Annotated in this window: 42 protein-coding genes and 3 pseudogenes; 19 read left to right on the top strand and 26 right to left on the bottom strand. The window is 69.9% G+C overall.

From position 1 onward, the window contains the following. Positions 1 to 274 precede the first annotated feature (274 nt). Entirely contained in the window at positions 275 to 1,618 is a 1,344-nt protein-coding gene (locus ACTWQR_RS47425; RefSeq protein ID WP_443233539.1) for a cation:dicarboxylate symporter family transporter, read from the top strand. Between the two features lie 226 nt (positions 1,619 to 1,844). Here the strand turns inward: ACTWQR_RS47425 and ACTWQR_RS47420 are convergent, their stop codons facing one another. After that, positions 1,845 to 2,015 carry a hypothetical protein gene (locus tag ACTWQR_RS47420; RefSeq protein ID WP_443233538.1) on the bottom strand — a complete coding sequence of 57 codons (171 nt, stop codon included), beginning with the start codon at positions 2,013 to 2,015 and terminating at the stop codon, positions 1,845 to 1,847. A gap of 114 nt (positions 2,016 to 2,129) precedes the next feature. On the opposite strand from ACTWQR_RS47420, the gene ACTWQR_RS47415 reads away from it, so the two are divergent. The 3 genes from ACTWQR_RS47415 to ACTWQR_RS47405 all read left to right on the top strand — a co-directional run bounded on the left by ACTWQR_RS47415 (position 2,130) and on the right by ACTWQR_RS47405 (position 5,062). Then, complete coding sequence (locus ACTWQR_RS47415; protein WP_443233537.1) at positions 2,130 to 2,723, top strand: TetR/AcrR family transcriptional regulator; 594 nt, start codon at positions 2,130 to 2,132, stop codon at positions 2,721 to 2,723. 264 nt (positions 2,724 to 2,987) lie between these two features. Then, positions 2,988 to 3,230, top strand: a complete 243-nt coding sequence (locus tag ACTWQR_RS47410; protein WP_443233536.1) for a hypothetical protein — start codon at positions 2,988 to 2,990, stop codon at positions 3,228 to 3,230. Then, a complete protein-coding gene (locus ACTWQR_RS47405; RefSeq protein WP_443233535.1) occupies positions 3,227 to 5,062 on the top strand; it encodes a CocE/NonD family hydrolase in 1,836 nt (611 codons plus the stop codon). The genes ACTWQR_RS47410 and ACTWQR_RS47405 overlap by 4 nt, the downstream gene beginning before the upstream one ends. Here ACTWQR_RS47405 and ACTWQR_RS47400 read toward each other — a convergent pair. The 12 genes and pseudogenes from ACTWQR_RS47400 to ACTWQR_RS47345 all read right to left on the bottom strand — a co-directional run bounded on the left by ACTWQR_RS47400 (position 4,999) and on the right by ACTWQR_RS47345 (position 15,477). Continuing rightward, complete coding sequence (locus tag ACTWQR_RS47400; RefSeq protein WP_443233534.1) at positions 4,999 to 5,583, bottom strand: SRPBCC family protein; 585 nt, start codon at positions 5,581 to 5,583, stop codon at positions 4,999 to 5,001. The genes ACTWQR_RS47405 and ACTWQR_RS47400 overlap by 64 nt on opposite strands. A gap of 5 nt (positions 5,584 to 5,588) precedes the next feature. Further along, a pseudogene (locus tag ACTWQR_RS47395) lies at positions 5,589 to 5,939 on the bottom strand (2-keto-4-pentenoate hydratase); the annotation flags it as partial. A 5-nt stretch (positions 5,940 to 5,944) separates the two neighbouring features. Then, positions 5,945 to 6,883 carry a 3-carboxyethylcatechol 2,3-dioxygenase gene (locus ACTWQR_RS47390; RefSeq protein ID WP_443233533.1) on the bottom strand — a complete coding sequence of 313 codons (939 nt, stop codon included), beginning with the start codon at positions 6,881 to 6,883 and terminating at the stop codon, positions 5,945 to 5,947. Positions 6,884 to 6,892: 9 nt separating this feature from the next. Next, entirely contained in the window at positions 6,893 to 7,888 is a 996-nt protein-coding gene (locus ACTWQR_RS47385; protein WP_443233532.1) for a zinc-binding dehydrogenase, read from the bottom strand. Positions 7,889 to 8,079: 191 nt separating this feature from the next. Next, positions 8,080 to 8,553 (bottom strand): GNAT family N-acetyltransferase, encoded by a 474-nt coding sequence (locus ACTWQR_RS47380; protein ID WP_443233531.1) that lies wholly within the window; start codon positions 8,551 to 8,553, stop codon positions 8,080 to 8,082. A gap of 10 nt (positions 8,554 to 8,563) precedes the next feature. Next, complete coding sequence (locus ACTWQR_RS47375; protein WP_443233530.1) at positions 8,564 to 10,141, bottom strand: acyl-CoA synthetase; 1,578 nt, start codon at positions 10,139 to 10,141, stop codon at positions 8,564 to 8,566. A gap of 64 nt (positions 10,142 to 10,205) precedes the next feature. Continuing rightward, positions 10,206 to 11,048, bottom strand: coding sequence for an SDR family NAD(P)-dependent oxidoreductase (locus ACTWQR_RS47370; protein ID WP_443233529.1), 843 nt, complete (start codon positions 11,046 to 11,048; stop codon positions 10,206 to 10,208). Further along, entirely contained in the window at positions 11,048 to 11,914 is an 867-nt protein-coding gene (locus ACTWQR_RS47365) for an alpha/beta fold hydrolase (protein ID WP_443233528.1), read from the bottom strand. The genes ACTWQR_RS47370 and ACTWQR_RS47365 overlap by 1 nt, the downstream gene beginning before the upstream one ends. A gap of 19 nt (positions 11,915 to 11,933) precedes the next feature. Continuing rightward, the gene (locus ACTWQR_RS47360) at positions 11,934 to 12,494 is read right to left on the bottom strand and encodes a 3-phenylpropionate/cinnamic acid dioxygenase subunit beta (RefSeq protein ID WP_443233527.1); all 561 of its coding nucleotides are present in this window, start codon (positions 12,492 to 12,494) and stop codon (positions 11,934 to 11,936) included. A gap of 96 nt (positions 12,495 to 12,590) precedes the next feature. Continuing rightward, positions 12,591 to 13,811 (bottom strand): NAD(P)/FAD-dependent oxidoreductase, encoded by a 1,221-nt coding sequence (locus ACTWQR_RS47355; RefSeq protein WP_443233526.1) that lies wholly within the window; start codon positions 13,809 to 13,811, stop codon positions 12,591 to 12,593. Further along, a complete protein-coding gene (locus ACTWQR_RS47350) occupies positions 13,808 to 14,155 on the bottom strand; it encodes a bifunctional 3-phenylpropionate/cinnamic acid dioxygenase ferredoxin subunit (protein ID WP_443233525.1) in 348 nt (115 codons plus the stop codon). The genes ACTWQR_RS47355 and ACTWQR_RS47350 overlap by 4 nt, the downstream gene beginning before the upstream one ends. After that, on the bottom strand, positions 14,152 to 15,477 hold the full coding sequence (locus tag ACTWQR_RS47345; protein ID WP_443233524.1) for an aromatic ring-hydroxylating dioxygenase subunit alpha: 1,326 nt from the start codon (positions 15,475 to 15,477) through the stop codon (positions 14,152 to 14,154). The genes ACTWQR_RS47350 and ACTWQR_RS47345 overlap by 4 nt, the downstream gene beginning before the upstream one ends. A 228-nt stretch (positions 15,478 to 15,705) precedes the next feature. On the opposite strand from ACTWQR_RS47345, the gene ACTWQR_RS47340 reads away from it, so the two are divergent. Further along, positions 15,706 to 16,638, top strand: a complete 933-nt coding sequence (locus tag ACTWQR_RS47340; protein WP_443233523.1) for an IclR family transcriptional regulator — start codon at positions 15,706 to 15,708, stop codon at positions 16,636 to 16,638. A gap of 19 nt (positions 16,639 to 16,657) precedes the next feature. On the opposite strand, the gene ACTWQR_RS47335 is transcribed toward ACTWQR_RS47340, so the two are convergent. Continuing rightward, complete coding sequence (locus ACTWQR_RS47335) at positions 16,658 to 17,248, bottom strand: helix-turn-helix domain-containing protein (RefSeq protein WP_443233522.1); 591 nt, start codon at positions 17,246 to 17,248, stop codon at positions 16,658 to 16,660. On the opposite strand from ACTWQR_RS47335, the gene ACTWQR_RS47330 reads away from it, so the two are divergent. Then, entirely contained in the window at positions 17,144 to 17,749 is a 606-nt protein-coding gene (locus ACTWQR_RS47330; RefSeq protein ID WP_443233542.1) for a CoA-transferase, read from the top strand. The genes ACTWQR_RS47335 and ACTWQR_RS47330 overlap by 105 nt on opposite strands. A gap of 162 nt (positions 17,750 to 17,911) precedes the next feature. On the opposite strand, the gene ACTWQR_RS47325 is transcribed toward ACTWQR_RS47330, so the two are convergent. The 8 genes from ACTWQR_RS47325 to ACTWQR_RS47290 form a co-directional block, all read right to left on the bottom strand. Continuing rightward, entirely contained in the window at positions 17,912 to 19,165 is a 1,254-nt protein-coding gene (locus ACTWQR_RS47325; protein ID WP_443233521.1) for an ABC transporter substrate-binding protein, read from the bottom strand. A 39-nt stretch (positions 19,166 to 19,204) separates the two neighbouring features. Continuing rightward, on the bottom strand, positions 19,205 to 20,359 hold the full coding sequence (locus tag ACTWQR_RS47320) for a branched-chain amino acid ABC transporter permease (RefSeq protein ID WP_443233520.1): 1,155 nt from the start codon (positions 20,357 to 20,359) through the stop codon (positions 19,205 to 19,207). Then, positions 20,352 to 21,239, bottom strand: coding sequence for a branched-chain amino acid ABC transporter permease (locus tag ACTWQR_RS47315; protein ID WP_443233519.1), 888 nt, complete (start codon positions 21,237 to 21,239; stop codon positions 20,352 to 20,354). Before ACTWQR_RS47315 ends, ACTWQR_RS47320 begins: the two co-directional genes overlap by 8 nt. Continuing rightward, complete coding sequence (locus ACTWQR_RS47310) at positions 21,236 to 22,030, bottom strand: ABC transporter ATP-binding protein (protein WP_443233518.1); 795 nt, start codon at positions 22,028 to 22,030, stop codon at positions 21,236 to 21,238. Before ACTWQR_RS47310 ends, ACTWQR_RS47315 begins: the two co-directional genes overlap by 4 nt. After that, positions 22,027 to 22,815, bottom strand: a complete 789-nt coding sequence (locus tag ACTWQR_RS47305) for an ABC transporter ATP-binding protein (RefSeq protein ID WP_443233517.1) — start codon at positions 22,813 to 22,815, stop codon at positions 22,027 to 22,029. The genes ACTWQR_RS47310 and ACTWQR_RS47305 overlap by 4 nt, the downstream gene beginning before the upstream one ends. Before the next feature lie 2 nt (positions 22,816 to 22,817). Next, on the bottom strand, positions 22,818 to 23,684 hold the full coding sequence (locus ACTWQR_RS47300; RefSeq protein ID WP_443233516.1) for an alpha/beta fold hydrolase: 867 nt from the start codon (positions 23,682 to 23,684) through the stop codon (positions 22,818 to 22,820). Positions 23,685 to 23,747: 63 nt separating this feature from the next. Further along, positions 23,748 to 24,653 (bottom strand): 3-carboxyethylcatechol 2,3-dioxygenase, encoded by a 906-nt coding sequence (locus ACTWQR_RS47295; RefSeq protein WP_443233515.1) that lies wholly within the window; start codon positions 24,651 to 24,653, stop codon positions 23,748 to 23,750. Beyond that, positions 24,628 to 26,328, bottom strand: a complete 1,701-nt coding sequence (locus tag ACTWQR_RS47290) for a bifunctional 3-(3-hydroxy-phenyl)propionate/3-hydroxycinnamic acid hydroxylase (protein ID WP_443233514.1) — start codon at positions 26,326 to 26,328, stop codon at positions 24,628 to 24,630. Before ACTWQR_RS47290 ends, ACTWQR_RS47295 begins: the two co-directional genes overlap by 26 nt. A 264-nt stretch (positions 26,329 to 26,592) precedes the next feature. Here ACTWQR_RS47290 and ACTWQR_RS47285 point away from each other — a divergent pair, with 264 nt between their 5' ends. Next, positions 26,593 to 27,483, top strand: coding sequence for an alpha/beta hydrolase (locus ACTWQR_RS47285; RefSeq protein ID WP_443233513.1), 891 nt, complete (start codon positions 26,593 to 26,595; stop codon positions 27,481 to 27,483). Positions 27,484 to 27,517: 34 nt separating this feature from the next. Here the strand turns inward: ACTWQR_RS47285 and ACTWQR_RS47280 are convergent, their stop codons facing one another. After that, positions 27,518 to 28,246: an IclR family transcriptional regulator gene (locus ACTWQR_RS47280; protein ID WP_443233541.1), complete on the bottom strand. Its 729-nt coding sequence runs from the start codon at positions 28,244 to 28,246 to the stop codon at positions 27,518 to 27,520. A gap of 175 nt (positions 28,247 to 28,421) precedes the next feature. On the opposite strand from ACTWQR_RS47280, the gene ACTWQR_RS47275 reads away from it, so the two are divergent. The 4 genes from ACTWQR_RS47275 (at position 28,422) to ACTWQR_RS47260 (ending at position 32,494) form a co-directional block, all read left to right on the top strand. Continuing rightward, positions 28,422 to 29,276: a 2-keto-4-pentenoate hydratase gene (locus tag ACTWQR_RS47275; protein ID WP_443233512.1), complete on the top strand. Its 855-nt coding sequence runs from the start codon at positions 28,422 to 28,424 to the stop codon at positions 29,274 to 29,276. Then, complete coding sequence (locus ACTWQR_RS47270) at positions 29,273 to 30,241, top strand: acetaldehyde dehydrogenase (acetylating) (RefSeq protein ID WP_443233511.1); 969 nt, start codon at positions 29,273 to 29,275, stop codon at positions 30,239 to 30,241. Before ACTWQR_RS47275 ends, ACTWQR_RS47270 begins: the two co-directional genes overlap by 4 nt. Next, entirely contained in the window at positions 30,238 to 31,302 is a 1,065-nt protein-coding gene (gene dmpG / locus ACTWQR_RS47265; protein WP_443233510.1) for a 4-hydroxy-2-oxovalerate aldolase, read from the top strand. Before ACTWQR_RS47270 ends, dmpG begins: the two co-directional genes overlap by 4 nt. A gap of 484 nt (positions 31,303 to 31,786) precedes the next feature. Continuing rightward, positions 31,787 to 32,494, top strand: coding sequence for an IclR family transcriptional regulator (locus tag ACTWQR_RS47260; RefSeq protein WP_443233509.1), 708 nt, complete (start codon positions 31,787 to 31,789; stop codon positions 32,492 to 32,494). A gap of 260 nt (positions 32,495 to 32,754) precedes the next feature. Here ACTWQR_RS47260 and ACTWQR_RS47255 read toward each other — a convergent pair whose 3' ends face one another. Next, positions 32,755 to 33,105, bottom strand: a complete 351-nt coding sequence (locus tag ACTWQR_RS47255; RefSeq protein ID WP_443233508.1) for an FCD domain-containing protein — start codon at positions 33,103 to 33,105, stop codon at positions 32,755 to 32,757. A gap of 398 nt (positions 33,106 to 33,503) precedes the next feature. On the opposite strand from ACTWQR_RS47255, the gene ACTWQR_RS47250 reads away from it, so the two are divergent. From ACTWQR_RS47250 to ACTWQR_RS47215, 8 genes and pseudogenes are all read left to right on the top strand, one after another. Then, on the top strand, positions 33,504 to 34,097 hold the full coding sequence (locus tag ACTWQR_RS47250; protein WP_443233507.1) for a TetR/AcrR family transcriptional regulator: 594 nt from the start codon (positions 33,504 to 33,506) through the stop codon (positions 34,095 to 34,097). A 73-nt stretch (positions 34,098 to 34,170) separates the two neighbouring features. Further along, positions 34,171 to 34,923 (top strand): annotated as a pseudogene (locus tag ACTWQR_RS47245) (SMP-30/gluconolactonase/LRE family protein); the annotation flags it as partial. 563 nt (positions 34,924 to 35,486) lie between these two features. Beyond that, on the top strand, positions 35,487 to 36,185 hold the full coding sequence (locus tag ACTWQR_RS47240) for a nitroreductase (RefSeq protein WP_443233506.1): 699 nt from the start codon (positions 35,487 to 35,489) through the stop codon (positions 36,183 to 36,185). Positions 36,186 to 36,331: 146 nt separating this feature from the next. After that, complete coding sequence (locus ACTWQR_RS47235; RefSeq protein ID WP_443233505.1) at positions 36,332 to 37,672, top strand: NtaA/DmoA family FMN-dependent monooxygenase; 1,341 nt, start codon at positions 36,332 to 36,334, stop codon at positions 37,670 to 37,672. A 97-nt stretch (positions 37,673 to 37,769) separates the two neighbouring features. Continuing rightward, entirely contained in the window at positions 37,770 to 38,057 is a 288-nt protein-coding gene (locus ACTWQR_RS47230) for a flavin reductase family protein (protein ID WP_443233540.1), read from the top strand. A 220-nt stretch (positions 38,058 to 38,277) separates the two neighbouring features. After that, on the top strand, positions 38,278 to 39,870 hold the full coding sequence (locus ACTWQR_RS47225) for an MFS transporter (RefSeq protein WP_443233504.1): 1,593 nt from the start codon (positions 38,278 to 38,280) through the stop codon (positions 39,868 to 39,870). Positions 39,871 to 40,154: 284 nt separating this feature from the next. Continuing rightward, positions 40,155 to 40,904 (top strand): SDR family oxidoreductase, encoded by a 750-nt coding sequence (locus ACTWQR_RS47220; RefSeq protein ID WP_443233503.1) that lies wholly within the window; start codon positions 40,155 to 40,157, stop codon positions 40,902 to 40,904. A gap of 505 nt (positions 40,905 to 41,409) precedes the next feature. Then, positions 41,410 to 42,249: a helix-turn-helix transcriptional regulator gene (locus ACTWQR_RS47215; RefSeq protein WP_443233502.1), complete on the top strand. Its 840-nt coding sequence runs from the start codon at positions 41,410 to 41,412 to the stop codon at positions 42,247 to 42,249. 49 nt (positions 42,250 to 42,298) lie between these two features. Here ACTWQR_RS47215 and ACTWQR_RS47210 read toward each other — a convergent pair. After that, positions 42,299 to 42,472 (bottom strand): annotated as a pseudogene (locus ACTWQR_RS47210) (IS5/IS1182 family transposase); the annotation flags it as partial. Between the two features lie 272 nt (positions 42,473 to 42,744). Continuing rightward, a complete protein-coding gene (locus ACTWQR_RS47205) occupies positions 42,745 to 43,269 on the bottom strand; it encodes a hypothetical protein (RefSeq protein ID WP_443233501.1) in 525 nt (174 codons plus the stop codon). Between the last annotated feature and the right edge of the window lie 152 nt (positions 43,270 to 43,421).

Here is a 43,421-nt window from a genome sequence, read left to right as displayed (position 1 = left end):
GACGACGCCGTCGTCGAGAAGAGCCGCGTCGGCCTGACCGACACCCCCGGCATCGGCTTCGAGAGCAAAGCCGCCTTCTCCAAGGTGCTGCGCGCCCTGCACAGCTGACCGCCACCCCACCGCGGACTCGCCCGCCACCGGGCGGGCCCCGTCGGCCGGCGCCGCCGGATACGTGCGCCACACACGAGACCGGGGACGCGCGAGCCGCGTCGCGTCCCCCGCACCCCCCACGGGACAGGGCTACACACAATCGTCGTGCAAGGGAGCACCAACGATGACAAGCACCACCACCGACGCCGGCCGCCCGCAGCGGTCACGGCTGAGCCGTCTCATACGTGAGCTGTGGTTCCAGGTCGTACTGGCCGCCGTCCTCGGCATCGCCGTCGGCGTCCTCACGCCCGGGCTGGGTGAGGACCTGAAGCCGCTCAACGACTGGTTCATCGCGCTGGTCAAGATGATCGTGATCCCGGTCGTCTTCTGCGTGGTCACCACCGGCATCGCCTCCATGGACAACCTGCGCAAGGCGGGCCGGATCGGCGTGAAGGCGATCGGCTACTTCCTGGTGCTGTCCCTGGCGTCCATGCTGATCGGGCTGGTCGTCGCCAACATCTTCCAGCCCGGCTCCGGCCTGCACGTCGACCCCTCGTCACTCAACGCCGACGACGTGCCCAAGACCGCCACCGAGCACGCCACCTTCACCGGCTTCGTCTCCTCCCTCATCCCCGCCTCCCTACTGGGCGCGATCACCGGGGACGCGATCCTGGCCGCGCTGATGGTCTCCATCGTCTTCGGCGTGGCCCTGAACATGGCCGGCGAAGAAGGGGCACCACTGACCCGCGGCATCAAGGCACTGTCGGACGTCGTCTTCCGCATCGTGGGCTGGGTGATGCGGCTCGCGCCCCTGGGCACCTTCGGCGCCCTGGCCACCGTGGTCGCCACCTACGGCGCAGAGAGCCTCAAACAGCTCGCCTACCTCATCATCCTGTTCACCGCGACCTGCATCGTCTACGTCCTGGTCGTCCTCGGCGCCATCATGCGGGCCTGCCGCCTGAGCCTGTTCGGCCTCATCCGCTTCCTCAAGGCCGAACTACTCGTCGCCCTCAGCACCTGTTCCAGCGAGGCCGTCCTTCCCCAACTGGTACGCAAACTGGAGATCCTCGGCATCGGCCGGCCCGTGGTCGGCATCGTCATCCCCTCCGGGTTCTCCTTCAACCTGGACGGCTCCGCGGTCTACCTCACGATGGCCTCCCTCTTCCTGGCCCAGGCCATGGGCATCGACCTGTCCTGGCAGCAGCAGTTGATCATGGTCGGCGTCATGATGCTCACCAGCAAGGGCACCGCCGGGATCGCGGGCGGCGCGTTCATCGTCCTCGCCAGCACCGTCACCGCGGTCGGCCACATCCCGCTCGCCGCCCTCTCCCTGATCGTCGGCATCGACCGCATCCTCAACGAGGGCCGCGTCTTCATCAACGTCCTCGGCAACGCCGTCGCCACCATCGTGATCGGCAAGTGGGAGAACGACTTCGACACCGAACAGGCCCGCAAGGTCCTGCACTCCCGCACCACCACGCCGCCGCAGGCCGAGTTGGACACCACCAAGGCCGGCGCCGACAAGTAGCCGTGCCCGTCGAGTGCGGTCACCCCTCGACGGCGTATACCTCACCCACCGGCGGCATCCTCCAGGCCGCCGTGAACCAGGACAGATGAGGACCCTTCCCGTGAGCACGCCCAGCGTCTCCTGCTCGATGACCGTTCGGCTCGAAGTCCTGCGGCAGGCAACGCGGTCTTTCAGCTGACAGTCCCGATGGAGGCGCTGGGCGGTTCGGTCACCGCCCTCACCGTCGTCAGCCGACGCCGACCGTCAAGGTTCCGATGCGCCACACCGGCAGGCCCGAGGACATCGGGTCGTAGACGCCTTGGAGGGGGTGGGTGTGGAGTTCGAGCTGGATGTCGTGGTGGCGCAGGTTCTCGGGGACGGCCAGGAGCTCGGCGGCGCCGCGGCCCGGCCGCTTCATCTCCGTGGTCGGACCGCCGATTTGACCGGATGCCGCCTCGTTTTACTCTCGAATGCGTACGGAGGCGGCATCCATTTTGATGCGGCCGCAGGATCACGGCAGGCAGGAGGGCGTGTGAGCGCCGTCGAACAGCGGGGACGCAAGCCCCGCGCGGACGTCCAGCGCAACCGTGCGGTCCTCCTGGAAACCGCGCAGCGGCACTTCCTGCAGCACGGGGTCGGCACCTCCCTGGAGGCGGTGGCCAAGGATGCGGGCGTCGGGCCCGCCACCCTGTACCGGCACTTCCCCACCCGAGAGGCACTGCTGGCGGCCGTACTGCAGACCCGCTCCGAGGAACTGGTGGCCCGCCAGGCCGACATCGACCACCTCGCCGACCCCACCGAGGCGCTGGAGCAGTGGCTGCGGGCGATGGAGGAGTACTTCAGCGCCTTCAGCGGGCTGCCGGACCCGCTCATGGCCGCGGCCCGAGCTCAGGAGCCGGACAACCCACTCACCATCCCCTGCCACATCCTCATCACCGCCACCGACCGGTACGTGCGCGCCGCGCAGCTCGCGGGACGCGTGCGCGCGTCGGTACAGGGCAACGACCTGTTCCTCGCGGCCTGCTCCATCGCCTGGATCAAGGGCAACGGCGCCGACAAGGAGCCGCTCGACCGGCTCCGCACCCTCATCGCGAGCGGCTACCGCCAGCGGAACACCCAGGCGTAAACCGCCGGACGCTCCGCCCCCGGGCCGCTCGGCGAATACCGGCGGTAGGCGGGGCGATGCGTTCACACATACAGCGCTCACCAAGGCAGGCGCAGCACAGCACGTGGAGAGGGCTGACCTTGCGCACACTCCTCGCTCGGTGAGACCGGGCATATGTGCCGCGCCTGGGCGTCGTCGTGCCACTCAACGGCACACACACTCGGCATACCAACATCTCCGTGCTGGACTGACAGCACCGGAACGGCCCGCAGGAGGACCGGTCCGATGAGCCTGCACCCACCGGAGCTGACGGCCGACGTGACCGGCACCCTGCCACCCTTCGCACCTGCTGGCTCTTCGCCCGCCTACGACGAGGACATCCGGCTCCACTTCGCGGTACAGCTTCTGGGTGCCGTCGAGGCACAACTGCTCGACCAGCACCGCTACACAGACTGCCTGGCCCTGCTCGCCGAGGACCTGCACCGCGGCAGCCACCACCAACAGGCCGACGAAGGACTCCACCAATGAACCTGCGCAGTCGATTCATCGAGCGCATATTGCACCTTCCCGCGCCCTTGACCAGGGATCTGGTCGTCGAACGCGATCTGCCGGTGCCAATGCGCGACGGGGTCGTCCTGCTGGCCGACCGCTGGACTCCGAGAGGCGGGGCCGACGGCTTGCCGACCGCGCTTCTCCGCAGTCCCTACGGTAGGGAAGGCATGGTCGGCGCGATGATGGGAAGGCCGCTGGCCGAGCGCGGGTTCCAGGTGCTGATCCAGAGCGGGCGCGGAACGTTCGGCTCCAGCGGCGACTTCGACCCGCTCCGGCGCGAGCGCGAGGACGGTCTCGACAGCCTGGACTGGGTGATCAAGCAGCCCTGGTTCGGCGAGTCGATGGTGCTGTTCGGGGCCAGTTACCTCGGCTTCGTCCACTGGGCGGTGGCCGACCAACTGCCGCCCCAGGTCAAGGCGATGATCCCGGCGGTTACGGAATCCGCCCTCACCCTGGAGTTCCTCCGCAAGGACGGATTCTCCCTGGAGGCACCGTTCGGCTGGGGCAGCGTGGTCGCCAGCCAGGAACGCCGGTGGGCGATGACGCGCCAACTGCTGGGGGCGAAACGGGTGCAACGTGCCATGAACACGCTCCCGCTCAACCAGGCCGATGTCGCCGCCACGGGTCAGCGGTCCGACTACATCCAGAACATCCTCGCCCATGACTCCGACGCCCAGCACTGGGCGGCGGTCGACCACAGCCACCGACTGGCCGATCTCACCGTGCCGGTGAGTTCGATCGCCGGCTGGTACGACATCTTCCTGCCCGGCCAGCTCCGCGACTACCAGGCCCTGCAGACAGCTGGACAGCAATCCCGTCTCACCGTCGGCCCGTGGTCGCACATGTCCCCGGTCGGGACGCAGAGCACGCCAATCACCGAGGCCCTGGACTTCGGGCTGGCCCACGCCCGCGGCGAGCAGCCGTCCGACCGTGCCCCCGTGCGCCTGTTCGTCATGGGCGAGGAGACCTGGCGCGACGCCCCCTCATGGCCGCCGCCCGGATACGCCCCACAGCGCTTCCACCTCCACCCGGCCGGCACCCTTGCCGCCGACGCGCCGGGCGAGTCCGCACCGGACGGCTACCACTACGACCCCGCCGACCCGACCCCCGCCGTCGGCGGGGTGCGCCTGGCCACCGGCGTCAAAGCGGGCCGGGTCGACAACACCGCCCTCGAAGCACGGCCGGACGTGCTGACCTACACAACCCCCGCCCTCGAGACGGACGTCGAGGTGATCGGCGAGGTCAGCGCCGAGATCTGGTTCCGCTCCAGCCTGCCCCACGCCGACGTGTTCGTCCGACTGTGCGACGTGGACGAGAAGGGCCGCTCGTCCAACGTGTGCGACGGACTGACCGGCCTGAGCGGCGCCGACGAGATCTCCCGCGCGACGGTGCAGCTGTGGCCCACGGCATACCGCTTCAAACGCGGCCATCGCATCCGCGTCCAGATTTCCAGCGGCGCCTTCCCCCGCTACAACCGCAACCCCGGCACCGGCGAGCCCCGGGCCACCGCCACCACCCTCCGCGCCGCGGACCAACAGGTCTTCCACGACCCCGCACACCCGTCCGCGGTCATCCTGCCGGTCCGGCAATACGAAAAACCTCAAACCATCTTGAATGGCGTTTCCGCAAAACGCGGCGGCCCTCAACCTCGGACCGAGGGCGAGGGCCGCAACCCGTTTCACCTGCGCGGATGGCCAGCCAGCCGCCCTGGGGGATGTCGTCGAGCGCGGCGACACGGATGCCGTCAGCCATGGGAGGTCTCCTCGTGCCAGGCGGTGGTGTTCATCAGTTCGCGCCAGCGCCCGTAGAAGGCCCGGCCGGCGGCGTCGCTGTACAGCTCGCTGGTCGTGCCGGGGTGACGGCCGTCCTCGCGTTCGCTGCCCATGCCCATCTGGTAGTTGAGGGCGACCCCGTTGGTGATGAAGCCGTGCGAGATGGCCTGCACCTCGCTCCAGTTCTCGCCGTCGTCCTGCTCGAAGATCCCGCTCGGTCCGAACGTCCGCAGGCTGTACAGCCGTTGGGCCTCGCGGACTTCTTCGGGCATGGACTTGTCGACGATGATCCAGGCCCAAACCTCCATCTTATCGGGGCCCTTGGGGTGCCAGATCCGGATGGATCCGTCGACCGGCAGGTAGGAAAAGTTGGGGAAGACGGTGGCGTGCCCGTTCGTCAGCGGGCCCTCGACGCGGGCCTCGCCGAGCCGCTCCCGCAGGGCGTCGCAGTCCGTCCACTTGTGCACGGTCTGCGCGTCGAAGCGGTTCTTGGGGTGCACGGGGAAGTCGGCTCCGTGCCCGTTCGGGTCCCCGTGCTGGCGGCCGGTGCGGTGCACGACCTCAGCACGAAGGCGATTTCCGCCTCGGCCTTGGGCTGGTGCAGCCGCCCGGACGGCACCTGGGGCAGACCCGAGACGTCCATGTCGGCGAAGAGCACACCGAAGTCGGGCTGTTCGACACCCAGTTGGCGTTGTACGGCCGGAGACGTCAGGCCGATCTTACGGCCCACGACGACCGCGCCGTCCGCCAGCCTGCGGCGGGTGAGCTCCTGTTGCACGGCGTAGGCGGCGGCGATGTCGTGTTCGCCGAGGAGGTCCCGTACGGGTGCGACGAGCCGGCCCTCGTCCCGAGCGGCGGCGAGGAGGGCGGCCGCGCGGGCAATCACGCGGGCGTCAACTGACCTGTGTGTCATGCCAGTTACCGCCCCTCTGCCGTGGCCACGGCGAACCCGGCGATCCACGCGGGGATGGCCTCGTAGAAGCGGGAGGTCATCTTGTACGGCCCGGTGGCGGCCAGGGAGGCGAACGCGGCGATCCACGTGCGGACTTCGTGAGCGGAGCCGCCGGCCTCCTTGGCCATCGCGTCCACGGTCCAGGAGTCGAACTCCGCCAACTCGCCCTGTTCCAAGTGGTCGAGGAGACGGTTGTCCCAGGCAGGGTTGATCGGGATCATCGCGCTCGACCCTGCGGCGTAATCGCGACCCGCCTGGACGACCCGGTGCTCGCCCTTCGCGCGCTGCTCGGGCGTCGGCGGGTGGCCCTCGATGAGCGCGTCGGCGACTCGTGGCGGTGCCCCGTCCAGCACCGGTACGGGCGGATCGTGCGAGAGGCCGCCGGAGGCGAGGAACAGCACCCGCCGGTCGAGGTCGGCGGAGGCCTGCCCCAGCGCGGTCCCCAGTGCCCTGATCCGGCTCACTGGACCCAGCGGTGTGGCCACGCCGTTGACGAAGACGGGCACGACCGGCACTTGGTCGATGCCACCGAAGAGGACTTCGAGCGGCTGCGCGAAACCGTGGTCGACAGTCATCCGTGCGGAGACGGTGAGGTCGACCCCACGGTCGAGCGCGCCCTGGGCCAGAGCCTTCGCAGCGGCGGTGTCGACCGACAGCGGTCCGGCGGCCGTGCCGAAGTCACCCACCGCGTGCGCCTCGGTGGCAAGGCAGAAGGGCGGCATCTCCTTGTAGAAGAAGCCGTTGTAGTGGTCGGGTGCGTAGAGCACGACCAGGTCCGGGTCGAAGGACCGGATGAAGGTCCTCGCGGTGTCCACGGCCTCGTCGACACGGGCCAGGACTTCCGGATCCGGGTCGTTCTTGCCGATGAGGGGCGAGTGGGACAGCCCGACGGCTGCTGCGGGCATGGGCGTTCCTTACTGCTGGGGCTGGGGGCGGGAATCCGACGGGTGGATGACGAGCTTTCCGGTCAGCCCGCCGTCGATCATGAGCTGGAATCCCTTGTGGATGTCCGTGAGGGGCAGGGTCCGGTCGATCACCGGGCGGACCCCGGTCGCGTCGAGCATGCGGAGCATCGCCACCAGCTCGGCGCGGGTGCAGCCGGTGGAGCCGAGGATGCGCTGCTGGAGGTAGAAGACTCGGCCCAGGTCGGCGGGCGGGTTGGTGCCGCTGGTGGCTCCGGCGATGACGACCGTGCCGCCGGGCCGCAGTGACTTCAGCGAGTGCGACCAGGTCGCCTCGCCGACCGTCTCGATGACGACGTCGACCCTTTCGGGCAGCCGCTCACCAGTCGGTACGGCGGCCCGGGCTCCCCAGGTAAGGGCCTCGGCGCGCTTGTCCTCGCTGCGGCTGGTGGCGTAGACGACGGCGCCCGCTGCCACCGCGAGCAGAATCGCGGCGGAGGCGACCCCGCCGCCGGCGCCCTGCACGAGGACCCGGTCGCCGGCGGTGATCCGGGCCTGGGTGAACAGCATGCGGTAGGCCGTGGTCCAGGCGACCGGCAGACAGGCGGCCTCGTCGAACGACAGCCACGCGGGCTTGGGAACCAGGTTGCGGGTCGGGACCGTGACGTACTCCGCGAAGGCACCGTCGTGCTGCTCGGACAGCAGTGCCCGGTTCGGGTCCAGCGTCTCGTCGCCGCGACCGGCGTCCGGGTCGCCGAGCACCGGGTGGACGATCACCTCGTTGCCGTCCTCGTCGTACCCGGCCGCATCACAACCGAGGACGATCGGGAGCCGCTCCGGAGGGTGACCGACGCCCCGCAGGGTCCACAGGTCGTGCATGTTGAGCGAGGAGGCCACGACACGGACCCGGGACCAGCCGGGCTTCAGGTCGGGCTCCGGTACGTCGCGCAGGACCAGCCCGGCAAGCGGGTCGGCGGCGCTCTGGGAGATGGCGATAGCAGCAAGCACGAGATCACGGTGACCCCGACCCGGCATCGGGCCATAGCGCGCGTGCCACATTGCAGCACATCGGCGGCGTCGGTGACCTCACGTCACCGCTCAGTGCCCGGCTCGGTCGGGTGAGGACGCCTGAGACCGCCGATGGCCGACGGCCCAGGTCGGGTACCTGGGCCGTCGGCCATCGTGGGGCGGGAGCGGAGTCAGTGGGGCATGTCGTCCAGTGCGGTGGGAACGTCGGCGATCCAGGCTGGTTCCGCCGTGAACAGGACGACGCTGCCGTTCGGCAGGTCCGCTTCGGCGACCCGGCGGAAGCCGCCCGCCTCGAAGGCGCTCTGCGCGGCGGTGTCGTCCTCGGCCGGTGCCGCGACGACACGGCGGCAGCGCGGGTCGGCGGCGAACAGCGCGGGGACAAGGTCGCTCAAAAGCCGAACAGCTGTGTCCTCAGGGGCCTCGACCAGGACCAGCCCGACGGCAATGTCGTGCGCGCCGTACGGATAGCACGCACGCACGGGATGGTGCTGAACGCGGTGCAGGCGCAGCTCGACCGGCGTGCCGCCACCTCGCGGAACGGCAGCGTACGCACGGACGCCGTGACCGGCGTCGGCGAGTGGGCGCAGCATCCAGTCGGCTCCTGGGGAGGGCTCGGGCAGCGGCGGCACGTCGAGGGATGTCATCACGGTGGGCTCACATGGTGTCGGCGGCGGGTTCGGCCTCGACCAGTCGGCGCAGTTCGCCCTTGGCCAGCTTGCCGCTGGCGTTGCGGGGCAGTTGATCGACGAGCAGGAGCCGGGTGGGGAGCTTGTAGCGGGCGAGGTGCCGGCCGGCGAACTCCCGTACGTCTCCCAGCGTGAGCAAGGTTCCGGGTGCACAGGTGAGAACGGCCTCGACGGTCTCGCCCCACTTCGGGTCGGGTACGCCGATGACGGCCGCCTCCAGGACGCCGGGGCAGGCGGCGAGGACACGTTCCACCTCGGCCGGGTAGATGTTCTCACCCCCGCTGATGATCATGTCCTTCAGCCGGTCGACGATGTAGTAGAAGCCCTCCTTGTCGCGGTGGGCGATGTCGCCGGTGTGGAACCAGCCGGCTTCGTCGAAGGCGGCGTGGGTCGCGTCCGGGTTGTTCCAGTAGCCGGGGGTGACGTTGGGGCCGCGTACGCAGATCTCGCCTCGGGTGTCGGCCTCGGCGATCCTGGCGCCGGTGACAGGATCGGCGAGACTGATCTCGGTGTACGGCATGGGGGCGCCGGCCGAGCCCGCCTTCTCCAGCGTCAGCCCGGCGGGAAGGTACGTGGCGAAGGGGGCCGTCTCGGTGAGCCCCCAGGCCTGCTGGAGCAGGATGCCGCATGCGGCGTAGTCCTTGATCAGCTGTGGCGGGACGGGTGCGCCCGCGACCACCGCCGAGCGCAGGGTTCCCAGGTCGGCCTCGGCGAAGCCGGGTGTGCGGGCGAGGGCGGCGTACATGGCGGGGACCGCGAAGAAGGCAGTCACCCGGTGCCGGAGGAGGTCCTCCAGGCACTTTGCGGGGTCGAAGCCGCGGTGCAGGACGACCGTGCCGCCGCGCAGCAGGGTGCGCAGGGTGAGGGCGTTGAGGCCGCCGATGTGGAAGAGGGGGGCGGCGGCCAGGTTCACGTCGTCGGAGCGGGTGTCCACCATGCTGTCGACGTTGACCGCGTTCCACCACAGGTTTCCGTGGGTGAGCATGACGCCCTTGGGGCGCCCGGTCGTGCCGGAGGTGTACATCAGGGCGCCGAGGTCGTCGTCGTGCAGCGGCACCGGCTCCCGTTCGGGTCGGCCGGGGCCGAGCAGCTCCGACAGCGGCGTCCACAGGGCCTCGGGCGCAACCGCGGCGGGGCAGGCGGGGTCGGTGTCGACCAGGATGTGGCGGCGGGCGGGGATGTCGCCGAGGACCGACTCCACCAGTTCGCGGTGTCCCTCCTCGACGACCACGGTGTGGGCTCCGCTGTCGGTGAGGATGTGGCGTACCTCGTCGGCGGCGAGACGGAAGTTGACGGGAACGAAGACAGCCCCGAGGTGGGCGGCGGCGAACAGCGCATGGAAGAACGTGACGCTGTTGAAGCCCAGGTAGGCGATCCGGTCGCCGCGGCGCAGTCCCTGCTCGGCGAGCCCGGCGGCCAGTTCGATGGCGGTGCGGCTGAGCTGGGCGGCGGAGAACTCCTGGCCCTCATAGACGAGGGCGGTGGGCGTGGGGTACTTGGCTCTGCGGTGCAGGGCGGCTGCGGGGCTGATGTCGACGGCGGCCATACGGCGGCTCCTTCGATGGCTGTCGTACGAAAGCGGAGGGTGTCGTACAGGGGGCGGAGGGTCTCTACAGGCCCGCGCCGCCGGCGGCGGTACGGAAGCCGCGTACAGCGATGCCACCATCGGCGGGGATGACCGCGCCGGTCACGGTGCCGCTGTTGGCGCGGGAGGCGAGCAGGACGTAGGGGCCGGTGAAATCCTCGGGCTCGACGCTGCAGTCGTACAAGGGGACGAGAGGCGGCTGCTTCTCGCCGGACGCCTCGTTCTTCGCGAAGGAGGCCTCCAGCGTACGGTCCTGCAGGCCCAGGCTCTCGGGACCGCGCAGCTTGGTGCGCATGCCGCCGACGGCGACACCGTTGACGCGGACCTTCGGTGCCAGCTCGTAGGCGAACTGGCGGAGCAGGCCGAGGCAGGCGTGCTTGCTGGCGGTGTAGAGGGAGCCGCCGCCGTCGGTGTGGAGAGAGGCGTTGGAGAGGGTCATGACGATGCTCCCGCGGCTGCGGACCAGTTCCCGCCAGGCGGCCTCCACGGCTAGGACGTATCCCTTGACGTTGATGCCGAAGACCTCGTCGAAGGCCTCGGAGAGCTGCTTGCCGTCAAGCCGGGTGACGCTGCGGTGGTAGTCCCAGATTCCGGCATTCGGAACCAGGATGTCCAGCTTGCCGAAGCACTCCACGGTGGCCTCAACCGCACGGTGCAGATCGTCCGGGGAGCGCACATCACCGGCGACGGACAGCACCCGCTCCCGCAGGTCCCCTGCGGCCTCGACGACCTCCTGCAGCTGGTCGGCATTCCGGCCGAGGACGACGACGCTCGCGCCCTCGGCGAGATAGCGCAGAGCGACCGCGCGGCCGATGCCGGAGCCGCCGCCGGTGATCAGGGCGACCTCGCCCTCCAGCCAGCCGCCCATCACCGGGCTCCGAGGAAGTCGGTGACCAGCCGCTCGAACTCCTGCTGCCGCTCCAGCTGTACCCAGTGGCCGCAGCCGCCGAATACGTGCAGTTGGACGTCGCGGATCTGCTTGAGCATGAGCTGGGCGCCGTCGAGGGTGATGGTGCGGTCGTCGCGGCCCCACAGCAGCAGGGTCGGCGCCTTGATCTTGTGGACGCGCTGCCAGAGCGGGTCCATGCCGTGCCGCTTGGCGAAGGCGGCGTTGTAGGCGTGGTAGAAGGCGATGTGGGACTCGTCGAGGGAGGCCTCGTAGCGGGCCTGGACGGTGTCCTCCCAGCGCTTCGGCTCGGCGGTCATGACGCGGATGAAGTCCCGCATCTTCTTCACCGTCGGGCCCTCGCCGTTGTAGTAGCGGAACATCGCCTTCTGACCCTCGGTCGGGGTCGGCCCGAACGGCAGCCAGCCGCCGCCCGGCGCCATCAGCACCAGCTTCTCGACGCGCTCGGGGGCTTCGAGTGCGGTGGCGATGGCGGCCGCGCCGCCGAGGCTGTTGCCCAGCAGATGAAACCGGTCGATGCCGAGGGCGTCCAGGGTCTGCAGCAGCGCGTCGACCGTGATCTCGGTGATGCTGCGGGCGTCGAGGTCCGCCTCGGTGGGCCGGTAGCTGTCGCCGAAGCCGGGCTGATCGGGCAGCACGACCCGGAAGTGCGGGGTGAGGGCAGCCAGGTTCTGGTGGTAGTTGGCCACCGCGCTCGCACCGGGCCCACCGCCGTGCAGCATCACCAGCACCGGGCCGTCACCGGCCTCGCTGACCGCGACGGTCCCGAGCGTCGTCTGCACCATGTGCTCGACGAGCTTCGGCTCTTCAGTCTGTGCAGTGCTCACGTGGGTCTCCGGTCGGTCATCACAGGAAGGTGCTGATGTTCTTGGCGAGCAGGACGTTCTGGTCGAGCAGGATCGTGCGGCGGGCGATCAGCAGGGCGCCGTCCTCGGTGCGGCGCAGGTGGTCAGTGCGACCGCCGGCGTACAGGTCGACCTCACGCTCCAGCCGGTTGCGGTAACAGAGGAACGCCGACTCGGCGACGTACTCGCCGCTCTCCTCGCCCGGCCGTACCGTCACGTTGGTGATCAGGTGCCGGGTCCGTGAGGGCGGGTCCTCGGCCCAGGCCATGCCCGAGTCGAAGCGGCGGATCCGCCAGGCCAGACTCGCCTTGGTCTCGTCGAAGATCGCCACCTCACCGGGTGAGCCGTCGGCCAGGGCCTGCTGGCGGCGCAACCGGTTCGTGCGCACCGGCGCCCAGTAGTGCAGGTCGTCGGCGAACAGCTCCAGCCAGTCGGCGTACCGATGCTGGTCGAGCAGCTGCGCCTCGACTGCGTACAGTCTCTGCACCTCGAAGTGGAGCCGGATGTCGTCGTAGGAGACCGTCGAGGCCTCGTTGACCGCCGGCTCCGGGTGAATACTCATCGGTGGGTCCTCCAGCGGTCCGCGCTCGGTGCTGTCATTCCAGCGCGGAGAGGGTGGTTCGGGGAGCGCGTGTGCCGGTCTGCGGCACGGCGGGGGTCAGCGCCTGAGCAGCGCGCGCAGGTCGGTGCTCTCGTCCGCCAGGTGCAACGGGTCGACCACGACGCGGCGATCGACGACACGGCGAGCGGCCTTGATGTCCCGGGCGCGGTTGATGGAGGCCGCAGCCACCACTCGATCACCGCGCAACCCGAAGACGGTGAAGGCACCGCTGTCAGGCGAGCCCCGCAACACGGTCCGCTCGGCGTCAGCCATCGTGCCAACCGATTCCAGGCGCGAGCCGTGCCGGTCGGACCAGAACCACGGCGCGCCGGGCTCCGGAACAGGGCGGCCGAGGATGCCGTGGGCGGCGGCCTCGCCGCCCTGCTGGGCGGCCTCCCAGTGCTCGTGCCGTACGCGATGCCCCTCCCGGCGGGCCACATCACCGACGGCGAAGACGTTCGGGTGGGAGGTGCGCTGACCGGCGTCGACCACGATGCCGTTGTCCACGGCGAGACCGGCGGCCTCGGCCAGTTCGGTGGCCGGCCGGATGCCGATGCCGACCACTACCGTGTCGGCGGACAGGGAGCCGCCGTAACCGTTGAGGTGCAGCAGGACACCGAGACCGCCCGGGCGGCGTTCGACACGCTCGACACCGGCGGTGACCACGTCGATGCCCTCGGCGGAGTGCCGGAGGTGCAGGGCGCCCGCGATGTCGTCCCCGACCACCGCAGTCAGCGGTACCGGCACCGGGTCGATCAGGGTGACGCGGCAGCCCAGGGCACGGGCGACGGCCGCGGTCTCGGCGCCGATCAGCCCGGCCCCGACCACGGCCACCCGGGCGCCGGGCAGCAGGCGTTCCCGCAGCCGCTCGGCATCCTCCCAGGTGCGCAGCAGGTGTACGGCCGGGTCGTCGCCGCCGGGCACGGGCAACGCGCGGGGCGTGCCACCGGTGGCCAGCACGATCCGGTCGGCGCCCACGACCGACCCGTCGATCAGCTCCAGGCCGCCCTCCTGCGGGCGGATCGCCACGACCCGGGTGCCTTCGCTCAGGCCGACGTGCTGCTCCTCGTACCATTGCTCCGGCCGCAGCTGGACGTCGTCGTGCCGGGCCTTGCCCAGCAGTACGTCCTTGCTGAGCGGCGGACGGTCGTACGGCAGCCCGCGCTCCGCGGAGTACAGCACGAGCTCCCCGTCGTAGCCCTGGGCGCGCAGGGCGTCGCAGGCCGAGACGGCCGCCAGGCCCGCGCCGACGACGGCGATGCGCCGCAGGCCGCTCATGCGGTGGCCTCCTGGCCGGGATAGAGCCAGATACCGCCCTCGCGGACCTCGACCCGATGGGGTCGTACGGCGACGGTGGCGGGCATGCACTGCGGCTGGCCGGACTTCAGACAGAACCGCGCGCTGTGCAGCGGACACTCCACCTCGCCGCCCTCGATCCAGCCCTCGGACAGCGAGGCCTGGCCATGGGAGCAGGTGTCGTCGAGGGCGTAGTAGGCGCCATCGTCGTGGAAGACGGCGATCGCGTCGCCGTGACCGGTGGTCGCGGCGGGCACCTTCAGCGCCTCGCCCTCCTCGATGTCGCCCACCTCGGCGACGCGCATACCGGTGCTGGTCGTGCTCATGGAGTGTCCTTCTCGTGCCAGGCGGGCGTGTTCATCAGGTCGCGCCAGCGGGTGTAGAAGCCGCGGGCTGCGCCGTCGCTGTAGAGGTGGCCGGTGGTGCCGGGATGGATGCCGTCCTCGGTCTGAAGCCCCAGGCCCATCTGGTAGTTGAGGGTCATGGAGCCGGACACGAAACCGTGGGCCGTCGCCTGAACCTCGCTCCAGTTCTCGCCGTCGTCCTGCTCGAAGATGCCGGTCGGCCCGAAGGTCCGCAGGTTGTAGATCCGCTGGGCGTCCTTGGCCTCGTCCGACATCGACCTGTCGACGAGCGTCCACGCCCAGACCTCCATCTGGTCGGGGCCCTTCGGGTGCCAGACACGGATGGAGCCGTTGACCGGCAGGTAGGAGAAGTTGGGGAAGACGGTGCCGTGGCCGGTGGTCATCGGGCCCTCGACACGGGCGTCACCGAGGCGTTCGCGCAGCGCGGCGTAGTCGTAGTGGTCGTGCACGACCCGGTCGTCGAAGCGGCTCTTCGGGTGAGTGGGGAAGCCGTGGCCGTGGCCGAGCGGGTCGGTGTACTGCCGTCCCGGCGTCTGCACGATCTCGGCCTTGGGGCCCTTGCCGGTGGGCGACATGACCATCAGCGCCGAGGCGTGCGAGATGTTGACGTGGTACCAGTCGGAGGCGAACTGCTCGGCGGCCAGCTTCCAGTTGCCCTCCAGCACCCACTTGTGCACCCCGCCGACGACCTCGGTGCCCTCCGGGTCGCGGTCGAGCATCGCGTCGAGGTACCAGGCGAGGCCGCCGAGCGCCTCGCGCAGTGGCGGGGCCTCGGGGTTCCAGGTCGCGAAGACGAGTCCCTTGTACGTGTCGAGCTGCGCGACCTCGATCAGTCCCCACTGGCCCTGGTCGAAGTGGGCCGGATAGTCCTCGCCGTTCGGCACGTTGATCAGCTTGCCGGAGGTGTCGTACGCCCAGCCGTGATAGCTGCATGTGAACGCCTTCGTGGCGCCCGCGTCGGCGCGGCAGACCCGCATGCCCCGGTGGCGACAGGCGTTGAGGAAGGCCCGCAGCTTCCGGTCGCGGCCCATCGTGACGATGACCGGGTCCTCACCCATGTACGTGGTGAAGAAGTCGCCGGGCTTGCTGAACTGGCTCTCGTGCGCGAGGAACAGCCAGCTCGGCGCGAAGACGCGGCGCAGCTCCTGCCGATAAAGGCCGGTGTCGCTGAAGATCGTCCGGTCGATCAGGCCCCGTTCCAGGTCGAAGTACGCACCGACGTCGGCGGACGGCTCTCGGACGCCGGCCAGACGGTCCGCCGGACGGACAGGGGTGGATGTCATCGCTGGGCCTCCTCGCACGTGGGAATCTGCGGCGCTGAGGCGGTCGGGGCCGCGGTGCCATGTCGCTGCATGGGCACAGGAGACGTCGCCCGGCGACGCCGTGCCCAGCCGTCGTGCCGAGATGTGGAACAGCACCGACGCTTCGCCCCGTTTACAACCCCGAAATGGTCACCTACATTGGACATGCGTCCATTTTAATGTGTCGCCTGATCGTCATCGGAGCCCGCCATGCCAGTCCACTCCCCTCCTTCGCCCCACACCGAGCCCGCACCCGGCTGTGAGTCGGACACAGCACCAGAACAGCAGACCGCCGTCGACAAGGCACTCACCCTTCTGAAGTCCCTAGCCGAGCTGGATGGGGAGATCGGCGTGAGCGAGCTGGCCCGCCGCACCCGCTTGAGCAAGTCGACGACCTTCCGACTGCTGGGCATCCTCCAGCGCAACGACCTCGTCGACCGGGTCGGCAGCGACTACCGCCTGGGCGCCCAGCTCTTCGACATCGGCAGCCGCGCCTACGGCCCCACCACCCCGCTACTCCAGGAGCGGCTGCTGCCGCACCTGGCAGACCTGTACGAGCTGACCCACGAGACCGTGCACCTCGCCGTGCTCCACGGCACGCACATCGTCTACGTCAACAAACTCCACGGACACCGAGCGGCCCGCTCCCCCTCCCGGATCGGCGCCCGCCTGCCCGCCTACTGCACGGGTGTCGGCAAGGCCCTGCTCGCGTTCGACCACGACGCCGCCGAGGCGGCCATCGCGGCGGGACTGCCCGCCCGCACCGAGTACACCCTCGCCGACCCCGACCGCTTCCGGGCCGACCTGCGCCGCATCCGCCAGGACGGCATCGCCTACGACCGCCAGGAAGCCGCCCTCGGCCTCACCTGCGTCGCCGTACCGATCATGGGTCCCGCCGGTCGCCCCGTGGCGGCCCTGTCCATCGCCGGCGCGGACCGGCGCTTCGACCCCGCCCGCTTCGCCCCGGCTCTGCGCCGCGTGGCCTTCGAAGCGGGCCGGACGATCACCGCGGCCAAGGCACGGCAGGCGGCACCGAGGCCGCCTTTTGCGAGGGAGCCCAACCCACCAGCTGGCCCGACCTTCCCGTCAGCGGCCACGCTCCCGGTTCAGCCCGTACGAACCAAGCAGACGTGCCTTGATTGACGGCACACCGCCCGGGCGCTCAGTGCCGACCACCGCCATGGGTACGCGCGACGGTAGTACCGCCGGTACCGGGCTGCACCCGCGGCACACTCACCACGATGTGCACCAAGCTCTCGCCGTCCAGTGACTCATACACGTGCGGGCGGTCGCCTGGATAGCGCACGAAGTCGCCCGCCGACAGTTCAACCGGACTATCGGCAGGACCCACACGCACCCTGCCACTGATGACGTACAGGTGCTCCAGGGTTCCCACGGGGTGCGCCTCGGAAGGCTTCCCCGCACCCTCCGCCTCCCGACCGATGCGCACCAGATAGTTCTCGATGACACCGGAACCGTAAACATGGTCCAGCGCGCGGGACTCGTAGCCCCCGTGCCCCTGCCAGACGACCTCGTCACCCCGCTGCACGGTCATCACCTGTTCGCGCTCGGCCACCAGCCTGGTGACGGGTACGCCGAGCGCGATCGCGATGGAGAACAAGGTGTCCACCGTGGGGTTGCCGGCCCCCTGCTCCAGATTCGACAGAGTCTGCTTCGCCAGCCCCGCCTGCCGGGCCAATTCGGCCAGGGACAGACCCCGCTGCTCTCTCAGAAGGCGCACATTGCGCGCCACCACGGCGTTTCCTTCGGACACGCCACCACTCTAAGCGCAGGCCGGAATTCAGCCGAAGCCGGTCAGGGCGGCTCGCAGCGCGCTCCGGACTATGGGGCCCGCTGCCCAGGACGGCAGATCGATCCAGATCTCCTCAACGCGGGCAAGATTCCGGTCACCGAACCTCCTGAAGCGGCCAACTTCCACCACGCGGACTCCTTCGCGATGATGCGAGGCGGCCATCTCGACATCTGTGTCCTCGGCGCCTTCCAGATGTCGGCCTCCGGTGATCTGGCCAATTGGCACACCGGCGAAGCCGAGGCCATCCCAGCCGTCGGGGGCGCCATGGACCTCACGATCGGTGCCAAGCAGGTGTTCGTGATGATGACGCTCTTCACCAAGGACGGTGCGGCCGCTCGTGCCCGAATGCACCTACCCGCTCACCGGAGTCGTGTGCGTCAACCGTGTATATGCCGACCTCGCCACGTTCAGCGTCGGCCCCGGATGTGCGGTCGCCCTTGAGACATTTCGGTGTCACGTACTCGGACCTTCAGGCACACCTGCCCGTGCCCCTCGCAACGGGACACGTCGCCCGCTGATTGGACCACGACAAACCACCGTGCCGCCCCGGCTCCGGATGGAGTACCAGGGCGGCTCGGCGTTCCCCTGAGATCGACATGTGGTTCAGCTCGCGGACTCGAACCCTTCCGCCACCTTGCTCTGGGCCGTGGTCGCGCCGGACGCCAGTCCGCCGGGTACCGAACTGTCCACCTTCAGGACGTAGGTCTCGCGCGAGGGCTGCTCGCCGGCGTTCGAGAAGTCCAGCGTCGGAGTCAGACCGCCGGTGTCGAGGCTCTTCAGCTCACGGAACGCGGCGTTGAGGCCCTCCCGGCTCAGGTCCTTGTCGGCGCACGCCTTCTTGAGCACCTCGGCGTAGACAAGGGCGCTGGCATAGCCCAGGTCTATGGAGTTGTTGGGCTTGGCGGAGGGGAACTTCTTCGGCAACTCCGCAGCGACCGCCTTGGGGCCCGCGGCCGAGGACGCGTAGGACGCGATGGAGGTCATCACCAGAAGGTGCCCCTCCAGGGCTCTCTTGACCGGCGTGCTGAGCAGGGAGGGGTCGAATGCCGGGGTGTTCGCGATCAAGGGCACGTCGTATCCGAGGGACGCGGCGACGCCGGCGACCGAGGCGGTCTGGCGCGGACCGACGCTGAGGACGATGGCCTTGGCGCCGCGAGCCTTGAGGGTGGTCACCTGGGCCGTGAGGTCGGTGTCCGTGGGCTTCACCTGGATGCCGCGCAGCTTCAGGCCCAGTTCCTTGGCCGCGTACTGACTGCCCTGGAAGGCGCTGTTGCCGTAGTCACCCTCGAAGTAGATGTGTCCCAGGACGTCCCCGGACTTCAGCTGCTCGTCCTGCACCAGGTGATCGATGCCGTTGATCGTCTCGACGTCGTATGTGTTGCCCAGCACGATCATGTTGGGGTTCTTCAGCAGCGTCGATGACCAGCCGGTGGCGACGGTCAGTGTCTTGTCGTCGGTGATGTTGCCGTCGAGGGCGGCGATGATCGGCGAGCCGAGCATCTGGACGAACCCGAGCACATCGGGTTCCGTCTCGGCATAGAGGCTGACCGCCTTCTGTACATCGGTGCCGTGGTCCTTGACGACGAGTTTGACCTGGCGGTCGCAGATGCCGCCGGCCGCGTTGAGCTTGTCCAGGTAGAGCTGGTTGCCCTGCACGATGATCTTTCCCTGGGCACCGAAGACGCCCGACAGGTCGGTCAGCGCTCCGAGGGTGATCGTGTCGGCCGTGACACCGGGACCGGTCTTGATCCCGGAGTCCTCGCTCTGGGAATTGGATGCTTTGCCGCTGCAGCCGACGGCGGTCAGGGAGAGCACCGCGACGGCCGTGGCGAGGCCGCGGAGGGGAATGGAGCGCATGCTGTGTCCGTCCTTCTCGAAAGGCTGATCAGTGACTGATCAGGAGGATGTGGTGTCGTGGGGGACGGCTGCGGAGGCGCGGGCAGTGGCCTGCGGCTGTTCGGCCGCCTCCACCTCGTCGACCTCGCGTGGGGGCAGCCGGAGTCGCCGGGCGAGCGCGACGAGCCCGCCGGGTTCCGTGAGGATCACCACGGCCATCGCCGCTCCGAAGACCAGGCGCGCGGCCACGGCCGGGTCGATGCCCGAGCTACCGGGCTCCGCGAGGAAGGAGAGATGACCGCTGTAGTGGTTCAGCAGGATGGGCAGGCCGGTGACGAACGCCGCGCCCAGCACGGATCCCGCAACCGAGCCCAGTCCGCCGATCACGACCATGGCCAGGTACTCGACCGACAGGGTCAGTCCGAAGTACTCGGGCACCACCCGTTGCAGGGCCTGGGCCAGGAGCACACCTGCCACCCCGGCGTACATGGAGGACAGGACGAAGGCAGCGGCCTTGTAGCGGTGGACGGGGACGCCCACCACAGCGGCGGCGGTCTCGTTGTCCCGCATGAGCGCCAGCGCCCGCCCGGGGCGGCCCGCGAGGACGTTGCGTGCGAAGACGTACGCCACCACGACGCAGACGAGCGCCACGTACCACTGCCGCTCGCGGTCGCCGAACGGCACACCCAGGACGGTCAGCTGTGGATCGTTCCCGGTCAGTTCGAAGCCGGCGACGGCCAGGGCGGGGACCGTGCGGCCGTTGAAGCCGCCCGTCACCGACGACAGGTTGAACAGCAGGTGCTGACCGAGGAACACGAGGGCCAGCGAGGCGAGACCCAGATACAGGCCCCGCACCCGGCCCGCGATGGGGCTGAACAGGAGTCCCGCGAAACCCGCCGTCGCCACCGCGAGGACCGCGGCGAGCAGTGGGGGCAGTTGCAGACCGGTCAGGGTGACGCCGCCGCCTCCCGGCCCGGATTCCCCGGCGAACCAGCAGTAGGCGTAGGCCCCGACGGCGAGGAAGAAGGCGTGTGCGAGGGAGAGTTGACCGGCGGTGCCGACCAGGAGGTTGAGGCCGATGGCACCGATGGCGGCTGCCATGATGAGCACGCCGAGCAGCAGCCAGAAGCCGTCCAGGTAGAAGGGCATGGCCAGCACGAGCAGCAGGCCGGCCGCGAGGAGCGACCGCCGAAGGACGGGTGAGCGGTCAGACACGGTGGAACTCCTTGGTGCCGAAGAGTCCGGACGGCCGCCACAGCAGGACGATCATCATGAGGACGTAGGGACTGACGTCTCCGAACCCGCTGCCGAGGAAGCTCAGTTCGTCGCCGTAGCCGGCTGTGAGTGTCTTGGTCACGCCGACGGCTAGCCCGCCGACGATGGCCCCGCGGGTGGAGTCCAGACCACCGAGGATGATCGCCGGTACCGCGGCCAGCGCGATCGCGCCCGCGTGGCTGTCGAGACCGGCGGAGGGAAACGTCGACATGAAGACGCCGGCCACCGCGGCCAGTGCCCCGCCGATCAGCCAGGAGACGGTGGCGACCCTGCTGAGCCGTATGCCCATGAGGGAGGCCGCCTCGGGATCGGCGGATGCCGCCCGCATCGACACGCCCCAGTTCGTATGGCGGAAAAGCACCAGGAGCAGGCCGAGGACGATCACGGCGGCTGCCACAGCCGCGATGCGTGCCTGCGGCACGGTGACCCCGGCCAGGTCGACGGTCGCCGACCTCCACGGGTCGCCCATGGGGAGCACGTCCGGGCCGATACGGCGGGTGAGGTCGGTGAGCAGCACGATGTCGATGCCGATGGTGGCGATGGCCGGGGCCGTCGGGTCGTCGGTGCGTGCCCGGGCCAGCAGCAGCCTGATCAGTACTCCGGCCAGGACCGCGGCCGCCGCACCCGCGGCCGCCGCCGGCCAGAAGCCGATGGACGGGGCGAGCCGGGCCACCACGTACGCGCCGAGGACCAGCAAGGAGCCCTGGGCGAAATTCACCACCCGCGTGCCCTTGAAGATCACCACGAAGCCCATGGCGACCAGCGAGTAGAGCATGCCCAGCGACAGCCCTACGACGAGGAGTTCCAGCAACCGGGTCATGCGTGCTCCACGGGGGTGGTGTCGTCGGTGCCGAGGTAGGCGCGGATCACGTCCGGGTCGGCGCTGACCTCTGAGGGACTGCCGTCGGCTATGCGGCGGCCGAAGTCGAGGACGGTGACGCGGTCGGCGAGGGACATCACCATCGGCATGTCGTGTTCGATGAGGACGACGGTGACGCCGAGTTCGTCCCGCACCTGCCGGATCTGCCGGGCCATCACCTGGGACTCGTGATGGTTCATGCCGGCCACCGGCTCGTCGAGCAGGAGGAGTTCGGGTTCGGCTGCCACGGCCCGGGCCAACTCGATGCGTTTGCGTTCGCCGTACGGGAGCAGGCCCGCCGGGGTGTCCCAGTGGGCCCCCAGGTCGAGGAAGTCCGCGATCTCGCGGACGCGTGCGCGGTGCCGGCGTTCCTCCGCGCGTGCCGACGGCAACCGGAGACCCGTCGCCGCAAACCCGGCACGGGTGAGGTGGTGGCGGGCGACCATCAGGTTGTCGCCGACGCTCTGGCCTCCGGCAAGAGCGAGGTTCTGGAAGGCGCGGGCCACGCCGAGAGCGGCGATGCGGTGCGGAGGCAGCTCGACGAGGTCGTGTCCGGCGTACCGGACGGCACCGGAGGCCGGCCGGTACACGCCGGATATCACGTTGAAGCAGGAGGACTTGCCCGCTCCGTTGGGTCCGATGAGGGCGTGGATGCTGCTTTGGGCCACGGTGAAGGAGACGTCGTCGAGTGCGGTCACACCGCCGAAGCGCAGGGTGAGTCCGTCGACCTGGAGGGCGGGTGCCGTGTTCATCGTGCCCACCTCGTCAGGGCGGCTCTGGCCGGTTGGGCGGGCGGCGGCACGTCGGAAGCGCCGTCTCCGCCCAGGTAGAGGTGCTTGATCTCGTCGCTCTCCTTCAGCCGGGCGCTCGGTCCGGACAGTCGTACGTGGCCGACCTCAAAAACGTAGGCAGTGTCGGCTACGGACAGCGCCATCGCGGCGTTCTGCTCCACGAGGAGGACAGCGGTGCCCTGCCGGTTGATCTCCCGGACGATCTCGCCGATGCGTGCCACGACGAGCGGGGCCAGGCCCAGCGACGGTTCGTCGAGGAGCAGGAGCGACGGCCGGGACATCAGCGCCCGCCCGATGGCGAGCATCTGCTGCTCGCCGCCGGAGAGCAGGCCCGCCTTCTGCTCGGCGCGCTCGGCGAGCCGCGGGAAGAGCTCGTACACCTCTTTCCGGGTACGGGCCCGCGCCGACCGGTCGCGCACGGCGGCGGCGCCCGCGCGCAGGTTCTCTTCCACCGTGAGCGTGCCGAAGACACGGCGGCCCTCCGGCACCTGCACCACACCTGCCGCCACGATGTCCGCGGGATTCATGCCTCGCAGCGCGCGTCCCCGGTAGGTGATCGTCCCGGCGTCGACCGTGCCCCGGTGGTGGCCGAGGGTTCCGGACAGGGCGCGCATCAGCGTCGACTTGCCGGCGCCGTTGGCCCCGAGTACCGCGACGGCGGCCCCGTCGGGTACCTGAAGGCTCACGCCACGCAGCGCCGTCAGTGCCCTGCCGTAGCGCACGACGAGTTCGTCGACGTTCAGCATGCTCAGGCCCCTTCCGAGAGGAAGGCGAGCACGAGCTTGTTGAAGCGCTCGGCCTGCTCCCACTGCGGCCAGTGACCGGCGCCCTCGATGACCTCGAAGCGTGCCTGGCCGATCTTCTCCGCCATCTCGAGTCCGGCGGCGGCGGGGCCTGACGGGTCGTCGCTCGTCCACACCACCAGCGCGGGGCCTTCGACGGCGGCGAGTTCCTCGTCGGTGATGAGGTTGCGGCGACGGACCTCCGGGTCCTGCAGGCACAGGATGTGGCGTGCGGAGTCGGCGTATCCGGGGCGGGCGTAGTGGCTGCGGCGGATGGCCACGAGTTCGTCGGTGACGGTGGCCGGGTCGGCCATCAGCCATTCCAGCCGGGTCCGCACCCGTTCGGGGGTCGGCTCGTCGGCGGCCTGCTGGCTGAGGGTGCGCAGGCGTTCCATGACCTCGGGCCGGGCCATGGTGCCGCCCGGAGTGTTGAGCACCAGGCGCAGCACGCGCTCGGGGTGGGCGGCGGCGAACTTGACCGCGACCCAGCCTCCGAGGGATTCGCCGTTCAGGTGGGCCCGGTCGATGCCGAGTTCGTCGAGCAGCGCCAGCAGGTGTTGCGTGTAGTCGGGGAGTTCGAGATCGGCGGTGGCGTGGGTGGTGCGGCCGTGTCCGGGGAAGTCGTAGGCGATCACCCGGTAGTGCTCCGCGAAGGCGGCGATGTTGTGGGCGTACGCCTCCAGGTGGCCGCCGGTGCCGTGCATCAGGACGACCGGCTCGGCGTCGCTGCGGCCGGCCTCCAGGACGCGGGTACGCCATGGGCCGACGTCCACGTAGCGATAGGTGAAGGGTGTCTCCGCGATTGCGGTCCAGACGGTGGGGCTGGGTGTCATTCGGTGGCTCCCGGACGGAACGGAGGAGAGGGTGAGCGGGGGTTGGGGGGTGACCCGGGATGGTCAGGCGGCGGGTTCCGCGGTGGTGACGGCGAATCCCGCGATCCAGGCGTCGACGGGTTCGTAGAACCTGGAGGTCATCTGGTACGGGCCTTGGGCCGCCAGGGCCGCATAGGCCGCGATCCAGGTGCGGACCTCGTGGGCCGAGTGGCCGCCCTGCTCGACGAACCAGTCGTTGGTCCAGGTGTCGAACTCGGTCAGCCCACCTCGTTCGAGAACATCGAGAAAGGCCGCGTCCCAGGCGGGATTGAGTGACTGCAGTTGTGACGTGCCGACGGCGAAAGCCTTGGCGGCGGCGATGGTGCGGGCCTCCCGGGCGGCGCGCTCCTCCGGGGAAGGATGGCGGTTGTCGATCAGCCGGGCGATCACCTCGGGGGACACGGCATCGGCCATCCTCGGTACCGGCGGGTCGTGGGAGAGCCCGCCCGAGCCGATGACCAGGACACGCTGGTCGAGTTCGGCCAGGGCACTGCCCATCGCCGCCCCCAGACGGCGGGCCCGGCTGGCGGGGCCCAAAGGCTCGGCGACCGCGTTGATGAACACGGGCACCACCGGCACCCGATCGATGCCTCCGAGCAGCAGGTCGAGCGGCTGGGCGAAGCCGTGGTCGACGATCATCCGCTCCGACATCGCCACGTCGACGTCCTGCCCCAGCACCTCCGCCACGAGCCACCTCGCGGTCTGGCGGTCCACCGTGAGTTTGCCGCCGGAGGTGCCGAAGTCTCCGACCGACTCGGCCCCCGCTCCGATGCAGAACGGCGGCATCATGTCGTAGAAGAAGCCGTTGTAGTGGTCGGGTGCGAACAGGACGACCAGTTCGGGGTCGTAGGTGCGGACGAAGGTCCTGGCCCGGTCGAGTGCGCTGTCGACCTTCGCCTGGACGTCACTCGGCGGGTGCGAGTGCTCCATCAGTGGGGAGTGCGAAAGGCAGCACAGACGGACCGGCATGGGGGCCTCCGGGAGTGAGACGAACGGCTTGGGAGAGGTCGGCGAGGAGCTGCGGCGCCCGTTGGGCGATGCTGGCGCCGGCCACGAAGCGGTCCGGGCGGACGACCACCACGGAGACGGGGTGGTCGTCGAACCACTTTTTCAGGCGCCCGGTGACGTCCCCCACGACGGTGACGTCGCCGGTCTGCTCCGGGGCTTTCCAGTGCAGCTGGCTCATGGGCCGCACCTCGACCAGCCGTGCGCCGAGGCGCTCGGCCGTTTCCAGACCCTGCGGGCCGAGAATCGAGCGGGGGTCGTTGGCCCACGTCACGATGGAGAACCAAGGTCCCAGCACCTCGTCCAGGGGCAGCCGTTCGCCCTCACGGCTGGCCACCTGCGGCTGGATGAACAGTCTGCCGACGACCGTGGCGCGCGGGTCCGGTTCGGTCAGGTGTACGACGGCGCCATGGCGGTAGTACGGCATGGGCTTGTACCGCATCTCGGCGAGGTAACGCTTGGCCCGGGGGAAGGCGGTGAGCCCTGCGGCAAGGGCGTCGCGGGCGCCGGCGACCAGTCGGTTGGTGGGCGAGATGACCTTGCCGATCTTGTTGGACACGTCGACCATGGCGGCGGCGTGCCCGCGCCGTTCGGCGTCGTAGGTGTCGAGGAGGCCCTCGTGTGACATGCCGTGGGTGACGGCGGCGAGTTTCCAGGCGAGGTTGGCGGCGTCCCGGATGCCGCTGTTGAAGCCCTGGCCCTGCCACACCGGCATCAGGTGCGCGGCGTCACCGGCGATGAGGACCCGGCCCTTGCGGAAGACGGAGGCCACCCGGGCATGGTGGGTGTAGACCCGTTTGCGGATCAGGTCGACCCTCTCGGGGTGGGGTATCAGCGATCCGAGCATGCGGTGCAGGTGCGCGGGCTCCACGGCCTGCTCATCGGTCTCCGAGGGCCGGAGCAGGAACTCGAAGCGGCGTATGCCGTGCGGCAATCCGATGGAGACGTACGGCCGGCGCGGGTCACAGCCGAGGTAGGCGTTGGGGGTGCCGAGCGGGTCGTTGCGGACATCGACGACCAGCCACCGGGTGGGCTCGGTGGTGCCCTCGAAGGCGGCGCCGATCGACTTGCGGACCGTGCTGCGTCCGCCGTCGCATCCCACCAGGTGCCCCGCCCGGATGGCCAGTTCCTCGCCGTCGGCGTCGGTGACCGACAGCAGTACGTCCTCGCCCCGGTCGGTGAAGCCGGTGAGGCGGTGGGAGAACAACACGTCCACGTGCGGGAAGCGGTCGAGACCGGTGAGCATGGCCCGGTCCACGAGCGGCTGGATGAAGCCGTTGCGCCGTGGCCATCCGAAGTCACCCTCGCCCGGGTCCACTTCGGCCAGAAGGCGGCCGCTGCCGTTGACGAAACGGAGCAGGTGATGGGGAACGGTGTGCGGCAGGACCGCGTCGGTCAGCCTGGCGGTCTGGAAGGTGCGCAGGCTCTCGTCGTCGATGCTCACGCCCCGCGGGAAGTCGAACAGCTCACCTTCCGCCTCCAGCACGAGGGTGCGCACGCCGTACAGACCGAGCAGGTTGGCGAGCGCGAGGCCGGTGGGCCCCGCTCCGACAATCACGACGTCCGCCGACCTCGCGGCAGACCTGGACGGTGCGGGCATGAGTCGAGCCCTTCTCTCAAGGGATTCCGAAGACCACCGACGTGCGTTATGTGATTCACTCGGTGCGTTAAGTGGGAGACTGAAACCTCGGCGTCACCTTGTCAAGGAGTCCGACGCAACAAAGTTCCAGTAGCCCGCGCACCGGCCCGCCGGGGTGAACGCCGCCCCTTGCCTGTCGGGGCATCCGCGAGGCACCATCAGGAATCCTGTTGATCGGCGCGTCCGTTCCGCCCGCTCCCCGAGCCACACCTACGGAAGAACCCCATGGTCAATCGGCATGCCCTCAGAGTCAGAGCGTTCCAGCTCCTCAGCCCACTGATCGTCCGCGTCCACCGCGATCTGCGGTGCACCGACATCCCCCGGAGCACGAGCCGACTGCGGATCCCCACCCGCGCGGGCTCGGTGCGCTGCACCGTCTACCGTCCGTCGTCGCCGCCCGAAGGCACTGCTCCACCGGTCTACGTGAACTTCCACGGCGGCGGGTTCGTCCTGCGCCGGCACCAGACGGACGACCACATCTGCCGCTTCCTCGCCGACCGTGCCGGATGCGTCGTCGTCAACGTGGACTACGACGTCGCGCCGGCGCGTCCGTTCCCGGTCGCCACCACCCAGGCGTACGACGTGACCGCATGGGTCGCGGCACACGGGGCCGAGAACGGCTGGGACGGGACGCGGCTGGCCGTGGGCGGACACAGCGCGGGCGGCAACCTCGCCGCGGGCGTCTGCCTCACCGCCCGCGACACTGGGGACTTCTCACCTCGGCTGCAGATCCTGGACTACCCGCCCCTGGATCTCGCGGCCGATCCCGAGTCCAAACGCCTCTACGGCCCCAGGTCCGTGATCACTCCCGCGCTGTCGCACTTCTTCAACGACGCCTATGTGCCGGACCTTTCGACACGGAGCGATCCCCTGGCCTCCCCCGCCCTCGCCTCCGACCACACCGGCCTGGCCCCCGCACTGATCATCACCGCCGAGTACGACCTCCTGCGCGACGAGGGCGAGGCCTATGCGCAGACCCTTCGGGCCGCGGGCGTACCCGTCACGCACCGCGACTTCGCGGGCGTCGACCACTCCTTCACGCACGCGGGGCCCGTGGAGCCCGCGAAGGAAGCCATGGAGCTGATGGCCGAATCCCTGCGGAAGGCCTTCGCCTGACCTCGCCCGCGCCCGCCGCTTCCGGCGGCCTCGGTCAGAACGGCCTGCCCGCCCGCAGCACGCGGGAGAGCCCAAGCGCCGCGGTGCGCACGGCCGGGGCCAGCTGGGCGGGCCGGAATCGGGCGCGGGGCACCGCGACCGACAGGGCGGCGACCGCCTCGCCGCCCTCGAAGACGGGTGCGGCGATGCAGCTGACGCCCACTGCCGCCTCCTGCTCCTCGTAGGCCAGCCCCGACACCTGCGCCTGTTCGAGCGAGGTGCGCAGGCGTGCCGGATCGGTGACCGAGTAGGGCGTCAGACGGGGCAGCGGCCCGGCGAGCACCTCCTCCACCAGCTCCGTGTCCGAGAAGGCCAGCAGCGCCTTGCCCACACCAGTGCACGTCAGGGGCAGGCTGCCGCCGACGCGGGAGGGCAGCGGAAGAACGTCATGGCCATGGATGCGCTCGATGTAGACGACCTCGTGACCCTCGCGGACGCCGAGGTGGACGGTTTCGTGCGTGGCCCCGAAAAGATCCTGCAGGAACGGCAGGGCCGTCTCCCGCAGGCCGAGTCGGCGCGGAACGAGAGTGCCCAGCTCGAAGAGTTTGCCGCCGAGCCGGTAGGCCGGACCGGCGCGTTCCAGCAGGCCCAGCCCCACGAGCTCGGCCACCAGCCGGTGCACGGTGGTTTTGGACAGGCCGGACCGCTCGACCAGTTCCGCCAGGCGGTACGGGCCGCCGGTCGGACGGAAGCAGTCGAGAACAAGCACGCACTTGCGGAGCATGCCGACCTGGGAGGCGTTCCGTACCACGGAACAAAGCTTGGCCCCCGAACGAGTCGGCGTCTATACCGGAGTTCCGAAGGCCCTGCCTGCGTGCTCCATCCCCGGAGGTACGTCGTGACCTTCGTTCCTCCCCCTACCCCCCGGAGACACTCGTGACCACCTGCCGGAGGTACCCATGACCACGGGCGATGTGCCCGCCGCGGTCGCCAAGACCGCCGACGTCCTCGCCGAGGCGTCCCGTACCGCCGTGCCCTGCCCTCCGGTGCGCGGCCTGCTCCCCGACGGAGACGTCGCGGCGGCCTACGCCGTACAGCGGCTGAACATCGAACGCGCCCTGACCGGCGGCCGACGCGTGATCGGCCGCAAGATCGGCCTTACGTCGCCAGCGGTGCAGCGGCAACTGGGTGTGGACCAGCCGGACTTCGGTGCCCTGCTGTCCGACATGGCGGTCCCCGAGTACGGGGCCGTGCCGGCCGGACGACTGCTCCAGCCCCGCGTCGAGGCGGAGGTGGCCCTCGTCCTCGGCGCCGATCTGCCGCACGCCCAGTGCACCGTGGCCGACGTGCTGCGTGCCGTCGACTACGCACTGCCCGCGCTGGAGATCGTGGACAGCCGGATCGCCGGCTGGGACATCACGATCGTCGACACGGTGGCCGACAACGCCTCCTCCGGCCTCTTCGTGCTCGGCGGCACGCCTGTGTCGCTGACCGGCCTGGATCTGCGGAGCGTGACGATGACCATGACCCGGGACGGGGAACAGGTCTCCGCGGGCACCGGAGCCGCGTGTCTGGGCAGCCCCCTGAATGCCGCGGTCTGGCTGGCCTCGACGCTGGCCGCGATAGGTGACCCCTTGCGTGCCGGGGACGTCGTGCTGACCGGCGCCCTCGGCCCGATGGCCGACGCCCGGCCCGGTATGACGTTCGAGGCGCACATCTCGGGCCTCGGCCGCGTCGGTGTCACCTTCGCCGAGCCGGAGCCGGGCACGGAGACAGCCGCCTCCCCCGACGCCGCAAAGGAAGACCGTTCATGACAAACGCAGCAGCCCAGGCCCGTACCAAGGTCGCCGTCATCGGCTCGGGCAACATCGGCACCGACCTGATGATCAAGATTCTCCGGCTGTCCGAAACGCTGGACGTCGTCGCGCTGGCCGGCATCGACCCCGCGTCCGACGGGCTGGCCCGGGCCCGGCGCCTGAAGGTGGCGACCACCCACGAGGGGGTGGAGGGACTGGTGGCGATGGACGAGTTCGACGACGTGCGGATCGTCTTCGACGCCACCTCGGCGGGGGCTCACCGCCGTCACGACGAGGTGCTGCGCGCGCTCAGCCGCACGGTCGTGGACCTGACCCCGGCCGCGCTCGGCCCGTACGTGGTGCCGCCGGTCAACCTGGACGAGCACCTCACCGCGCCCAACGTGAACATGGTCACCTGCGGCGGACAGGCCACCATCCCGATCGTCGCGGCGGTCTCCGCCGTCACGCCCGTCCACTACGGCGAGATCGTGGCCTCCATCTCCTCGCGCTCGGCCGGTCCGGGCACCAGGGCCAACATCGACGAGTTCACCGAGACGACGTCGTCCGCCATCGCGAAGGTCGGCGGCGCGGCCCGCAGCAAGGCGATCATCGTCCTCAACCCGGCGGAACCGCCACTGATCATGCGGGACACGGTGTACTGCCTGGTCGGCTCCTGCGACGAGGCGGCCGTCGAGGCCTCCGTCGAGGAGATGGTCGCGCGGGTCCAGACGTACGTACCGGGCTACCGGCTCAAGCAGAAGGTGCAGTTCGACCGCGTACCCGCCGACGATCCGATCCGGAGCCTTCTCCCGGCCGCCGACACCGGGGGCGAGGCCCTGCGCATCTCGGTGTTCCTCGAAGTGGAGGGCGCCGCCCACTATCTGCCCGCCTACGCCGGCAACCTCGACATCATGACGTCCGCCGCGCTGCGCACCGCCGAGCGCATCGCCTCGTACCGCCCCCAGGAGGTGGCGTCGCTGTGACCACGACCGAAGGCGGACAGCCCGACCGCGTACCCACCGCCCTGTACGTCCAGGACGTGACCCTGCGGGACGGCATGCACGCCGTCCGGCACCGCTACACCGTCGAGCAGGCCCGCACGATCGCCGCCGCCCTCGACGCGGCCGGGGTCCGCGCCATCGAGATCGCACACGGAGACGGACTGGCCGGCTCCAGCATCACCTACGGCGTCGGCGCCCACACCGACTGGGAGTGGATCGAGGCCGTCGTCGGCGCCGTCCGGCACGCCGTGCCCACCACCCTGCTGTTGCCCGGCATCGGCACGGTGCACGACCTGAAGCAGGCGCACTCCCTCGGCATCCGCTCGGTGCGGGTGGCGACGCACTGCACCGAGGCGGACATCTCCGCCCAGCACATCGCCGCGGCCCGTGAACTGGGCATGGACGTCGCCGGGTTCCTGATGATGTCCCACATGGCCGAGCCCGCCGAACTCGCCCGTCAGGCAGCGCTGATGGAGTCCTACGGCGCTCAGTGTGTGTACGTCACGGACTCCGGCGGCCGGCTCACCATGGACGGCGTACGCGCACGTCTGCGCGCATACCGTGACGTGCTCGACCCGGCGACCACGCTCGGCATCCACGCCCACCACAACCTCGGCCTCGGGGTGGCCAACTCCGTGGTCGCCGTGGAGAACGGGGTCACGCGCGTCGACGCCTCCCTGGCCGGACAGGGGGCCGGAGCCGGCAACTGCCCGCTGGAGGCGTTCATCGCGGTGGCCGACCTGATGGGCTGGGACCACGGCTGCTCCCTGTTCCCCCTCATGGACGCCGCCGACGACCTGGTACGGCCACTCCAGGACCGGCCGGTGCAGGTGGACCGCGAGACCCTCACCCTCGGATACGCCGGGGTGTACTCCAGCTTCCTGCGGCACGCCGAGGCCGCCGCCTCCCGTTACGGACTGGACACGCGTTCCGTGCTGGTGGAGGTGGGGCGCCGCGGCATGGTCGGCGGCCAGGAGGACATGATCACCGACATCGCCCTGGACCTGGCCTCGCGCACCCCCGGCTCCCCCAGTACAGCGTGAAGAGGCCCCGAACCCCGGTCGGCCGGCGTCTGTGCCCCGCGATCAGGGCCCGGAAGGCGACACAGGCGAACGCGCCGGGCGCCCACGCAGAAGCGCCCGGCTGGGACTCCTCAGCCGAGCGCTTCTGCGCACTTCGTGCACTCGCCCGTCGGCAAGGCCGATCAGGCGGTCACGACGCCGTCCGGGGTCCGGGGACGAGAGACCGCCGCCCTGCTTTCCTAAGGCGACTAGGAGCACGGCAACTCCGGCCGGCCCACGGTCTCAGCACCCTGCCAGGATGCCCCTCCACGACCAGCGCGCTGCGAGCATCGCCGGAATCCGCCCGAGAAGCCGGGTGTTCCGTGCGACCACGGCGATTACGGACGACAGTCGCTTCCGCTCGACAAGTGAGCACAGTCCCTTCCGCCATGGGACACCGTTCCGCGCCCCTGGGCCACCGCCGCTCCGTGGACCGGCCCGGCCCGGCCGCCGATAGACTGACGTCATGATCAAGGAGCCCGGCGGGGAGCGGACACCCATACGCAACAGCGGATCCCAGACCCTGGCCCGTGGCCTGACGGCTCTACAGATGATCACGGACGCGCCCGAAGGGCTGAGCGTCCAGGAGATCGCCGAGCGGCTCGGCGCCCATCGGACCATCGCATACCGGCTGCTCGGCACGTTGGTCGACTTCCATCTGATCACCCGCGGCGCGGACGGACGCTACCGTGCCGGTGCGGGCACCGTGGCCCTGGCGCGCAACTACCAGACAGTACTGCGGGATGCGGCCCTCCCGGTCCTGCGGCGACTGGCGGACGAGCTCGGTTCGACCGTCGCCATGCTCGTCGCCGAACTCGACGAGGCGGTGGCCATCGCCGTGGTCGCCCCGCAGTCGGTCGACTACCACCTCGCCTTCCGCGAGGGCAGCAGGCACCCACTGCACCGAGGGGCGGCCGGACACGCCCTGTCCTCTCTCCATGCGCCCACCCCCGCCGATACCGAAGCGGTGGTCCGCGCCCGGCGCGACGGGTACGCGATCACGCACGGCGAGGTGGAGCCGGGGGCCTACGGACTGTCTGTCCCGTTGCCGCTGGCCGGTCAGTCCCCGCCGACCTGCATCAATGTCATCACGTACCGCGAAGGCATCGTGAAGGAGTCCGTCGAGCGGGTTCGGAAGGCAGCGGAGGAGATCGCGCGGGCCGTACGCAGCTGACGTCCCGACTCGTGCCCACCATGCGCCGGTCCCAGGCAGTAGCCGTTCCGGAGGGTGTGACCGTTGGACGCCGGCCTGAATTCCGCTGTCACCGAGAAGTTGGGCGTGGACGCGTCTTCGCCCGCAACCGGTCACGCTGTCACCGACTGGCGAGTCGCCACCCGATGGCCGACGGGCCGTAACCGTTGGCTGGTGACCTATGGCGCAATAAGGCCCGCGTCTCCCGTCGTGCGGGGCCCCGGAAAAGACCGCCGCCGATGTCAGTCCCGGATTGCAGATGTCGCGTTCCTCGGCAGGTCAGGCTGCGTGAAGCCGCCCGCGAGCAGCGCTTGTTGGGTGCGCTGGTAGTGCTCGGCCAGCAGCTTGGCTGCAAGGTCCGCGTCCCGTGCCGCTGCGGCTTCCGTGATCGCAAGGTGCTCGCCGGCCACGTCGCGTGTGGCCGCCAGTGTGGCGGCGGCCGGTCCCGACCAGCGCCGGTACAGTTCGGTTGCCGCACGCAGGGTGTAACAGAAGTCCAGTAGAAGAGGTACCTGGCATGCGCTGATCAGGGCCTCGTGGAACGCGGCGTGCGCCACCGCCCACTCTTCGCTGGTGCGCAGCGTTCCCGGCATTTTCCCACCGTGTCCAAAGCGGACCGTCCGGGCCGGTATCCAAAACTGTCCGGGTGGAAAACTGGCTCCACCCTGCGCATCAGATGCCGGGCCACGACGGTCTGAGCCACACGGTCGGCGACGACGGGAATGCCGAGCATTCTCGTGCCACTGCCATGCGGCTAGGAATGGCCACTGCGCGCACCCGTCCTTCATCAGTGGCGTCCACCAAGGCGGTGTGCGAACGGCCCGGTGACAGGGCCGGCCATGCGGCCAGGCATGTCGGCCCCCTGCTCTGTCCGGACTCCGTGGTCGGACCACCGATTTGACCGGATGCCGCCTCCGCTTTACTCTCGAACACGTACGGAGGCAGCATCCGTTTTGGTGCGGCCGCACGATCACGGCAGGCAGGAGGGCGCATGAGCGCCGTCGAACAGCGGGGACGCAAGCCCCGCGCGGACGTCCAGCGCAACCGCGCGGCCCTCCTGGAGACCGCGCAGCGTCACTTCCTGCAGCACGGGGTCGGCACCTCCCTGGAGGCGGTGGCCAAGGAGGCGGGCGTCGGGCCCGGCACCCTGTACCGGCACTTCCCCACCCGGGAAGCGCTGCTGGCGGCCGTGCTGCAGACGCGCTCCGAGGAGCTGGTGGCCCGCCAGGCGGACATCGATCAGCTCAGCGACCCGGCCGAGGCGCTGGAGCAGTGGCTGCGGGCGATGGAGGACTACTTCAGCGCCTTCAGCGGACTGCCGGACCCGCTCATGGCCGCGGCCCGGGCGCAGGAGCCGGACAACCCGCTCACCATCCCCTGCGGCATCCTCATCTCCGCCACCGATCAGTACGTGCGGGCCGCGCAGCGCGCGGGGCGCGTGCGCGCGTCGGTGCGGGGGAACGACCTGTTCCTCGCGGCCTGCTCCATCGCCTGGATCAAGGGCAACGGCGCCGACAAGGAGTCGCTCGACCGGCTCCGCACGCTCATCGCGAGCGGCTACCGCCAGCGGAACACCCAGGCGTAAAACGCCAGACACTCCGGCTCACTCAGTTCTGATCCACCGGCGTCCGATACCGCAATTTTATTAAAGAGGATATATGAGTCATTCACCAAGGGTACTGTCCGCTGACGCTCGGCGTATTGTGGCGCAGGGTGGCCTCGGCTATCTCGAGAGCGCCCGGTGGCATCATGGGGCGCTGTGGTTCTCGGACATGACCCGGTGCAAGGTCTATCGCCTTTCCCCTGGCGGGCGACCCGAAGTTGTCGCCGATGTGCCGGGACGACCTTCGGGTCTCGGTTTCGGCCCTGACGGGGCGCCAATGGTTGTAGCCATCGACGACGCACAACTGCTGCGCCTTGGAGATGCCAAACCGGAGAAACTCGCTGATCTTGCGCCGGTCGCGTTCCATCCAAATGATATGGCCGTGGACCGGGATGGCCGCGCATATATCGGTCCGCAAGGGTACGTTTTCGGCGAAGATCCTGTTGGTGTCAGTCTGGTTGTCCGCCACCCCGATGGCCGGATCGACACGGGCGGCGAGGACCTCATATTCCCCAACGGCATCGCGATCTCGGGCGACGGGCGCACCCTGGTCGTCGCAGAATCGTTCCGGGCACCACGGACGAGACTCACCGCCTTCACCGTGGCGGACGACGGTGCGCTGGTGGACCAGCGCGTGTTCGCTGAATTCGGGTCACCGGACACGGAGACCATCGATGGCATCTGCTTCGACAGTGAGGGTGCGGTATGGGCGGCCTTTCCGTGGATTGGTGAATTTCGCCGTGCCCGTGATGGCGGCGAGGTTACCGACATCATTCGGATCGCCGCGGACACCGAGGCATATCCCGATGGTGGAAACTTCGCTGTGGATCTGACGCTCGGCGGACCGGAAATGCGAACCCTCTACCTGCTCATTTCGGATACAAACCCCAAGCGCCTTGGTAATTCTATGGATGCGACGGGCCGCATCGAAGCCATCGAGGTTGAGGTGGCAGGCATCCGGGACTGACAGCAGGCTCCTGCGTCGGCGCGGCGAATCCGCGACAGCGGCCCGGAGCGCTTCGCCACCCTGGAGGACGGCGTCGAGATGAACCGCGCCGCCCACCGCTGATCCGCCCACCGCTGATCCGCCCACCGCCCTCATGCACGGAACGGCACCAAGGCGGCCCCGGCGGCACGCCACGTACACCCAACACGCCACGACCACCAAAGACGAACACGAAGAGCGCGCAGTCCCCCCGCGCTGCGCCCTGCAGCCTTGCCGTGCCGCCACCTGCGAGCATCCGCACGCCTACCGGTACCCGCAAAGTGCGTCCTGCACCCGGCCCTTACGACGGCTGCCTCCTTGGAGGGCCAACCGCACTGCGCCCCGGCCGCCATGGCGGTGACTGCGCGCCATGGAAAGGAAACGCCTTGACCGGCACAGCATCGCCCTTCACCGACCTCGCATGCTCCCGGCACTCCCCCCGCAAGTTCCTGCCCGCCTCCCTGTCCCCTGCGGACATCCGAGGCGTGCTCGAAGACGCGCAGACGGCCCCCTCGAACAGCAACACCCAGCCGTGGGCCGTGCACGTCGTCTCGGGTGCGAAGCGGGACGCGCTGGCCAAGGAACTGCTCAAGGCCGATGAGGAGGGCCGCACCTCCCCGGATTTCACCGCTGACTACGGCGAAGGCATCTACCTCGAGCGGGCGCAGGCCCTGGCCGCGAGCTACTACGGAACCCGAGGCATCGAGCGCTCGGACCGGGAAGGCAGGAGTGCGGCGGTCCGCGAGAACCTGGAGTTCTACGGCGCTCCCCATGTCGCCTTCCTGTTCATGCCGGCCCTGGGCGACGGAGTGCGGACGGCCGGCGACATCGGCATGTACGCGCAAAACTTCCTGCTCTCACTGGCGTCCCGGGGGTTCGCCGGCATTCCACAGACCATGCTCGGGATCTATGCCGACACCGTCCGCGCGTTCCTGGATGTTCCCGAGGACCTCAAGCTGCTGTTCGGCATCTCCTTCGGCACGGGCGACCCGGCGGCGCCGGTGAACGCGTTCGGCAGAACACGCATCCCGCTCCAGCAGAGCGTGGTCCTGCACGGCACCCCCGGCGTCCTCGACGGTCAGTAGTCCGTCCGCAGAAGCCACCCGGCGCGTGGGCCCGGGCCCGGCACCCGCCATCGCCCGGGCGGTCCGAGCACGCTCACGCTTTCGGCGCAGGAACCAGCCGTACCCCCCACCCTCCCCCTCTTCTCACCTCGCTCGGAGGAGCAGCAATGACAAGCCGGCAGATGGTCCTGGGCATGCAGTTCAGCGGCGGATACGGGGCCGCACCCGGGGCCTGGCGGCTGCCGGGTGCGAACCTGAACAGCTACACCGACATGGACCAGTTCGTGCGGTACGCGCAAGCCGCCGAGCGCGGCAAGATCCAGCTGCTGTTCATCGCCGACACCCCGGTCCTGGACGTCGACCTCGCCCACCATGCCCCGCACCACATGATCGACCCGCTGCTGATCCTGACCGTCCTCGCGCGCGAGACCGAGCGAATCGGCCTGGTCACCACCGCCTCCACCACGTTCACCGAGCCCTACAATCTCGCCCGCCAGTTCAAGGCCCTGGACGTGATCAGCCACGGCCGGGCCGGCTGGAACGCCGTGACCACCTCCGACCCCGCCGCCGCGGCGAACTTCGGCGCGACGATCCCACCGCGCGCGGAGAAGTACGAGCGCGCCCACGAGGTCATCCAGATCGTGCAGGGGCTGTGGGGCAGCTGGGAGAGGGACGCCTGGCTGCTCGACGTCGACGGCAAGCGGTTCGCCGACATGGACAAGATCCAGCCGGTCAACCTGCAGGGCAAGCACGCCGCCTCCCGCGGCCCACTGCCCATCCCCCCGTCCGAGCAGGGCCAGCCGGTCATCTTCCAGGCAGGCGGCGGCAGTTACGGCCTGGAACTCGCGGGCCGCTACGCCAGCGGCGTCTACGCCAACCCGTACACCATCGAGGACGCCCGGGCCCAGCGCCAGGCCCTGCGGGACGCCGCCAAACGCGCCGGACGCGACCCGGACGAGGTGAAGATGCTCGCCGGCTTCATGCCGACCCTCGCCCCCTCCCGCCAAGCCGCCCTGGAACGGCGCCGCTTCCTCGACGAGGTCGTCGACCTGAACCAGCGCGTCCGCTACCTCGGCGCCATGATCGGCCTCCCGCTCGGCCCCGGCCAACTCGACGAGCCGCTGACCGCGGACCAGCTCGCCGACGCCCTACCCAGCCCGCACGACCCGCGCTCCGCCCGCGCCCTCGAAGTGGCGCGGGAAGGCTGGAGTCTGCGCGATGTGCTCGCCCACGGCGTCATCGACTACCACCCGGTGGTCGCCGGCACCGCCGTCGACGTGGCGGACCACATGCAGCAGTGGTTCGAGGCAGGGGCCTGTGACGGCTTCTCGATCGCCGTCGACAGCTACCACGACGGCTTCGACGCCTTCGTCGACCAGGTCGTCCCGATCCTGCAGGAACGCGGCCTGTTCCACGACGACTACGAAGGCCCCACCCTGCGCGAGAACCTCGGCGCCCACCAGCAGTACGGCCTCGACCCGCGCCTCACCAAGCCGGCCCGCTCATGACCACCACCACGCAGCCCGCCACCGCTGCGCCGTCCGGCACCGCCCAGTCGTCCGGCACCGCGACCCCGCAGGTGTTCCGCGACGCCATGGCCGTCGCATCCCCGGTCGCCGCGGTCACCGCCATGGACGGCGATCGCCCGCAAGGCACCACGGTCAGCTCCTTCGCCTCGCATCGCTTACGCCGCCGATGGTGCTGGTGTCGCTGGACGACCACTCCCAACTCCTCGCGCACGTCCGCCGCACCCGCCGCTTCGGCCTCAACATCCTGGGCGTGCACCAGGCCGCTCTCACCACTGCCTTCACCCGCTCGGGCCCGGACAAATCCGACGGGATCGCCTGGTCGGCGAGCGAGGCCCTGCCGCGCCTGCCGAGTTCGGTGGCCTGAGTCGCCGCCGAGGTCGACCAGTACGTCACGGCCGGGGACCACACCGTCCTGCTCACCCACGTCACCACCGCCGAGCCGGGCAAGATCAGCCCGCGCCCCTCACCTACCACCAGCGTTCCCCCGGCGCGCACACCCGCAGGCCACCTGACCGCTGCCCCTCCGCCGCACAACGCATCTTCCGTGGCCCTTCGTCAGGGCCGGCAGCAAGGACACCCCAACCATGAAACGCTCCCGCGTCGAACTCGCCGACGTCACCCCCGACAGCGACCGGCCACAGCGCGACCGACCTCTCGCATCACCCCCGGAAGACCACCGGATGGTTCAAGTCCCCCTGGCCACCGGCCAGGACACTGACCATGACGGCGCGATGCCCCAGAGCGACGACTCGGTTCCGGTATCGGCCATACCGGTCCCCCCGACCACCGGAACTCCCGCAGGGCGCGGGCTCGTCCCCGTCCTCGCCTTCAGCGGCATCGCCGTCGCCGTCATGCAGACCCTGCTCGTCCCCGTCATAGCCGACCTCCCCCGGCTGCTGGACACCACGACGTCCAACGCCGCCTGGGTGATCACCGCGACGCTGCTGTCCAGCGCCGTCGCCAGCCCGATCATGGGGCGGCTCGGCGACCTCTACGGCAAGCGCCGCTTCCTCCTGGTCAGCCTCGGGCTGATGGTGCTGGGCTCACTGGTCAGCGGGTTCACCTCGGACCTCATGCCGATGGTCGTGGGCCGCGCCGTGCAGGGCTTCGCGTTGGGCGCCGTCCCGCTCGGCATCAGCATCATCCGGGACGAACTGCCGCCCGAGCGGCACGGATCGGCGATGGCGCTGATGAGCAGCTCCCTCGGCGTCGGCGGCGCGCTAGCCATACCCCTGGCCGCGCTCGTCGCCCAGAACCTCGACTGGCACTGGCTGTTCTTCGGCGCCGCCGCCATCGGCACGGTGGCCATGGCCGCGATCTTCGCCATCGTCCCCCAGAGCGCGCAGCGCACCCCCGGCCGCTTCGACTTGATCGGCGCGCTCGGGCTCACCCTCGGCCTCGTCGCCCTGCTGCTGCCCATCTCCAAGGGCGCCGACTGGGGCTGGGGGAGCGCCACCACGCTGGGGCTCTTCGCCGCCGCCGTCGTGATCTTCCTGCTGTGGGGTCTCTTCGAACTGCGCACCAAGAACCCGCTGCTGGACCTGCGCACCGCCTCGCGCCGCCAGGTCCTCCTCACCAACCTGGCCGCTATCACCGTCGGCTTCGCGTTCTTCGCGGTGACGCTCGTCCTGCCGCAGCTGCTGCAGCTGCCCGAGTCCACCGGGTACGGGCTGGGGATGTCCATGGTCGCCACTGGCGTCTGCGCGGCCTCCATGGGCCTCGCGATGATGACGGTCTCCCCGCTCGCCGCCCGGCTGTCGGCCGCGCGCGGGCCCAAGGTCTCGCTGATGACGGGGCTCGTGCTGCTCGCCGTCGCGTATCTGGCGGGAACAGCGCTGTTGGGCGCCGTGTGGCAGATCGTGCTTGTCGCCGTCCTCGCGGGCAGCGGCGTCGGCGTCGCCTACTCCGCGATGCCCCCGCTCATCCTGGGCGCCGTCGACCCTTCGGAGTCGGGCGTGGCCAACGGGCTGAACTCGCTGATGCGTTCCATCGGCACGTCGACGTCCAGCGCCGTCGTCGGCGTCGTCCTCGCGAGCACGACGCAGCCCATGGGGAGCACCGAGGTGCCCACGCTGGACGGCTTCCGCACCTCGTTCCTGATCGCGTCGGGGGCGGCGCTGCTGGGCCTCGTCATCGCGGCGTTCCTGCCGGGGCGTACGCGACGTGATGCGGGGTGACGCAAGGGCCGCGCCCGAGTTCGGGGCCGCTTCCGTGAGCGGGCCCGTGTCCGGGCTGCGCACAGCGTGCGGGCGGCGCGTACTGCCCTCGGCTACCGCGTCCCCGTGTGCGACGCGCGGCGCCCGGTGTGGACGCGCTGACCGGCTGCAGTGGTGTCCTCTACTGCTCAGCCGGGGACCGCCGATCCATGGATAAACCGTCCTCTCCCGCCCTTGCGCGGGCGCCCATACATTCGAGGCTGCGGGCGCTCCCCGGCCCGCCGTACCAAAGGAACAAGACCCCCATGAAGATGACCGGCAACACGATCCTGATCACCGGCGGCACCTCGGGCATCGGCCTCGGCCTGGCCCTGCGCCTGCACGAGGCCGGCAACAAGGTGATCGTCGCAGGCCGACGCAAGGAACTCCTCGACGAGATCACGGCCGAGCACCCGGGCATCGACGCCCTCGTCCTCGATGTCGCCGACCCCGACTCGATCGCCCGGGCCCGTGAGACCGTGGCGGCGAGCCACCCGGGACTGAACGTCCTGGTCAACAACGCCGGCATCATGCAGCGGGAGAACCTCCTCGACCCGGCCGAACTCACGGTCGCCGAGGATCACGTCGCGACCAATCTGCTCGGCACGATCCGGATGACGTACGCCTTCCTGCCCCTGCTCGCGGGCAAGGACGACGCGGTCGTCATGAACGTCACCTCCGCGCTGGCGTTCGTGCCGTACCCGAGCACCCCGACCTACAGCGCGACCAAGGCCGCGCTGCACTCCTTCTCCGAGAGCCTGCGCATCCAGCTCGCCGGTGCCGACGCCGGCATCCAGGTGATCGAGATGGCCCCGCCGGGCGTGCGCACGGGCCTGATGGGCCAGCAGGACAACGACCACGCCATGCCGTTGGACGACTTCCTCACCGAGGCTCTCGACCTGCTGCGCGAGCAGCCCGACGCGAAGGAGATCGTCGTCGAGCCCGCCAGGTTCATCCGCGACGCGGTGGCCACCGGCACCTACGACGATGTCCTCGCCATGATCAGCGGCAGCTGACCGACCTGTAGTGACCGACGCGGAACAACAGCACGCGGGCAGGTCCTGTGGGGCCACATCAGGGACGCACGCGAGCTGGACCGCCTCGGGAGGTCCTCGCTGAAGACGCGGAACGACAAGAAAGCGCCTTCGGCTTCACCCCGGCCGTCGCACGGGAGGCGACCGGCACGTCCTGAGTGCCGAGGGGCACGCGAGCGCCCGTCTGACACGGCGAACATCGTCGTGTCAGACGGGCCGGGCCGGGCGACGAGGCCCGGCGCCGGTCCAGAGCGTCGTCGACGGGGGACCGTCGCCGCAGGCCGTCTTCCATACCGGCGTCCTGCGGCGCACCGCCGACAGTCGAATGCCCCAGCGGGTCATGCAGGTCGGGTGACCCTCGGATCGTCTCGCCGCGAGCGCTATTGGCGTCGGCCGTATGAGCGGCCTTGCGCGGGTGGGAGAGGGGTGCTCAGCCATGGATCGGTGGTCTCTGGATAGCCGGGCGGGATGCGGCGAGGATGGGGGCATGGACAAGAAGGAACTGGCGGAATTCCTGCGGCACCGGCGTGAGGCGCTGCGGCCCCGCGACGTCGGGCTAGTCGAGGGGCCACGCAGGCGTACACAGGGGCTGCGCCGCGAGGAGGTCGCCCAGCTCGCCGGCATGTCCACCGACTACTACACCCGTCTGGAACAGCAGCGGGCTCCGCAGCCCTCCGTCCAGATCACCGCGGCTCTCGCCCGGGCCCTGCGACTGACCCTGGACGAACGCGACCACCTCTTCGTCCTCATCGGCCACAACGCCCCGGCCCGCCTCCACCGCTCCGAGCACGTCAGCCCGACCCTGCTGCGGGTCCTGGACCGCCTCGACGACTCCCCCGCCATGGTGCAGACCGACCTGCTCGACACCCTCGCGATGAACCCCGTGGCCGTCGCGCTGCTCGGCGACCAGACCCGCCACACCGACCTCGCCCGCAGCGGCTACTACCGCTGGTTCATGGACCCGGCCGAACGCCTGATGGTTCCCGAGGAGACCCACGAACGCCACGGCCGCGCCCAGGCGGCACGCCTGCGGGCCGCGCTGACGGCCGGCAGCGACACTCCCCGAGCCGCCCGGATCCTCGCCGAACTCCAGGAACACAGCCCCGAGTTCGTCCGCATGTGGGAACTTCAGGAAGTCGCCCAACGCTACGACGACTGCAAGACCATCCTCCATCCCGAACTCGGCCGCATCGACGTCGACGCCCAGCTCCTGTACACCGAGAACCGCGCCCAGACCCTGGTGGTGCTGACCACCCGCCCCGGCACGGAGAGCCACAGCAAACTCGAACTGCTCTCCGTCATAGGGCACCAGCAGCTCACCTCGTAACGTCCTGGATCCGGGGGGGTGCCTCACTCGGCTTGATCATTAAGCGTTTTCAGCGCTGCCCCTCCAGGGTGAGGATGGCCTTGGCGATTGGCCTCATTCGATTCTGGCTGCGTCGTGATCTTCGGAAGACGCGCCAGGACTTGAGTCGTGCCATCCCGCGTTCGACGGGCGTTCGGGACATAACCGGCGCACGGTTGACCGTCCGTTCGGCTGGGGTCAGCTGCCCAGTCACCGGCGCGCGTCCTCAGCGAGGATCACCGGAGAGATCATCCGTGTCACCGCAGAAGACGGACCGTGAGCGCGGCATCCCGATGTCCTCCGCCCAGTTCCACGTCATCACCTCGGTCCTCCGCCACCGCACGCGAAACGGCCGTCCATTGCCGGCGAGGCCGCCCGCCAAGAGCAACGCTGTTGCACGAGAAGGGGCATGATCCCGACAGGAGGGGCCTGGGGAGACCCGGGCCCCTCCTGGTTTCAGCCGATCAGGATCGCCTGTCAGGCTGGGTATGCCTGGAGGGTGATCTTGCCGGGGTAGGCGCTCAGCAGAGGACCGGTGACCGAGGCCGGAGCGTCGGTGGCCACCACCATCCGGTCGCTCATCCCGTCGTAGCCGACCGACACTCTGTATGTCTGATCGTCGTCAGGTGCGATCCGCTCGTAGGCCGCATCAATGATCTCCTTGATCTGGGCAGCGGTGAACGTAGGGCTCTTCGCGGTGGTGGGCGTGGGCCAGCTTGTCGATGTCTGCCCGGAGGAGTCGGTCCAGTCGGTCGGCGTCTGCAGGTTGTTCAGGTCACCGGCGTAGTCCGACGGGAAGACGATCACCGGGCCGATTACGGGGTCATTGAAATACGCGAGGGCGCAGTTGTAGTCGGCCAGCTCCTGCAGCTGCTCCCAGTGCTTCGCGGGCTGGTCGGCCCTGTCCCGGACCTCGGTCGGGGTCAGGGCGTGATCGTAGAGGCGGAAGTCCCGCATCCGGCCCTTGAAGTACTTGTCGTTGGTGTGCAGAGAGGGGCGCATTCTGGGACGCGCAGCCTTGGGCGAGGATGGTGTCCCTCGTCGTGGTGTACGGGATCAGCGGCCGGGAGTGCGCGGGCATCTGCCCGGGGCGCACTTCCACGGGTGACTACCGCTCCCTGAACAGGAGGCGGGCCACCGCGTAACTCTCCTTG

This window comes from Streptomyces sp. 2A115, from assembly GCF_052245575.1.
GTDB lineage: Bacteria > Actinomycetota > Actinomycetes > Streptomycetales > Streptomycetaceae > Streptomyces.
The sequence above is the reverse complement of the archived record's forward strand: the minus strand, read 5'-3'. Positions and strand labels throughout refer to the sequence as shown.

Bases quoted from the DNA above. Each gene is read 5' to 3' on its own strand.
- ACTWQR_RS47250 (WP_443233507.1), top strand. From the start codon at position 33,504: ATGAGCGCCGTCGAACAGCGGGGACGCAAGCCCCGCGCGGACGTCCAG.
- ACTWQR_RS47355 (WP_443233526.1), bottom strand. From the start codon at position 13,811: ATGAGCGGCCTGCGGCGCATCGCCGTCGTCGGCGCGGGCCTGGCGGCC.
- ACTWQR_RS47285 (WP_443233513.1), top strand. From the start codon at position 26,593: ATGGTCAATCGGCATGCCCTCAGAGTCAGAGCGTTCCAGCTCCTCAGC.
- ACTWQR_RS47420 (WP_443233538.1), bottom strand. From the start codon at position 2,015: ATGAAGCGGCCGGGCCGCGGCGCCGCCGAGCTCCTGGCCGTCCCCGAG.
- ACTWQR_RS47275 (WP_443233512.1), top strand. From the start codon at position 28,422: ATGACCACGGGCGATGTGCCCGCCGCGGTCGCCAAGACCGCCGACGTC.
- ACTWQR_RS47340 (WP_443233523.1), top strand. From the start codon at position 15,706: ATGCCAGTCCACTCCCCTCCTTCGCCCCACACCGAGCCCGCACCCGGC.
- ACTWQR_RS47270 (WP_443233511.1), top strand. From the start codon at position 29,273: ATGACAAACGCAGCAGCCCAGGCCCGTACCAAGGTCGCCGTCATCGGC.
- ACTWQR_RS47345 (WP_443233524.1), bottom strand. From the start codon at position 15,477: ATGACATCCACCCCTGTCCGTCCGGCGGACCGTCTGGCCGGCGTCCGA.
- ACTWQR_RS47350 (WP_443233525.1), bottom strand. From the start codon at position 14,155: ATGAGCACGACCAGCACCGGTATGCGCGTCGCCGAGGTGGGCGACATC.
- ACTWQR_RS47225 (WP_443233504.1), top strand. From the start codon at position 38,278: ATGAAACGCTCCCGCGTCGAACTCGCCGACGTCACCCCCGACAGCGAC.
- ACTWQR_RS47260 (WP_443233509.1), top strand. From the start codon at position 31,787: ATGATCAAGGAGCCCGGCGGGGAGCGGACACCCATACGCAACAGCGGA.
- ACTWQR_RS47390 (WP_443233533.1), bottom strand. From the start codon at position 6,883: ATGCCCGCAGCAGCCGTCGGGCTGTCCCACTCGCCCCTCATCGGCAAG.
- ACTWQR_RS47375 (WP_443233530.1), bottom strand. From the start codon at position 10,141: ATGGCCGCCGTCGACATCAGCCCCGCAGCCGCCCTGCACCGCAGAGCC.
- ACTWQR_RS47425 (WP_443233539.1), top strand. From the start codon at position 275: ATGACAAGCACCACCACCGACGCCGGCCGCCCGCAGCGGTCACGGCTG.
- ACTWQR_RS47220 (WP_443233503.1), top strand. From the start codon at position 40,155: ATGAAGATGACCGGCAACACGATCCTGATCACCGGCGGCACCTCGGGC.
- ACTWQR_RS47380 (WP_443233531.1), bottom strand. From the start codon at position 8,553: ATGACATCCCTCGACGTGCCGCCGCTGCCCGAGCCCTCCCCAGGAGCC.
- ACTWQR_RS47405 (WP_443233535.1), top strand. From the start codon at position 3,227: ATGAACCTGCGCAGTCGATTCATCGAGCGCATATTGCACCTTCCCGCG.
- ACTWQR_RS47410 (WP_443233536.1), top strand. From the start codon at position 2,988: ATGAGCCTGCACCCACCGGAGCTGACGGCCGACGTGACCGGCACCCTG.
- ACTWQR_RS47370 (WP_443233529.1), bottom strand. From the start codon at position 11,048: ATGGGCGGCTGGCTGGAGGGCGAGGTCGCCCTGATCACCGGCGGCGGC.
- ACTWQR_RS47295 (WP_443233515.1), bottom strand. From the start codon at position 24,653: ATGGAGCACTCGCACCCGCCGAGTGACGTCCAGGCGAAGGTCGACAGC.
- ACTWQR_RS47310 (WP_443233518.1), bottom strand. From the start codon at position 22,030: ATGAACACGGCACCCGCCCTCCAGGTCGACGGACTCACCCTGCGCTTC.
- ACTWQR_RS47235 (WP_443233505.1), top strand. From the start codon at position 36,332: ATGACAAGCCGGCAGATGGTCCTGGGCATGCAGTTCAGCGGCGGATAC.
- ACTWQR_RS47305 (WP_443233517.1), bottom strand. From the start codon at position 22,815: ATGCTGAACGTCGACGAACTCGTCGTGCGCTACGGCAGGGCACTGACG.
- ACTWQR_RS47300 (WP_443233516.1), bottom strand. From the start codon at position 23,684: ATGACACCCAGCCCCACCGTCTGGACCGCAATCGCGGAGACACCCTTC.
- ACTWQR_RS47205 (WP_443233501.1), bottom strand. From the start codon at position 43,269: ATGCGCCCCTCTCTGCACACCAACGACAAGTACTTCAAGGGCCGGATG.
- ACTWQR_RS47315 (WP_443233519.1), bottom strand. From the start codon at position 21,239: ATGACCCGGTTGCTGGAACTCCTCGTCGTAGGGCTGTCGCTGGGCATG.
- ACTWQR_RS47290 (WP_443233514.1), bottom strand. From the start codon at position 26,328: ATGCCCGCACCGTCCAGGTCTGCCGCGAGGTCGGCGGACGTCGTGATT.
- ACTWQR_RS47325 (WP_443233521.1), bottom strand. From the start codon at position 19,165: ATGCGCTCCATTCCCCTCCGCGGCCTCGCCACGGCCGTCGCGGTGCTC.
- ACTWQR_RS47215 (WP_443233502.1), top strand. From the start codon at position 41,410: ATGGACAAGAAGGAACTGGCGGAATTCCTGCGGCACCGGCGTGAGGCG.
- ACTWQR_RS47360 (WP_443233527.1), bottom strand. From the start codon at position 12,494: ATGAGTATTCACCCGGAGCCGGCGGTCAACGAGGCCTCGACGGTCTCC.
- ACTWQR_RS47255 (WP_443233508.1), bottom strand. From the start codon at position 33,105: ATGCCGGGAACGCTGCGCACCAGCGAAGAGTGGGCGGTGGCGCACGCC.
- ACTWQR_RS47280 (WP_443233541.1), bottom strand. From the start codon at position 28,246: ATGCTCCGCAAGTGCGTGCTTGTTCTCGACTGCTTCCGTCCGACCGGC.